The following is a 54,107-nucleotide window of genomic DNA, read 5'->3' as shown; positions in this document are numbered from 1 at the left end:
TACCTTCCCTACTTTTTTGCCAGAAAATCTGAGTAATTCATCTCCTGAAAATTCATATCCATATTCGAAAGCTATTTTTGCAACGTCATCAGCTGTAGATGCAGCAAGTATCTCATCTTTCAGTTGAGAGTCTTCCTGCATCTTTTGCAAAAAATCCTTAAGTTGGTCTAATGACATCTTTTCTGTTTAATTTATCATAAAAAATATGTAATCATAATAATCTATTTACTATTAATAAAAAAATTATTGAATTAACTTAAATATTTTGAATTAAAGTTAAGTTATTTAACCTAATAAATATATTATTTACTTCTATAGATTATTAGCAATTAAATATTGCGATAAGCAATCATTTACCCTTTATTGTAAATGTCCATAATAAGATCTAATAATTTAATTAAACACATTTATATATATCCTTTTATATAATGAGAATATGTTTAAATATTTTGATTTTAAACTATGAATATCTTTCCAAAAACCTTAATGCTCCTTGGAAGTGGGGAATTAGGAAAAGAAGTAGCAATTGCTGCAAAAAGATTAGGTTGCAAGGTAATTGCTTGTGATCGTTATAAAGATGCTCCTGCTATGCAGGTTGCTGATCATGCAATTGTCTTTGAGATGAACAATAAAGATCTTCTTCAAAAATCTATAAGACAATATAGACCTGATGCTGTTATTCCTGAAATAGAAGCTCTAGCCGTTGAAGCTTTGCAAGAGATAGAAGAAGAAGGAATAAATGTAATACCAACAGCCAGAGCTACTGCAATAACAATGAACAGGGATAAGATAAGAAATTTAGCTTCTGAAACCTTAAACGTGAAAACGGCTAAATATGCATATGCCTCAAATATAGAAGAACTAAAAATAGTATCCCGAAAAATTAAGTACCCTCTATTAATTAAACCTGTTATGAGTTCATCAGGAAAAGGTCAATCAAAAGTAGATGAAGAAAAATACCTTGAGGGAGCTTGGGAATCGGCAATAAGAGAGTCAAGAGGAAAATCTAAGCACGTAATAGTAGAAGAGTTTATAAACTTTGATCAAGAGATTACACTCTTAACTATTAAACAAAGAAATGGTCCTACATTATTTTGCCCTCCAATTGGACACGAACAAGAAGGTGGTGACTACCAATGCAGCTGGCAACCTCAGGTTATATGCGAAGAGCTTTTAAAAGAAATGAAAACCATTGCAAAAACAATTACAAATGAACTTGGTGGAGCTGGTTTGTTTGGAGTTGAGTTTTTTATTAGAGGAAACGAAGTAATTTTCTCTGAATTATCTCCAAGGCCTCATGATACTGGACTAGTAACACTTATAAGTCAAAACCTAAGCGAATTTGAATTACATTTAAGGGCTATACTAGCTCTACCTATTCCCGAAATAAAATGCATCTCACCCTCAGCAAGTAGAGTGATCTTATCAACAGAAAGTCTTTCGAAAGTAGTATATAAAGGAATTGAAAATGCTCTTGCAATAGAAAACACGAGCATATTAATTTTTGGCAAGCCTATAGCAAAGGCAGGTAGGAGAATGGGTGTATCTCTGGCCAAGGCTGAAACTATAAAAAAGGCAAGGGATAAGGCAGATAAGGCAGCTGCATTTATTGAAATATTTAAAGGGTAATAATTATAAAATAAGTAATAATTTATCTAACTAAATTGATTAATAATGTTTGATCATCAAATCTTACAAAATTTATCTTAACAATCACTTAAGAAATTAAGTTTTTTTTACTCGAAGTTAATGTTATTTTCTTGGTTACTCAAAGAAAATAATCTGATGACTGGACTTAATCTCTGCCACTTACTTGAAAACTACTGTTACTCTAAAAAACTTTCTGAAAAAGAACTTGATTTTCTTGAAAGATGTTGGTTTGACTCCTTAAATAGAGTTCATTACAACAGATTCCCAGGCATGGCTCCAGCAATAGTTTGCGATGAGGCAGGAGTAGCCAGAGGAAGTTATTGGATAATATGTAATGCTGCTATATTGGATAAAATTCGCCCCATAGAGTCATCTAAAAATAGAATCGATAGAATAGTCGATATATTATCTCAATCTGGGTTAATAGCAGCTTAATAAGAAAATACAAAGTTTATGAAAAATTAAATTTCTCTATAATGCTTTTGTAAGACTAAATAATATTAGATTAAATATTTAATTCAAAATATATAATTTTTTTTCTTTGACCTAGTTATAAAATTAAATAGTTATTCAAAAATTATTGGGAGTTAGAGATCATGAATTCAGAAGAAGGCGGGGGAATGGTTAATGGTTTAGTTGCGATAGCCATTTCTATCGTTTTTGCAGCTGGTATTGGCTTGCTAATACTTCATTTCGTTCCAGGAACACCCTTCTAATCAATTAATTAGATCTTTATTTCATAAAGTTTATCTAAAACTGGGTTGATAAATATTGAATCTCCATTAATTACTTTAGATGCTTCTTCATAAGTACCATTAACTGAAATTAAATTATTTAAAATTCCTGTAAAAGTTGCATCGCCACCGGTAGTACTAGCAAAAATGGTATGGGGGGTAAAAGTCTTTAAGAGTTTTGGTAAAATTGATTTCCCTTCAATAAAAGATCCAGCCAAAGGAATACTTAAATCAACAACAGGAGTAAAAATTACATCCACATGTCTTGGTTTTATGTGTTGATCTAGAAAACCGTGAGGTTCTACATAAAATGAGAAGTTTTTATTAGAAACAATATAACCATTTTCTGGGTTTGGGACATTAGCTCCTGCTGTAGCCTCAATAGTAATATGATCTATTTTAAGACTTTGACCTGGTAAAAGTTTTGAGATATTCCTAAAGCCAAGTTTATAAACTACTTTTACGGCACCTGCAGAACCTATAATTGGAATAGAGCGGTTAAAAAGATCTAATGATTCTGGATGTGAATGATCTGGTAAACCTTGAGTCAAAAGTATAAGGTTAATTTTTTTCGGCACTTGAAAATTAGATTTCAGTGTGCCTTTAATTAACCATGGACCAGGAAGGAAAACCAAATCTCCTTTAAACCAAGGGTCAATCAAAATCCTAAAATTATCTATTTCAACTAACCAGCTACTCGATCCAAAATAAGTGGCAGAAAAGGTCATTTATATGTCCTATGACAATAAGTGCTTATAGTCAATGATAAGTAAAGTTAAACTAAAACATTATTAAATAGACGAAATTTGATGGTCTATGCGAAAAGACATATATCATTTTAATTTATCGTTTTGTATAATTTAACTCATCACAGAAACTTAAAATAAAGTAAATAACGACTAAGCTTATATTGAAAATCTATTTAGGTGTAAAAGCCTACAGCCTCTATAGGTAACCTTCATTAGGTTGATTTTCATCCAATCATTATTCTTTTGATCAAATACCATGTCCTATGAATCTGGAAGTCTAGAATGCAGAAGACTTATTGAAAGCAAAGAGAATCTTCTTAAAGTTATCAAATCATTGGAATGTTTTGATAATATAGATGAAATAAATAAAAGTTTAAAGACTATATATCAAAGAATTGAAGAGATGCATGAAGAAAGAAGAAGAATTGAATATAATAACTAAAATAATATATATATTTTCTTGTTAAAAAACAAAAGTAATTTCAAATCAAATTATTTTAGTTTCTTAGAAGTATAGAAATCAATAACATTGTTAAGCATGTCTACAACTACTTTATTTGAACACTTGGTTTTTTCCTGCAAAGTAATACAAGCCTCCTTGATATTAACAAAGGCATCTTCACAAATCTCTCTTAATTCTTCTTCATTAAGACTGTTCTTAGACATATTAAAAAAATTTTTTTTATAATAGTATTAATATATAGAAAACGGCTATTTATTAGATAAAAATTAGCATATCTAATTTTTGACTCCCCTTATCTCATAATAAGGACGATCATCATAATCTGCATCAGAACAGCATAGATCTGAGTAAATACCTTCTAAAAGATCATAGGCATCATCATAATTATCAAATTCTTGTTTAGTGATGTGATCAAAACCACCATCATGTCTAGAAATTATATATTTCATTTGTATATGGAATATATGATTATATATCTTATTAATCAGAAATGAAGTAGGCGATTGATTATGAGGATATAAAGACGGTATTTATCTTACATACATCTTTAATACTTGTATTAAAAAGGGTATTCCTCTAATCAACAAGAAATAAATTCTTGAAGAAGCTAAGCTTAATTAAGTAATTGAATTTAGATATTGTAATTCAGGTCTGAAAAATCAAATAAACGCTCATAGAGGATATATGGACAAAAGTACAAATAAATTTTAAAACCATTTACTAAATCATAAAAGATTACTATTGTTAGTTAAATTAAACTGATTAAATGGCGAACCCAGTCGAATTTGGTTCATTCTATAAACTTCTTCGTTCAGTCCGAGATGGCAATGAAGTTAAGAGTAAGGAATTAGAGTGGATGCTTGCAGAATATGAACATGCCAAAGAAGCAACAAGCGCTTATGATGAATTAGGTCAAATTTTTTGCCATCATGGGGTAATGGAACTATATGACTACACAGGAACTGATGATATAAAGTATATTAATAATCTAGATAATTCAGTATGGGATTATCTAAAGATAAGAATGAAAGTAAGTTTGCATGATTTTATGATTAAATCAATGCTTGATCATGCTAAACAACATCAATTAACCAAGAAAATTTCAAGCAGATGGAATATTGAAACTGATGAGATAGACACTAATATTGAAGATCTTGCTAAATATGTAACAGAAGGAATCATAGAAATAATCACTTAATTCAGTTCAAAGGAGCATATCAGTCCTTATAGAGAAAAATGATTAATATCAATTGATTACTAAATTAAAATCTTTTTACCTTAGAAGAAAATATGAATTCTCTTAAATTTATTTTAATAAAATATCTTCATGCCTAATATTAAATTAATCAATCAAGATAAGATGTTAATAAGATAGGTTGAATTATATAAATCTTAAAATCAAACACAAAGATATTTTTCAGCTGAAACGATAGAATTACAGCCTGCAAAACAAAATTGACTACTTAGAGTAGCTTTCCTTGCAAATGTAGGTAACATAAAGTGAATATTAAATGCTATGCAAGAAGTCAATTCAGCAATTGAATCACTTTCTCTTGCTATGATTCATGTATTAGATAGGTCCAAGCACGTAAAGGGGAAAGATCAATATGCTTTGATCAACGAATTCGCCGAATGGATTGTAGATTTACCTAGTTACGAAGATGTTCTAGCTTTCCCGGATATGACTTCCGAGGAAAAAAAGCATGAAGCTTAGCTAAAAACAAATAAAGATCCTAACTATAACTCTTTATTATTAATGCTTAAAAACATATTTATCTATGTATTTAATAGCCTCCTATAGCAATAAAGGATTTGAAACTGTAGCCGATGGGATTATTGATTTTTTTCATAGGCGTACTGATTTACATAGGAAAGGCATCGCATTTGGGAGTCAACTGAATGGGGTACCAACAGAGGCTAAAATATCTACCGATATTAGTCTTGTGGCTATTGACCGCTCAGATCCAGAAGGTTTTGCACTTTCTCAGGTCCTCTTAAAAGGAGTAAATGCTGCTCTTAATTGTTACTTAAAAGAACGCCCCCTCTTTAAAGAGTGCTGCCCTGACAAAGATCTTTTTATAAATCCAATATTTAATATACAAAATTATGCTCCTGGCGAAGGTTTTAAAGAATGGCATTGTGATTGGACTATTAATTCTGAAATCACAGAACCTACTGCTAGGGTACTTGCATGGATTCTTTATTGTAATGATGTTACCTCTGGAGGTACAGAGTTTCATTGGCAAAAGCATCATGAACCTGCAAAACGTGGAAAGCTTATAATCTTTCCAGCGGGATTATCTCATATTCATAGAGGTCGCATTAGTCATATTGCTACTAAAACAATTGCAACAGGTTGGATTAACGCCGGAAAAGAGGGGGCATATCTATCTCGACTAGCTGCTCCTTAATAAAGGATCAATCAAGAATAACAATTTCTCACTAGAACAGTTTTTAATAATTTGATGAATATTTTAAATCTAATTACTGAGTTAATTCCATGTCTTTTTCTAGGGTATTTAATTGGGCAATTTGATCAAAACATTTCAACAAGAGTAGCTAAACCACTTAGCGAATTTGGAATTCCCATAAGCTTAATGGGCTTACTTCTTAATACTGGTATCGATTGGAATCTTTTAGAAGCTGCATTTATAGGATTATTAGCAATTGGCATTTTAATAGTTACATTAATTATTTACCAAAAATACAGAAAGGTTTTTTTAAATTCTATTTTGCTTCTAGGAAGTACCTTCGGAAATACAGGCTATTTTGGAATTCCCATATCTTTATCTTTATTACCTACTGAGGCACTGAGCTTCAGCATGGGATTTGATATTGGTGCAACTTTACTCATATGGACTGTAGGGCCATTCATAATTGGGGATGCCGATAAAAAGTTGACAATACTTGAAAAGTTTAAAGTTTTCTTAGGACACATAACTAAAAGCCCTGCAAGCAAAGGTCTACTTGGATTCCTGATAATTAGTATCACACCATGGGATAAGCCAATAGCTTCGATTCTTTGGATTCCATCTAAAATTGTCATTTTCCTAGCTCTTTTAATTGTTGGCATGCGTCTTGGGGTATTAAATCCCTTTAAAAAAGCAACTATTACTAAAGAATTTCAAACAGTAAAAAATAGCTTATTAACAAAGCTAATATTATTTCCAACTTTGATGCTTGGAATATGTCTAAGCATTGGTATGAATAACATTATGAGAAATGCATTGGTTCTTCAGGCTGCTGCTCCTACTGCATTGTCAATATTATTAATCGCTGAATCAAGTGAACGAAATCAAGATATAGCCCGCTCACTTGTCGTCTGGAGCACGCTTTCGTCATTAATAACCATACCTATATGGTCATTTGTGCTGCAAATCATTAACTAGCAAATCAGGGAATTAATCTGCTTTTAAATATCTCTAACATTATTAATTTATTAAAGAGACTTAAAATATTTTTTGCTTTAAGTCCTGAAAACAAAGAATTTATCGCAATTTTATAAAATCTTTGCCATTGTTATAAGAACTTACTCTTTTAGTTCAAAACACATGTCTACACAAGAACTGCTGGAGGATTCACTTAGAGAACCTGCTATAGGGCAAACTTCTAAATTTCATTGGCACGCTACACCTATTGGAATAGCTGCATTATGCAAGAAAGAGATACCTAACTCTCCTAAAGTATCCTACGAAGAAGCACTTAAGGAAGGTTTGGAGGTTGGTCTGGATTTAAGTAGAGAAGAAAGAGAGTCACATTATTCAAAAAAAGGGTTAGTGATTCTTTTTTACTCTTAAAAAGAAAATTAATACTTACTAATCATTCAATTAGATAATAGAAACTCTATATGCTGAAGTCTTAGCTGGATACATATGATTCTATAAGCGAAAAATGGAAAACTATAATCATCTACTTTTGTAATCTAAAGTACACAATAGTTGTTTTAGTACTCACCATAGATAAGACAACTAACTTAATAATGAAAGATTTGAGGCAAGGAATTCAAAAAAGCCTAGGACCTGGCATTCTTCTAGCTGGTGCTTGCATTGGGGGTTCGCATTTAATGTCTTCAACTACAGCTGGAGCAAAGTTTGGGTTTAGTTTAATTGGACTAATTTTATTGACTAATTTAATAAAGTATCCATTTTTACTTGTTGGTACAAGATTTACAGCAGTTAGTGGACTTTCATTACTAGAAGGGTTTAAAGCTAGAAGCAAACTATATTTACCACTTTATCTAACTGTCAGTTTGATAACTGGAACCTTTACTATAGCTGCAGTAAGTTTTGTTTCTGGTCTTCTTTTAACTAATATCCCGTTACTTTCACTTTCCCCTCCTATCGATTTATCAATAGGAGTATTAATTATTAGTGGGCTAATTTTACTAATAGGTCAATACAAAGCGCTAGACCGAATATCAAAATTTTTAGTGATTCTGCTAACAATTTTAACAGGATTTGCTCTAATATCACTACTGATAAGTGGTTCAATAGATTCAGTAGTGATAAACTTATACGATTCTAATCCAAGCCCATGGAGACTTGAGAACCTTTCATTTTTAATACCACTAATGGGATGGATGCCTGGTCCAGTAGAGCTATGTGTTTGGCCATCTTTATGGATGTTTTCTAAAGAAAATGACACTAAACATAAAGCAAGCATTGAAGAAGCTGAATTTGATTTTAATCTTGGCTATTTAATTACTGTTATTACTGCAATATTTTTTGTATCTCTTGGTGCTTTAACAATGTACGGAAGTGGAGAAACAATGATGTCAGGGAGTGGAGTGTCTTTTGCTCAAAACCTTATTCGACTTTACACAGAAGCTATAGGAGGTTGGGCTAAATGGATAATTGTACCGGCCTCTTTTGCTGCAATGTTTAGTACTACACTAACTTGCTTAGATGCCTACCCTCGTAGTATTTCTGCTATACAAGGTCTTTTACAAGCTAAAGATAGGGGAATAACCTCTTCTTCTAAAGAAAAGAAACGCTTAAAATTATGGATTGTATTGCATGTATTAGCTTCTATATTTTCACTACTAATAGCAAAAACAGGCGGCATAACAATCAAAGATTTTGTGTTTGGTGCAATGTCAGGAAGTTTTTTAACTGCTCCTCTATTTGCTTGGATGGCAATGGACACTATTAATAGTTCTCTAATATCAAAGAAATATCGGTATGGAAGGTTAATGAAAGGCTTGTGCTGGTTTGGATTAATATTCCTTTCAGGATTTAGCTTGTTATTTATAGCTAATTCATTTTTTGGGTTTGGAATTATAAAATGAATGTTAGCTGAATAATATTAATTACCAATTAAATTAAATTGAATCTTATTTAGAGATATAAGTACCTTTAGGATATAATTTTGCAATCGATTTATACTGATGGTCTATTTGCTCTTCTCGACTAAGGTATACTTTATGGTTAAGTAATAAAAGATTATTAATAATCCATAGAAAAAAGCAAACTATAAACAACCAAGGTATTGGATGGGCCATATTATTTAAAAGTGTAATTTATAAAATGGCAAAATTCTAAAGATTTGTCATAAGTATTTAGACCTGTCTTATCCAAAAGTCCTACCATCCCAACCCCATAATTTTGCCGGTACATCCTCAAAACTAATATAAATACGATCACTAGGGATCCCAATCCTTTCTTCTATCAACTTGCAAAAAGCCTTCGACATATTAGACGGATCAATCGAACCTATTGATTTAATTTCTATATAACAAGAAGCTTTGGGTGTTCCACCAAAAGTCATAGGAACATTTTGATGAAGTTGTGTCATGACATAACTTTCTGGCTTACCGGTTAATGAAGATAACTCTTTCGAAAGATCTTGAAGAAATGACTGAGGGTTCTCAATATCACAACTTGATGTTTGAACTGTAATTAATGGCATAAGACAAAAGACTTTTTAATTAAACCTATCCATTTATAATATTAACCAATGAAATTTTATACGTGCAAAGTTTAATAAATAAATTTATCTATTTTAAATGGCTTTTAATGATATTGCAATTAAATTTCCAACCTAAAAGAATAGATTAAATATATTTAATCAAAACTTTTTAGTTTCTCTTACAACAAAAGTACTTTTGGTTATCAGATCTGTTCCTATTACTTCAAGTCCTTTGACACTAGAGATTTCCCCTTCAAGGCCTTCCAATTTCATCTGTTCTATCATGGTTTGAATTACTTGGGCTTCAACCAGCTTTTGATCAATCCTATCAGGAGTAATTTTTTCAAACAACTTACCGGCCTTTGCTTTTACAACCTCAGACGCATTGGTAATATTCAATAAAATCATTTAAGATCGGTTTTAAGTTCTACTAAGAGAATAATCAAATCAAACATGTTGTATATCCTTATTAAAAAAAATTCTATTGATCTTCAACTAAAAGTAACAAATGTGATGGTATTTATCTAGCTATTAAAGTTGGGCTATCAATTTTTCGTAAGGAATTAAAACTCATTGATTTTCTTATTATAAAACTTACGCTTATAGGAAAACTTCTGCTCAAACCAGCAACAACCAAAAAAAAGACCCTTGCGACATGCGCTGGGTCTGGGTGATGGGGAATACTCTTTTTAAATGATTTAACTGAAGAAATCAAGCCCCCAAATATCGACCAATTTTATTTAGGCTGACACCACCAATAGCGTCCAAGCTCACTCAAGTAGTACGAATGTTCTTCTAGGAATGATTTCTCTACGAAAATCACGTAAAGCCCACCTAAATTATTTTGATGAATTCCTGAAAATCGCACTATTTTCTAATTCTTCTGAGGAAAATTGGATTTTTACAGTGATAACTTAAAAAAACATCTCTTATTTCCTAAAATATAAGGTCAACCAGCTCGACCAAAAACACATATTGTCCCAATGGATGCACAAAACACTAAAACACAGTCTCAAGCCCATTTACACTAAAAGACATTCTCAGATAAAAGCTCTTTGGATTAATTAAATAATCTAACTGGAAATATCCTGGGAATAATTTGGATAACTCAATTTACTACGCATCATTAGATAAGACCTCTCATCTTGTTCTGCAAATTGATGGTCTTCCCAAGGGAACACAATCCAATCCTTCGAATCATTCACTTCTACTGCATTCCACCAATCGGGCACTACCTTACTAATCCAAACAAAAGTACTAATACCAGGCAACTCTCTTACTTTATTTAAAGTAGCTCCTGTTTCATAAATATCATCAACAACTAATGAATCAGGCATAGGTTCATACAAAAAAGGAATTCTCATTGAATGACTAACTGCAACTGCCAAGCACAAGCCTCCTCTAGGGAAGCCATAAACCCCTCTAAATTTTTTATGTCTACATGAATGGGTAATATTCAATACACAAGCATCAAAATCATTCCATGTTAATAATCTCATAATTTTTTAATTTTATAAATTTTTACTTCCTATTAAGGTTATGTGAATCAATATTATTATCTTTAGAATCAATCATGTAAATTAAGATAAGAATTCAAACTAAATCTCTAGCATTAATTAGAGAGTTGTTGAAGCGACTTTCTTTTTTTATGGTAGATATAAATTAGGTGCCTTCCTCTCAATGTCTCAATTTACAATCAAGCTAAGCGCTAAGGCAGATGCCTTAATCGCTCAACTTCAAAAAGAAATCTTCAATCGTAGGCGTAAGAAAATCACAGCTGCAGGCGTAGTCGAATCCTTAGTAGAAAGCGGTGCAAAGTCTCAATCTGACAAGCGATATGCTTCATCTTGGATGAACTTAATTAAGGATATTGAAAAGGCCGCTAAAGTATCTGAGGTCCATGGAAATAAACCCGCAAATCTTAGTTCTGATGAGTGGGCTATGGTCTTAAGCCATCGCACACGCAAAGGCACGAAAACAACTAAACCATCTGCAAATAAGGCTCCCAAAGCAAAAGCAAAAGCAAAAGCAAAAGCAAAAACAACTAAAGCCGTAGCAAATAAAAGCTCTGTTGCTAAACAAGCTACAGATACGACTGCAGTAAAGCCAAGAAAAGCGAGAAGAGCCAGAAAATCACCTACTAAAACAACAGAAAAAAATACTTAAAGGCCATTAAAATCGAGCACTTGAGAAAACCACTACACCTCATTTGTAGAAGCTGTTATAAATTCCTCAATAAAAGCAATCACTATTTTTAGTAGTTATTTAAATAATAAAAGCAACTCTATGAAGCGGATGACCAGATTTGAACTGGCGACATTCAGCTTGGGAAGCTGACGTTCTACCACTGAACTACACCCGCATGCAAAGACACTAGCCAAAATAATCTTATATCATTATTCTAATCTTGATTTCCAAGTTTCATTTTCGAATATTTTATTAATCATAATTTCTAATGAAAAGTAAAAGCTTCACAGTCCCAAGCAAAATGATTAAATACCATTGCCCATACTGTTCGACCTATCTTGAAGTCAAGAGAACCATCAAAAATAAAGAAATGCTCTGTGTTATTTGTAAAGAGCCTTTAATACAAGTATCCATAGTAAAACCAACTCAATTACTTGCTCTCATTTTATCAGCTGCTTTTATAGCACCATTAATAATGATGACTGTTGTTTTTACTAATGGTCAAAACAAAAAAAACAATCAAAAAATATCATCTCAAGTTCTTATATACACTCATTTTTTAGAGTATAAACAATTAAGTCATAGATAGCTTCCTGAATTTTCAAGTACCTCCTCTAAAGGAATACAAATCGATACCCTTCATCTTTAAAAAGAACATCCCAAGAAAAGCAACTATATTCAGCGCAATAACAAAGACCCAAATACGCCATGGTTGATTTCTAACAAACTCAGACAAATTCATGAGTATGTCTCCTGGTTAGCCAAACGCTAATTTCGTAAATTTTATTTTATCTCATCAGTATTTATCCAATTTATTAGCTAAATAACCAGATTGTATAATTCCCATCACAAAGTCAGCATTAATTATTTTCACAACTCCAGTATCTATATCAATCACTTGAAAAAGAGTATTTACATTAGCATCTATTGAGTTACCTACCCTACTAAGCACTTTACCAACCCACCAATTACTAGGGGCTTGATCAGAGGAAGAAATGGCCACAAAATCACCACTTCTAACAGAAAGAAAAGTCACGCCAATCACAGCACATCTACTAGTATTCATGTACTAGCAGCAAAAAGTAAGCTTGTCAACCATGGAGAAAAAGAGGCTTGGTCAAATCTCAATAAAATCCAACTATGTTTTCTAAATAAAATATGCAATTCACTTGAAAGAAGTAAACCATTATAAAAAGCTTAAACTTATTACTATTAATCAGATGATGCAATTACTCAATTTTATCGGATAATTAAGAGAACTATACACACGAAGCTAGGAAAAATTGGCACGTTTTATCCATACAGCAGATTGGCAGATAGGTAAGCCGTATTTACAAATAAAAGATGGTCAGAAGCGTTTCAAACTTCAACAAGAGCGTTTGAATGCTATTAACCGTATTCGAGATTCTGTAAAAAGGACCTCAGCTCAATTCGTTCTAGTAGCAGGAGACTTATTCGACTCACCAACGCCATCTATCCCTACAGTGGCTGAGGTGTTGCAACCTATAGGAGAAATGAATGTTCCAGTACTAGTCATACCTGGCAATCATGATCACGGGGCACTTGGAACAATTTGGCATAATGAAATTTTTAAAAAATATCAAAAAGAAATAGCACCAAATCTTCTAATTTTGCTTGATTGCCAACCAATTGAACTAGCAGAAGCTGTTATTTTTCCATGTCCCTTACTTCGGAATAAAAATAATATTGATCCAACACGCTGGCTAAGAAATTTTGATTGGAGTAAAACATCCATTACTAAACCGAGAATTGTTTTAGCTCATGGCTCAGTCTATGAATTTGGACCTCGTGATTATGCCTTGGAAAAGAACACAGAAAAATCATATATTAGTAATGTTATTAATTTAGAAAAGTTACCAAATGATCAGATTGACTACATAGCTTTAGGTGATTGGCACAGCCTAAAAGAAATCAACAAGAAAACTTACTACTCAGGGACTCCTGAACCTGATCGTTTTAATCAAGGAGAAACAAACCAGCGTGGTCAAATTTTACACGTAGACCTTACAAGAGATCATCTACCAAAAATAGAATCTATATCAACTGGTTATATTCACTGGCACAACATAGTTATTAACTTTCATAGCGATAATGACATAGACAAACTTAGAGATAAAATAAAAATACTAACCTCTGATCGTGTTTCAAGAGATCTTATAAGACTAGAAGTTAGTGGAAATCTTAGTCTTGCAGGTCATCAAAAATATGAATTGTTAAAAGAAGACTTGAACAACAAGTTATTAAGACTACGTATTAAAGGTGAATGTCAAAAAGCCCCAGAGGATGAAGAATTAGAGCAATTAACAAGGTCAATTGAAAATCCTTTAATAGCTCATGTAGCAAATCAACTCAAAGAGCAACTAAAAGAAGAAGAGAAAGAAAATCCGATATCTGAAAAAGCTCAAATAACACGTATAGCTCTATGTGAGTTATATCAACTTGCTGTGAGAGATTAATAACTTATGCGCCTAATTAACTGTCGAATTCAAAATGTAAGAATACACGCTGATCTTTCAATAGACTTTTCTCCAAGAATTACATTAATAGGTGGAGCCAATGAGACAGGTAAAAGTACATTAATAGAGAGTCTTCACAGGACATTATTCCTTAAAGCGACTTCTACAGGTGCACCTATCGAAGCTCTTAAATCCAAATTATATTTAGGACACCCCACTGTTCAGATTAAATTTGAAGCAATAGGCAAGGTTTATTTATTACGCAAGCGATTTACAGGGCATTCAGGGCAAATCACACTCCTCAATGAAACTAATGGAGAACAGGTCTCAGGGACAAACGCAGAAGAATTATTAGCAGAATTAATTGGGGTCAAAGAATCCTTAGGTAGCCGACAAGCAAATAGCCTTTTAGCAAGTAGATGGGCACATTTGTGGGTAATGCAAGGATCTGCGTTAAATAACCTACTTAATAAAGATAAAAGCAGCTACGACTTTGACTCATTGGTAAGTCAATTGGAAAAAAAGGGGGGAGCTACTATTCAACAATCTATTCATGACCAAAAGGTCGTAAAAGAAATTGAAAAGAAAGTCGATCAAACATTTACAAGTCGTGGCATTAAAAAAAATTCTGCCTTATGGGAATGCAAAAAACAGTTAAGAAATTCAGAAGAATTATTGGCTTCGGCTCGATCAAATATCAAGGAATATGAAAAAGCAAGTGAAGAGCTAATAGCAATTAATGAAAAACTTGCTCAGATAAATAACAATCACCTACCAAATCTTCTACAAAAGAAGTCTATCTTATCGGAAAAGGTTAGAGCATGTGAAAATATAAAAGCAGATATAAATCTTACTGAAAAAGAATCAGAGCCAATTAGATTTAAATATAATACATTAAATAAAGTAATAATAAATATTAACTTTCTTGAGAAAGCAATAAAAGGGAAGGAACTCAAAATAGAAAGCTTACAAGCGGAGCATAATACACTTCATGAAAAAGAAAATAAACTAAAAAATGAGTTGAAGAAACTAAAAGGAAACCATAGAAAACTTAAAATGGATCTTTTAGAAATAGATAGAAAACGTCAACTGATACAACTTTTAATCGATCAATTTCTTAATGAAGAAATAATCTATAGACTGAATAAGCAACTCAAAGAACAAAGGGTTTTATTTGAAAAGAGAAAGGCATTAGAAGAAGAGTTAGATTTACTCCCTAAAATAAATCATACTGATTTAAAAAAAATAAAAGATCTACATCAAAAGCTTAGAGATATTATTACTCGCAAGAGTACATTAGCTTCATCTATAAAAGTAATAAAATCCAATCAAAAAATTCTGATAAATGATGATGAACTAAAAATTGGTACTAAAAAACATATGAATGAAAAGTTTGAATTAAAAATAGGCAAAGAAATCTTTCTAGAAATCCAACCGGGGGGGGGAATTAACCAAGATAATTTAGAAAATGAATATTTTGAAGCTGAAAAGAGCTATTCAGATTGTCTCTCTAAATTTCAACTGAAGTCATTGGAAATTGCAGAAAATAATTTTATAAAGAAATCTTCTATTGAGCAACAACTTGAAAATATAAATTATTCGAGTCAGCAAGAGATTATAACAACAGAAAAAGAAATAAACGCCTACAAGTTAAAAGCTATAGAAATAAAAAAAGGTATTTCGAGTCTAAATATACATCTAAAAGAATTAGGTGTTAATGAAAATTTTATTGCAAATGATATGAATGAACTAAAGAAAATACAACAAAAAACTGAAGCAAGCTTTACTCATACCACTACTTCTTTTAGACATGTGGAAGAGAACTTAGAAACTACCGACTTAAAAGTAAATGACTTTATTGTCTCTAAAGTTAAAGCTCAGAGCAACTTAGAAATCATTAAGAGTGAAGTAAAGTCTTCACAAAGAAATCTTGATCTTCTCCAAAAAGAAAATGGAGATAGTCCAAGGTTAATTAATCAATGTCTAGCTATCAAAGCACAACTACAGGCATCAGAAAAAAACTTGGGTAAGCTAAGGAAAAAGCTTGAATCTCTAATAGATTATGATTACGCAGCTGAACTTTTAAACATTGAAAATAAAATTGAATCAATAACCAAACAAAGAGAAGATTTGATTGCTGAAAGGGGATCAGCACAAAGAAACTGTCTCGAAATTAGCTCTCAAAATCCCTATGAAGCTCTTGAAAAAGCAAAGGTACAAATAGAAACTGCCAAAGCTGAGTACACATCGCTCAAACTAATCACCGAATCACATAAGTTATTACAAACTCTTTTTACTACTGCCCAATCAGATCTTTCCAACCGTTATACAACACCTTTAGCAAAATCCATTGGATTATATCTAAGGCCTTTGAGCAACGATAGAGAAATAGCAAAATTAGCTTTTGATCAAATAGATGGCTTTTCTGGAATTCAACTTAGACGGGGAAATAATTTTTATAATTTCGATCAACTAAGCGGAGGGATGAAAGAACAATTAACAGCAGCATTACGTTTATCTATGGCTGATGTTCTTAAAGAGAAATATAATGGTTGCCTACCACTTGTTTTTGATGATGCATTTACAAACTCTGATCCAAGAAGAATTGAGCTGGTCAAAAAAATGCTAGAGACTGCAATTACTAATGGATTGCAAATAATATTGCTAACATGTAATCCAAATGACTACTTGTCTTTCGCAAATAAAACAATTTTATTAGAGAAAGTTAATCAAAATAAGGAAAGCCAAATGAAGTAAACTTATAAAAGATCTATACTAGTAGAGTCTCTTTAAACAAATTTTGTTAATGCCATCTGATACGGTCTGGGTTAGTTTTCTCTATCTTTTTAAGTAATAAAATTAATGCTGCAATACTGAAAGGGCCAAGAACAAATACAATACTTATAAAAAGTTTAATTTCAGTGCCCAAAACTCCTATCAAGTTATTCATTGATCTAGAAAAACTATTAATTATAGTAATTATAATTACCATAAACTAATAAGCAAAGATTGCTTAACCTATTTCTTCAATATAGTTCCATGAAAAAGAATGAACCAAAAACCATAATATTCAAACTATTAATTAGACTCTTTTAAGTAATTTTTTTAACGCATCAAAGTCTACTTCATCGCATTCTAATGATTCCTTTTAATAAACCATACATGACAGGGAACGAAATTGAGAATATTTCTCAAGCCTATTTAAAAAAACAACTTGCTGGAGATGGGTATTTTACCAATAAATGTGAGTATTGGCTTGATAGGTTAACTGGAACAAAGAAATCATTACTTACTAATTCTTGTACGTCTGCTCTAGAGATAGCATCAATATTAGCAAATATACAAAAGGGTGATGAAATAATATTACCCTCATTTACTTTTGTATCAACAGCCAATTCATTTGTTATTAGAGGTGGAAAACCTGTATTTGTAGATATAAGAAAGGATACCTTGAATATAGATGAGTCTTTAATTGAGCCTGCTATTACAGATAAAACAAAGGCAATTATTGTTGTACACTATGCTGGCGTTGCATGTGAAATGGAGAAAATAAATAGTATTGCAAAAAAACATAATTTATTAGTTATTGAAGATTCAGCCCATGGAGTATGTTGTTACTATAAAGGCTTACCTCTAGGTTCATTAGGTGACTTTGGATGTTATTCGTTTCATGAAACTAAAAATCTAATTTCAGGACATGGTGGAGCTCTATTAATTAACAATAGTCAATATATCGATAGAGCCGAAATTATTAGAGAGAGAGGAACTAATAGAAAGGAGTTTTCTGAAGGGAAAGTAGATAAATATTCATGGAATGATATTGGCTCTTCATATATGCAAGGAGAATTAGTTGCTGCTTTTCTCTGGGCACAACTAGAAGCTGCCAAGTCAATAAATAGTAAGCGTATTGCTATTTGGAACATTTACAAAGAAGGATTTAAAGGTCTTGAAAAAAAAGGTGTTTTGAGAACTCCATATGTTCCAACCTATTGTAAACATAGTGGCCATATTTTTTATTTAATACTTAAAGATCAAAAAATGCGTAATAGCTTTATTTCTAAAATGAAAGAGCAATCTATTTCCTGTCTTTTCCATTACATACCGCTACACGAATCTTCATATGCAAAAAAATTAAATCTCGATCATAACGAATTACCTATTACAAAATCTATCTCAAATAGAATCGTAAGACTTCCCTTATGGCTTGGTATTGAAGATAAATTAGATTACATCATTACCAAAGCACATGAGTTTATAAAATAGAAATGGTTCTTTAAATATTTCTTATCGTGAATCAAATTTTACAATCTTGAGTAACTTTTAATGACGCATTTTACTTCGATCAGATTATCAAGAAGAGTACTAAACCCTCAAAAAATTAATAAATAAGTTAAAATCCAATACCTTCTATAAAATCATGACCTCAACTGGATTTAATAAGCACGGTGTAGACGCTGCTGGTATCCATTGGGGACAATATGCGGCAATGACTCTTATGTCGTTACTTATTTTTTTTCTTGCATTAGACAAAGCAGTACCTGGTTTTCACAATTCTATTCTTAGTATGCTTTTCAAGCTTCAGTAAGGTAATCACTTATAAGGTGTAGTTATATAGCTTGTATAAATATTAGTTTTGACTGACCAGCTTATAATTAATCAAAATGCTCTCTATCATTACAAAAATCAGATTCTAGAGAAATAGCCTAAGCACAAACACAAGTCTTTTGAGTGTTTACTTCATTCCAAGGAATGAATTACTAAGAAAATCTATGGTTTTCTCTTTAAAAAGCCAAAAAACCCACGACTAAAAAGAATTTTTACTAGTTTCTATGTTCCTGTGAGTACAAGGTTCAAATGGCTCAACGAATCTCCGTTGCTTTAAATTCAATTCCTATTGCAAATAGAGAATTACTAGAATTTACTTTTTTCTGTATTATTGGTTTTACAGGGGGCTCATTAGGAATATTATGAATTTTATTTCCTATATTATTGGTTATAGTTTTTCTAACCTCTGAAATAAAATCAATACTTTAAGAGATGATTCCAGAAAAGCATAAAAATGAATTTAAACCTTTTGCAGTATTAACAAAGCAAATCTTATATATTCTCCTTATTCTGTGCATTGCAGCTGAAAGCGCCAATGCTGCTATAACAAATAACCAAAGTGATAATTATTTACCGGAATGCATCGTAGTTACCCACTGTGTAAGAGAAAATTGGGAAGTCAATAATGTAGAGGATGTATTTGAAAAGACTGCGCTGGAACTATCACATACTCCAAGAACAAAAATAGTTAAGAAAACTAATTCTTTAATTGAAGCTGAAGCTAAAACAAGGTGGAGAAGGTATACAGATGACCTATTAATCAAAGCAATACCTAGTGAGAATATGATTCAAGTAAGATCAGAATCAAGAGTAGGGATAGGAGATAATGGTGTAAATAAAAAAAGAATTGACCAATTAGCTAAAAAGTTAGAAATAAAATAAACAATTTCCTTCTAATTCTTAATTTTTTCTTGTATAAAAATCAGATATAATTTTAATGGATTATAATTACTTTCATATATCAATAACTATTTCTATTCTTCCAATCTATTGAAGGAAATAACCTAAATATAGATATTAATATCGGACAAAAATTCTCATTTTTTAGGCCCAGAAACTATTATATGGTAAAGTTCTTTTTGCATAGCTAGAATACATAAAAGAGAAACTTTTAATGGAAATAAATAAAAACGATTTTCAAATAAACATTGCTGCTCTGACAGACCATGTATTTACTCCTAGCTCAAGGTTCCGTATTAGGCAGCTAATAGATGGACTTCAAGAGAGAAGTATAAATGTAATTGATTTACCTAGACGATTTTCATCGGAACTATCTGGCAAATACTTTCCAAATAGGCGTATAAGAAATAGTAAAAGAAAATTGCTATCAGCTATTAATCTAGAATTAAAAAATATTTCGGATACATATTCTAGAATTTTAACTGCTAGAGAATACGATTTTACTTGGATTTCAAGAGAATTAATCATTGGGTATCCATCTTTTGAATGGCTATTAAAAAAACCAATAATATACGATATAGATGATGCTATTTTTATTAGAAATAGGTTTTTAAGAAAAGGTATAGAATTCTTAGCAAAAGAAGCCAGTTATGTATGTGCTGAGAATCAATATCTTTATGATTATTGTAAACAGTTTAATAATAATGTAACTATTATACCTCCTTCTGTAGATACTAAAAAATTCAAACCTAAAGCCAAAAGAGAATTAGAAAGTAAAGAGTTTATTATAGGCTGGTCTGGTACTAGCAGTTCATACCCATATCTATTAGAAATTGAAGATAATTTGTACAGATTTTTCTCTAATAATAGAAATTGCAAGTTACAAATATGTTCAGATAAAGAACCAAAAGAATTAACAAAGATATCTGATTATATCCAATATAAAAGATGGAACCCATCGGATGAGGTTTCACAAATACAAGGTTTTGATGTTGGAATAATGCCTCTTATTGACAATGAGTGGATTAAAGGAAAGTCAGCTTTCAAACAGCTTCTTTACATGAGTTGTGGAATACCTGTAATAGCGACAAATCTTGCCGTCAACAAAGAACTGTTCTCTTACGGCTCTATCGGAATTCCATGTGAATCAGGGAAGGATTGGGAAGAAGCATTGTCATATATGCACAAAAACAAACAAGTTTTGGGGACTCAGTTCGGAGAAGGTAGAAATATAATCTTAGAAAAATATTCATTAGAGTCGATCTGCACTAAACTATCTAAACTGTTTATAAAATTAAAAAATGAATGATAAAAATAATTTCCTTTTAAATATAGATAGAAAAAAAGAAATCAACCTTGAAATAGGATGTGGTTCTTCAAAGTATAATGAAGATTATATAGGAATTGATATAATCGATTATGACAATGTAGATATAGTTGGAGATGTCTTTGAAATCCTAGAAGAGTTTCCAAGTAATAGTGTTGATTCTATATTTACAAGGCATTTTCTTGAGCATATAAAAGACGTAAAAAGTTTAATAAATGAATTCACTAGGGTTCTTAAGGTTAAAGGTAAACTAAGAGTGATAGTACCTCACTTTGCTAACCCTTATTACTATTCAGACTATACGCATGTAAGTAGTTTTGGTCTATATAGTTTTTGTTATTTAGCTAAAGATTACTGCAATTTTAAACGTAAGGTTCCTACTTATAATAAAGAATTGAAACTAGCTTTAACTAATACAAAAATGATATTTATGACTCTACCTAATACCTTTATCTATGGTAAGTTACTTAGGTTGCTAACAATGGTTATTAATTCAAGAACTTGTTTCAAAGAGTTATATGAAGAACGCCTATGCTATGTAATACCACCATATGAGTTAATTTTTGATTTGATAAAGATAAAGTAATTAGATTTCATACCCTAATTCAATGTGATTATTATACTTTATAAAACTATGAGTTAAAGAAAAAATATTATTTATGCTATATTAATAATCATTTTCTGAATTAAATGGAAATCCGCGAGGATGTTTTGCCTGTACTTCGTCCTCTGGGAGGCAAGGAAGAAATAGAATCATTAGCCAATACCATTAATAGTGGTTGGTGGGGAAAAGGTCCCAAAGTATCAGAATTTGAAAAGAAATTTGCTGAGATGGTAGGTGCTAAATATGCTATTGCAGTGACAAGCAATACAGCTGGGATAGATCTTTTATTAAAAGCAATTAATGCAGAGAATAAAGATGTAATAAACCCAACAATGTCTTTCATGACTACTGCAGTAGTGCCATTGTGGAACAATTGCTCTTCAAATATAGTAGATATAAGAAAAAAAGATCTAAATATTTGCCCAGAAGATGTGAGAAAAAGTTTAAAGCCTAATACCCATGCAATTATTGCCGTTAATTACTCCGGTATATTAGCCCCCATAGAAGAAATTAGAAATTTCTTTGATGGATTTATTATTGAAGATTGTGCTCATAGTTGTTATACAAAAGGAGCAGGTTCTAGAGGTGATGCAGCTGTATGGTCATTCCAGGCTGTAAAAACAATGCCTTGCGGTGATGGTGGAATGATTACCACAAATGATAAACAGCTATATGAGAAATTACTACCTATGACTTGGCTTGGAATAACAAGTACTTATTCACGAACAACTAATAAAAATAGCCTTAGCAATTTATCCTCAAGACCAGGTTATTCATGGGATTATGATGTAAAAACATTGGGATATAAGTGCTATATGGTTGATTTGACTGCTGCTATATGCCTAGAGCAAATGAAAAAACTACCAAAACATTTGGAAATTAGAAGAAAGATCCAACAAAAATATAATACAAATTTATGTGATTATTTAGAGCCACCTGAGCATAGTGAAACAGTTCAACATTATTCAGCAAGAGTACCTATAAAGCATAGAGATAAATTAATTGATTATCTAAGTGAAAAGAAAATCCATACGAGTGTTCATTATAAACCTTTGCACAAACATTCTATTTTCTCTAAAGAGAATAATAGAGAATACTCTATAGCTGATAAAGAATGGCTAAAGCTAATCACTTTACCCTGCCATCCTGCAATGAATGAAGGTGATTCAGATTATGTGATCCACTGGATAAAGGAATATTTTAATAATAATTGAATAATATTTTCTACTCCTTAAGTCAATTCTATTAATAGCTAATTATGAGTAATTCCAATCCAAACGACATTCAATATCCTTTATCATTTGAAAACCTACTAAGGAATAGAAGGAAAATAAAAAAAAATCTTCTAACCAAAGAAGGCTTGCTTGAAAAAAAAATTGCGATCTTAGGAGGTTCTACAACCAATGAGCTAGTTCAATTATTAGATATTCTTCTTCTTAGCCGAGGAATTAAAGGTAGTTTTTATGAGTCTGAATATAATAAATACTATGAAGATATTATGTTCGAAGAAGAGAAATTAATTAATTTCAAGCCTGATCTAATATACATCTTTACTAATAAAGAAAACATAAAATTTGCTCCAAAAGAAAATACAACTGATATAGATAGTATTGTACTAAAGGAATTAGAAATTTATAAGTCTCTTTGGGATAAGATAAAAAATCTCTTCAACTGTCCAATTATCCAGAATAACTTTGATCCTCCAAAGTTTAGGCCCTTAGGTAATTTAGAGGTATATTCATCTCAAGGCCTTTGTCTATATATTAATAAGCTTAATTTGCTTTTCTCTGAGCAAGCTGAAGCTCGTAGTGATCTATATCTATGTGATATTAATTGGCTTGCTTTTAAAGTTGGTGATGATAAGTGGAATAACCTTTCGAATTGGTATAGCTATAAATATGCTATTGGGCTAGAAGGAATACCACTGCTGGCAAATAATATAGCTTCTATCATTTCTTCAATCTTTGGTAAGATGTCTAAATGCCTTGTCTTAGATTTAGACAATACACTTTGGGGAGGCGTTATTGGAGATGATGGGGTTAAAGGAATAGAGATAGGTAAGGAAACTCCTATAGGTGAAGCTTATACAGATATACAAAAATATATTTTAGAGTTAAAAAGAAGAGGAATCTTGCTAACTATTTCTTCAAAAAACAACCTGGACATAGCCTTAGAGGGAATTAGCCACCCAGAAAATGAAATTAAGAAAGAAGATTTTTCGTTAATCATGGCAGATTGGGAAAGAAAAGATCTAAATATTATTGAAATAGCTAAAGCACTAAATATAGGGTTGAACTCACTTGTATTTATGGATGATAATCCAGCAGAAAGAGAAATAGTCAATCAAAATATAAAAGGGATTGATGTACCTGACATTGGCGAAGATTTTCTTCAATATATTTCGATTATTGACTCCAGTGGATTATTTGAACCTACAAGTATATCCAAAGAAGATCGTTTGAGAAACAAAATGTATCAAGAAAATTTCATGAGATATGAATCTCAGAAGTCAATTTCTAGCTACACAGAATTCTTGAAATCGCTAGAAATGAAAGCTGAGATAGATATATTTAAGGATATTTATCTTGATAGAATTACCCAGTTAAGTAACAAAACAAACCAGTTTAACCTGACTACTAAAAGATATACCTATAGTGAAATTAATGAAGTATCTAATAATAAAAATTATTTGACATTACAAGGAAAACTCAAAGATAAATTTGGTGAAAATGGATTAGTCTCTCTTATAATTGCAAAGATAATAAATAATTCAGCATATATTGACTTATGGCTTATGAGTTGCAGAGTACTTAAGCGTGGAATGGAAGACTTAATGCTTAATCAAGCTATAGTTAAGGCCAAAACTCTAGGAATCAAAAAAATATATGGAAACTATATTCCAACTTCAAAGAATTCTATGGTTAAAGATTTATATCACGAAAAAGGCTTCATATTAAGTCAATCTGATTACTTTAAAGAGGGAACTATATGGTCTATGGAAACAGATCGCTATAATCCTATAAAGACCTTAATTAATCTACAAAGAAGTGACTGAAAAAGATGTACTGTTTAAAATGACATTAGTCATTAAAGATATTCTAGATCTAGAAACACTTGATTTAGAAAAGACAATGACTGCTGAAGATATTGATGGTTGGGACTCTCTGGCACATATAAGTATTGTTGTAGCCATGGAAAAGGAGTTTAAATGTAGCTTTTCTTTAGGAGAAATAAAGAAATTAAACAATATAGGTGACTTTGTCAGCCTTGTATTAACTAAGAATTGAGCATGACAATACATTCCTTATTAAAAGAAGCAAAACTTCTTGATTTTTCTGATTTATATGTTGGGATGAAAGATAGTTATCAAGTACAAATTACATCTTCTATGATGGATAGCTTTGCTGAGATTAGTGGAGACTTAAATCAACTACATATTAATGATGACTATGCAAAATCTAGAGGTTATAAACGGAGAGTTGTTTATGGAATGCTAACAGCATCACTATACTCATCATTTATAGGTATGTACTTGCCAGGGGCAATTTCTCTCATACATACTCTAAAGATTAGCTTCAACTCTCCAGTTTATATTAATGATGTACTCACTGTCTCTGGTGAAATAATTTATAAAAATGATTCATTAAGAATCTTAGATATAAATACTTGTATCATTAATAGTGAAAATAATATCGTATCAAAGGCAAAGATTCAAGCAGGATGTCATGCCTAAAAGAAATCTTCTACTCATTGGATCTTCATCAGCATTAGGTATTGAGTATATTAAAATATATGGTTTAAATTATGAAAAGATAATATGCCATTACAGATCTAATAATAATGATTTAAATAAAATCATGGAGGGGAATAAAACTAAGTATATTCCAATCAAAGCTGACTTAAATCAAAAACAATATTTAGATCAATTAATTTATTTTCTTCAAAATCTAACTATAGATCTACATGAAGTTGTTTTTTTAGCTGCACCTCGTAATAATATCAATCGTTTTACCAAAATTAAATGGGAAAATGAATTTATAGATAATTTAAATATTCAACTAGGTTCATCAATTAAGATTTTGCAGACAATACTTCCTAAAATGGTAAAGTTAAAATCAGGGAAAATATTATTTATCCTAAGCTCTGTTACTCATAATAAACCTCCAAAAGGTATGTCAGATTATATAATTTCTAAATATGCAGTTTTAGGATTAATGAAAAGTTTAGCCGCAGAATATGCAGGTTTTGGATTATCAATTAATTCTATCTCTCCATCTATGTTAGATACAGATTTTCTTGAGAATATCCCTACAATGGTTAAAGAAATGGAAGCTTCGAATCACCCAAAAGGCCGCATTGGTGATCCTTCTGATATTTTGCCTGCCATGGAATTCCTTCTCTCAGAGAAATCAAACTTCATAACTGGGCAAAACATACTGATTAATGGAGAAGGCTAGGAAAGTATTAAATCAAATAAAGTTTTTATTCTTCAAATCCTTAGGCTAAATGAATAGAGCTTTTACAATGATATTAAATAATGATAAGCAATCACAACTATAATAATTGCCATAGCAACCCTACCGTGAATCAATTCAGATCTACTTAATCGTGCAAATAAAGACATAAATAAGCATTAGCAATTTTTTTAATGAAAATAATTATGCCTATTAAACTTAGGTCTCTTAATAAGCGATAGATTTAGGATACTCTTTATATTTTTAATAGATAGGAACCATAATGTCCATGAGTTAAATCACGGGAGTATTAATTACAAGGTATTTATTACCAATTGGTGAATATAATTATAAAGCCTAAAAGAAGAATTAATCTATTTTATAGTTTTTATTTCTATCCCTAGTTAAATTCGCCAATAAAAGCTTCATTAACACTATGTTAACAAATGGATAACTGAAATTAGATGATTATAAAAAGAGGTTCCATCTCAAATCTTTTAAAAATTCTAATCCAGGAGGTTTACTATAAGTCAAAGTAATAATCATCGGATGTTTTTCCATGAAAAGCAATGCGTATAAAAGCTGATTGCTTTGATAGGCCAACACAGTAATGATGTTTATATCGAACTCAGAGGCACCTAATTATGGTAGACACTCCACCTGAGTATTTAATAGAAGCAGACTGACTTCTGGCCCCTGCTCCAACAGTCTCAATTAAATAGTGGGCTCTCGTCTGAAGCGACAAGGATCAATGATTTAGGTGCGTCAATTCAGTCGATACTCCTTCTGCATCGTTTAGGTGCCCTTTCAGGAGATAAAGCCTTAAAACTAGAATTTTGGCCCCAGGCGTGCCACTAACCAGAAGCTTCGAACCTCTTAATCAATTTGTTATTTTCTTAAATAATCTCTTCTTGAAATAGCAATACAAAAAGGAGGAGCCTGTATAGGCTCCTCCTTTTTGTATTGCTATTCTTTATACCAATTGCAGCGATATATACAGAAAAATTATAAATTAAATCCTAGTATAAGCCAGTTCCTCTTAAGCTCTCTTAGAAAACTAACAAGCTTGTTCAAATAAACATATCTTTATGATAATAGTAAAATCATTCACTAAGAAAGCAAAAGTATAAAAAATCTCATTATAGTTTTGTATACGTATGTTTTCTCAAATTAGTTTTATGGAATTATCACCAGATTTTGCAAGAAAATGTCGCGAAGATGCATTACGAAAATATGAAGATGAACAACAAAAATTTGGCCTTGAAATGATGATGATGGGTTATTACAAAGTGAAGTCTCTATTAAGTCAAGAAGGCCTAAAAAAAGTTTTTGAAATAGACAGTAAAAGAGAAAGTGATGAGGATTTCAATAAAAGGTTCAGTGAAATGATGTGGAAGAATACAGAAGAAGCTTGGGGGCAAGCCTTAGGGCAATTAATGATAAAAATATCAGATGCTTATGGCCTCAAAATGGGAAGCGATATAAGAATGGAACTTCCTGAGGAAGAAGAAGATCCAAAATTAGATTTTTTTGCTTAGTTAATTTAGTTACTAAAAATTTAATCTTTAAGCCAAAGAGCCAATCCTCCCCCTCTTCCTCTTGCAGAAAGCCATTGAGAATCGCCCCCCATACCAATTAAAGAAAAGAATGGTTTATTATTTTCTGCAGGGATACTTAGTAATTTAGAAAATAACATATTTGATCCTAATTTAAGTTCTATTCTTTTAAAGAAGAACTCCAAGATAGGTTGTTTACCCTTCAAATATCCAATACCTATAAATTTAATTGATAGCAAACCAAATTGAATTGAGCTAGTAATATCAAAAGTCCTTCTTTTCTCTATAGGTGAAGCTTCACGAAGTTCTAAGTTTGCTGAAAAAAGTTTCAATAATGAACTAGATAAATAATCGATTTTATTATTTACATTTTTCCAAACTGAAAAGAAATTCCAAAGTCCTATTAATGAATCAAAGGATATTCCACTTCCATCTTTCCTAGATATAAGTTCTAATGCCAGAAGCTGATCTAATTCAGGAAGAGATGTATTATTTTTGACTAAATTAATATTATTTGAATTTGCCAAAGAATTACTTCTAATTATTCGATAGCTTACAAATGCAAATGGAATGCCTATCAAGATAAAAAAAGTAACTAGTATTGAATAACTATTAAAGATCATTGGTCTATTCTCTATCTAAATTCTGTGCTTTTCGATTTTGAGGAACACCAGCAAAGCCGATTCCAAGAAATATTATATAAAATATTATAGTTACTAAAGTCAAAGATCCAAATATTAGTAAAAATTTCATTATATATCAATTGTTTTTTGATTTTAATTTATTATAATTGATTTTATTAATTTTTTTTATAGTTTAAATAAAAACTTAAGAGATGAGCTAAGAATCATCTATTTACAATCAGCTATCAAAGCTTATATAAAGATAAACTAAAATAAATCAGTCTCTACCATAAACTGTTCTTAAGTTCTCGTTGAAATTATATTGCTCTGGATTAGATCCTAAATTTTGAATAAGCTTACTAGTAGCAAATCGAGACTGAACAGAGACATTAGACTTTGTTGAGGTTGCTTTGGCTAATACAGGCATAGAAAAAAAGTCTTTTTATATTCTTAGCGCATCTTGGTTAATATGCATAGAGAATTTAAACTCAATTATTTCAAAAGACAAAAAGCAACTCTCTAGAACATAAAACAGTCACAGTGGGAATTTTCTAGAAATGCAAAAAAGAATATTGTATAGAATACTGACAATGCTTAAATAAAGGTTAATAATTCAATAACGCCTTAAAATTTACTTTAATCGAATGGACTGGCTAGCCGCAAAAAAACACTGTACTCAAAGGAACTGGCAATGGACACTAAAACTTATCAAGCAAGCTGAACAAGAAATGGAAGAAATGGAAAAGAAAATAAAAATACTAGAAGAACAGCAAAAAGCTAATCGTTTATTTAACTCGTGCAATTTTTAGTGCTATGAGCAAAAAAAAATATAGCTCTACAGATTTAATCTACGATATAGCTTATATTGCTGTAATAATAGGAATTATTCTTTTTGTCTTAGGTTCTTCCCAGGGCTTTATTGAGAAGATTCTTCACCTAATAAAGTCTTAAGTTGTGATAAAAATCTTACGTCTTTTTCTATTTTTTCAGATGATTTTAATTTTAATTTCTGGGTGCAGTTTTGCGCTTAGGTCTAAATATAATAAATGCATGAATTCTGAGGTGAAAGAATTATATGGAAATCGATTAGCCTCAGATTACTGCAATTGCTTTGCTAAGGATTCAATTAAAGGTGGATCTCCATTTGCAACTAGCAACAAATGTGCTAAGCCAATTATTAAAAATCTAGTTAAAGAAAATGATTGAATTAACTAATTCAAATATTTTAAGATGGATTGAACATTTAAGTTGGTATCAATATCTTGGCGAAGTTCTTGCCTTGATTTTCTATTTCTCTTCTTTTTTTATAAGATTACAGGAAAAGAAGAAAAGCCAATCATTAAACAACTTCCTAAGAAGTACAAGCCTTTTAATTGCTTTTGCATTTATTGCAATTCCATTTATAATCAAAGGTGAGTTTTAATCTTGAATAATATAATAAACTTAAACTTATCTTAGGAGAAATTTTCTATCTAATTATATATTTAAATTAGTTTAAAAGAACGCTATTTCTTCATAGCTTAAAGTTGAATTAAATGGACAAGAGAAGTTAGACTTTAAGATTAAAAGTATACTTAATAATATAAATTATTCTCGCTTAGCATAAGCATATTTAAAAAGCTGTTTAATGGTTAAATCAAATCTTAAAAATCACAACGCATAATTAAGGAGCTAGTACAGAATTTCAGTTCTCTATTACTTTAAATATAATATATATGAACTTATCAAGAGAAATGCAGCGCTTTATTTCAGGGATTATGTCTTTGTCAATACTAATGAGTGGTTGTGCAACGACAAATGATGAAAATTTTTCAAGACTAGGACTAATAAAAAAACGCGATTCTCTTATATGCGGAGTAAGTGGGAAAATTCCTGGCTTTAGCTTTCTTGAAAGTGATGGAAGTCTTCAAGGGTTAGATGTGGATATTTGCAAAGCATTTGCGGCAGCATTCCTAGGTGATTCGAAAAAAGTTGAATATAGACCACTAACAGCTGCTGAAAGGTTTACAGCAATAAGGACTGGGGAAATTGATCTGCTCTCAAGAAATACAACTTTTAATCTCAGTAGAGATGCCACAGGAGGGAACGGATTAACATTTGCACCTGTTATTTTTCATGATGGCCAAGGCCTAATGGTTAAGAAAAGTAGTGGTATAAAAAGCATTAAACAGCTTTCAAATAAAGCAATTTGCGTTGGTTCAGGTACAACAACAGAACAAAATATTAATGATGCATTTGAAGCATTATTACTTCCTTATACACCTATTAAGTATCAAGACCTGAATCAAGTAGTGGCAGGTTATTTGCAAGGTAGATGTACAGCAATGACATCAGATCGTTCTCAATTGGCAGCTGCAAGGTCTGGTTTTAAAAATCCAAAAAACCACATTATACTTAGCGATATACTAAGCAAAGAGCCTCTTGCTCCTGCCTCTAATGGAGAAGACCAAAAGCTTAGTGATGCAATGAGATGGGTCGTCTACTCTCTCATTTTTGCTGAAGAGCTAGGGATATCAAAAAGCAACATTAATCAAAAGCTTCAGTTTGCAAAAAACAATCCACAAATGAAACCATTGAGAAGATTTTTAGGCGTCGAAGGAGGACTTGGAGAAAAGATAGGATTAGCTAATGACTTTGTTGTGAAGGTAATAAGTTCTACCGGTAATTATGGTGAAATTTACAATCGACATCTTGGCCCAAATAGTAAAGTACCTATTTCAAGAGGGTTTAATAGGCTATACAAGAATGGAGGGCTTTTTATATCTCCTCCTTTTAATTAATTAATGTAAAATGAAAATATCAAGTGAAAAGTTAATACAGTTATTTACTATTTTATTAATAATTTCTCTTACCTGTATCCTTATTAATAATCTTATTATAAATATAAATAGAACTGGACTTGGTTTTAATTTTAAATGGCTATTTCAACCAGCAGGTTTTGCTTTAGCCGACGCTCCCCTCTCATATTCTCCATCAGATAGTTATGCATGGGCTTTATTTATGGGATGGATTAACAGTCTTAAGATAATTACTGGGTCTCTATTATTAGCAACCTTTATCGGAGTATTTGTAGGTCTAGCGAGAGTAGGTAAAAATAAACTACTTAATCTTGTATCAGCAACTTATATCACTTTAATTCGTCAAATACCTTTATTATTACAACTTCTTTTTTGGTATTTTGTAGGTTTTTTGGGCCTAAAGACCAATGTAATTAGTCCCTTTGGAAATATATTCAGAATTTCCAATCAAGGTTTAAATATTTATGGTTTACAAATATCCCCTGAATTTTTAGCGTTATTAATTGGCCTAAGTGTATTTACAGGTGCGTATATTGCGGAAGTTGTCCGTGGTGGAATTAACTCTGTGCCTCTTGGACAATGGGAAGCATTTAGAAGTCTTGGATTATCTGACAGGACAGGTCTTTATACAGTAATAATTCCTCAAGCATTACCTGCAATCCTCCCAGGGCTAACAAGTCAATATTTGAATCTGGCCAAAAATAGCACTTTAGCAATAGCAATTGGCTTTGCAGATATTTATGCGATAAATGATACCATAATAACTCAAACAGGTAGATCAATAGAAGGATTTATAATATTACTTCTAAGTTTTTTGTTCTTAAATCTAATTATTAGCTATGGAATGGAGTTCTTTAACTCTAGCATCCTTAATTCACGTAAAAATTATTAACCATAAAAATAACTCTCATGAGAATAAGACAAAAAATAATCAAGGAATTAAGAAGGCTAATTTTTTCAAATCTATTCGATAAAATAATAACTGTAACTATTATATTAGGAGGAAGCTTCAGCCTAATACTAGGATTTAATTGGATATTTACTAGTGCTGATTGGAGCGTAATATTACAAAATTTTCCTTTATTTTTATACGGTAGTTTTCCTGTAGAACAAAGATGGAGGCCAGCTCTTTGGATTCTTTTTATAGTAATTATTACACTAGCAACTCTTTTGGATTCTAGATGGTTATGGCTTCGGAAAATATTACCTTTTGCATGGTTTAGTATTACACCTCTAGGAATTTATCTCCTCTCAGGAGGGTTTGGACTTTTACATGTTGAAAGTAGATATTGGGGTGGCCTAACTCTAACTATTTTACTAACAGCAACTAGTTCATTATTTTCATTACCACTTGGAATATTATTAGCTCTTGGGCGGCAAAGTAAATTACCAATAATTAAAAAAGTCAGCTCAGTATATATTGATTCAATGAGATCTGTCCCGCTAATTGCAGTTCTCTTCTTTGGTCAACTTTTAATACCTTTATTTCTACCAGTAGGGCTAGAAATTAGTCGGGTATGGAGAGCAGTTCTTGCTTTTACATTATTTGTCTCAGCATATATAGCTGAAGATATTAGGGGTGGATTGCAATCGATACCAAAAACCCAATTTGAAGCTGGGAAAGCACTTGGATTGAATCAGTACCAAATAACAAGTTATATAATTTTGCCCCAGGCCATCCAAGTGGCCTTGCCAGCTTTAACTAATCAAGCAATAGGACTTCTTCAAAACACTTCTTTAATGGCTATTTTAGGATTAGTAGAGCTGCTTGGTATAGGCAGAAGTCTACTTGCCAATCCTCAATTCATAGGCCATTACATAGAGGTATATATTTGGCTCGCTTTAGTTTACTGGATTGTTTGTACCATAATGGCACTTTTAGCTAGACATATCGAATTAAATATGTCTACTAATAGATCAAATCTCTAATTCACTATGAAAACTGTTATAAAAGCAAATAATCTAATTAAAACGTACACCAGAGGTTTTCATGCTCTTGATAATGTTTCTATTGACATAAACCATGGAGAAGTTCTTGTTGTAATGGGGCCTTCAGGGTCAGGAAAAAGCACGCTAATTCGTACATTTAATGGGCTAGAGAGCTTTGATTCTGGAAATTTAAAAATACTAGATATTACAATTAATCCAAGAAGTAATAATGATCAAAAAATCCGCAGAATTCGACGAAGAGTTGGAATGGTATTTCAACAATTTAATTTATTCCCCCACCTATCTATTATTGAGAATATAACTCTTGCCCCTATTAAAGTACAAAACCGTCAAAGAGCAGATGCTGAAAAGCAGGCATTAGAACTTCTACATCAAATGGGTATAGCTGCACAAGCGAAAAAATATCCAAGTCAACTTAGTGGAGGTGAACAACAAAGAGTAGCTATAGCAAGGGCTCTGGCCTTAAACCCCGAAATACTTTTATTTGACGAGCCTACTAGTGCACTAGATCCAGAGCGTGTCAATGAAGTACTAGATGCTATGCGCACTCTTGCAAAACAAGGTATGACCATGGTTGTAGTTACTCATGAAATTAACTTTGCAAAGGAAGTAGGCGATAGAATTTTATTCATGGATTCTGGCAAAATTGTAGAAATTTCTTCGCCAGAGATATTCTTTTCAAATGCAAAAGAAGAAAGGAGCAGGAGATTCCTCAATCAAATTAACAACGCATAATTATCAAAGCTAATTACTAGCAAGAGGTTTATCAGTCAAAGAGTATTTCAAGAAAAGTACTTCCTAAGTATCATAGCTAAAATATAAATGAAATTCATAGCAGTAACACACCTAACTATTAGCCAGAAACTAATCCTTAGCAAAGGTATCTTTTAGACTTGAATATGGATTCATGAAGAGCTTACAAAAACGCCTAAGAGCATTTCTTTCCTCACTTAAAAACAGGATCAAACGAGCAGAAGAAATTAAAGCTGGAAAGAAATGGGATTCTATTGTTGAAGAACTAAGGTCTAGGAAATAAAATATGATTATGATATACAAAAAACAATGAAAAGAATTCTTCTTGCCTTTTTAATCACACTTATTACTCTTTGTTCTACTTCAGCAGCCATAGCAGCTCAAGATATAGACAAGAAAATTTCATCTCTAGAAAATAAAGTCTCGAAAAAGTTTGCTAAGACATTTTGCAACACAACTGGTTTTGGCATTTCTGAAGAAGGTGCTCTGAAATTTGCACTAGGTGAAACCAAAGGTGAATTTGTGAAAAACCCGCTTATCTCTAAAATTAACATTGATGAATTAAAAGATGAAATTCTAGATGATATTGCTTATACATGTAACTACTTCGATTTTTCTAAAAGTGATTTAGATGAACTTACTCTTAACTAAATTAAATCGTTAAAATGAATAACATATGATTCAATTTAAACTTTGGAACTTATTCAATCTAATAATAGAAAATCAGTTAATGAATGTTAGGTTTCAGGACCTAAATCTATTTTATTATATATATAATAAAATATTTTCAGCACAGAAAATTAAATAACTAGCTAAGGGTAATTAGTTAGAATTAAAGTATATAAATTAAAGTTCTATGTTTATATTTTTAAATCTAATGCATAATCTACCTCCAGGCACCATGGCTTTAGTGTTATTTGGAATAAGCTTTTTTAGTCTTCAGATTTATTGGATCTCTAAGACTCTTAAGCCCACTAAGGAAAATATGGTTGAAGCAAAAAATAATGGTTTAGAAGAAACGAGAAGAAAATTAGAACAGCTTATAAAAAAGTGAAAAGATCTATTTATTCAATTTATTAAAGATATTAGATTGAATAAAGTTTAATACATAATCACAACTATTATATACAATGACAATCAAAACCATCATGCTTAAAATAAGCTAATTCTATTTTTGATTAAGTTTGCAAAGTTTTTGTTTATATTTTTTTAGAATCTAAATTCTAATTCCTAGCAAATTTTAAAAGAGACCTTAATTGAAAGCAATGAACTATTTAGTTACAAAAAAGATTTTACTCATTACGTTTCCATCCTCAACCACATTAGTACTTTGGTCAATGAGTATATTTTTAATAATTCTGATCAGTGGAATGAGTATAGCTTTAATAAGAAGAATTAAATTTTATAAAAAGGATCAAACTTCAAATCCTAAAAAACTAGCCCCTAAAGGGTTTAGATAATAATTCTATGGCTAACATTCATGGTCGGTCTTAAAGACCACCTTGATTAATAACGTTTATAGCAATCGGAGCAATACATATTCCAGCAATTAAAATTGCAATCCCTATTTGCAAGATTGGCAATATGTTAGTAGGCTTCATGGGTTTATTTGAGTTCTGCTGACTTGTCTCAGTTCCTTCACTACTGAAAACTCTTGTAAGAAATTTATCTTTGAGTGCCATCTAATTCTTTTGTTTAACTAGTTAAGAATATCCTAAAGATATCTTAAAAGATGATTTTTTTACATACTTATTAGAATCTAAAGTTATTCATAAGAATCCAAACCTGCCACAAAAGGGAAAACCTGATCATCACCTAAGTCAGGATAAGACTCTTGATTTGTTCCACTAATATTTTCATCTTTATCTTGGGTAATTAACATCTGTTCTTCACCAAGTGTATCTAAACCTATTTCTGACATATTCTTGTCATTTTCTAAAATAGAAGAATTAGCCAATCCCGAAAGGCCCTTAGCCTCAACCCTAACAGTTCCAACAAACAAGATCGAAGAGATTAACACTACAAAAAAAGCTATAAATGCTATAGGTCTCAACATTGTTTTTTGCATAGATCTCTTTAATAGATACCTTATTTAAGCAGCTTAGGGCATCACTTTATTTTTATCGAAGGCCTTCTGGTATAAAAGAAATATATAATCATCATATTAAGCATGTAGGCTCATTTTATAGCTAGCGAAAACTCTTGCTATAACAAAATAAACCCTGATCGGAAAGCCTTAAAGCTATTAAATTCAATTCGATCCTATCACTTTATGATACTTTTAATCAACAAAAGGGAGCCCCTGATATAGCATATTTATGACTGCTGTTTAAATAGCAAATTTCTTACTAAGGTTAAAAATTTATCCACTTATATACAAATTTACTAAAAATGGAAAAGAAAACAAACGAATTTCTTATTAGATTAATGCTTATATTATTGTCAATGTTTATACCAATAGCTGCCGCTGACCTAATACTGAAACAATTAAATCTTCCGAAACAAAATGGAAGGATTATGCTTTTAGGAGGAGGATCCTTAAAAACAGATGAAGAAAACCTAATAAGGAAATATACTCCAAATAGAACAATTCGTCATGCAGCAGTATATGGAAAAAATGTAATTTATGATTATACTTTTAAAACTAATAAATATGGTTTCCGCAATACTTATTCCTGTAATTTGGAAACTAAAAATCCTATAGTTGCTATAACGGGTGATTCATTCACAGAAGGTCAAGGCTCAAAAATTTCTTGGACAAAAGATCTCCAATTCAAACTTTGTAATATTGGAACAGATTCAATAAATCTAGCAATGCCAGGCTATGGAATCATTGACATGTCAAATAGTTTGGTCTTTGCAAAAAAAAGATTAAATGCAGAGAAAGCTATATTCTCAATTATAACCAGTGATATATATAGAAGGAATGCAATTATGCATTCAAATGCTAAATGTTCAGCCTATTATGTAACCGACCTAAAACTATGTGGAATTTCTGCTACTTGGTGGCATATACCTAAAGAAATGAATTCTAAAGAAATAATCACCTTTGCCAAATCAAAATATAAGTTTGGATTGCGTAGTTCACTTTCAGGTTTAGAGAAATATGCAAAAAATATTCTAAAAGATGTTATTAGAAAAATTACTTATAATAATCCATCAAACTTTCTAAAAAAGACAGGTATTATTACTGCTATCCCAGAGAAAAAGGAAATTATAATAAAAAATTCAATCCAGGCTCTTAATAAAATAGCTACTATTTATAAACCAGAGAATATCATTCTGGTTATAATACCAAACAAAAGTGACCGTATTAAATCAGTTAAGATTAATCATCAAATGGCTTCTAAAGAATCAGATCTTCAAAATTTTTTACAACTTTTAGATCCTTCTATCTCTAAGGTAGACCTTAGATCATGCCCTTTAACTAGTGATCATTTTTACCTAAAAGATGGGCACCCAAATAAAAAGGGTCAACAGCTTATAGGTCAATGTGTTGCCAATAATATCTCTGTAAAGAAATTTCTTAATATCGATAAATAATTACACCTAATATATAGAGTTTTAGTCTATTAATTAAATAAAAGATAAGCATTTTATTAATATTCCTAATAAAAATTATGAACATTTAGGATGCCACAATAATATTTATATTTTACTTTTAACTTTATAAACTAATTTTAAACCAAGAATTATACTATTCAAAACTAAAGTAGTAAGATTTGCAAGTAAGACTGGTAGATCATTCTTTTTAATTGCATAGATAATCCAAAATAAAAGTCCACTGATGAAAATTACAAGCATTGTGATCGATATATCTTCAGCATTCTTGGTCTTCCAAATCTTAATTACCTGAGGAAGAAATGCAATTGACGTTAATAAAGCGGCTAAAAAGCCGAAGATGTCTGGAAATAAATCATTCATATCCCAACTTTAAGACTAGTTAACACTCCTCCAATTTCCTAGAAAAGCATTACAAAATTTTCATTGGTATTTTATTACCAAGAAAAGCACATTTATTTACTATTAAAAAAAAATCTTAAGGTGGATATAATTTTAAAAATTTTAGCTGAATGAAATTGCAGGCATTATTACTAGATTCAGTCATTCTCTCAGTCGAAGAAATAGGTGTATTGACGGACTTGAAAGACCTTTTTTGAAGGCTAAGGTTGGTCCCCAGCAATTAAACAGATGAATCAAAATGAATTTGATATGATCATTGATAGATTTTTAGATGGTGCTGCAAGAGTCAGAGCAAAAAAATATGAATCCAACCTCACCTCAAAGAATGTACATAGACAGCTTTCTAGCAGAATAATTTCACAAATGTGGAATAAAGAAAATACAGACTGTAATGCTGCTTAAACTAATAGCAGGCTTTGAAATATTATCTAGAAAAGAAATGTGATACAAAACTCATGAGCTATTTAAAATGAACTCAAGATTGTATGTATTAAACTATTCAGAAAAATAACTTTGCTTTTAAACAGAGTTACTCAAATTTTATATAAAGTTTTAACCCCCAATGGCTAACAAGAATAAGCGTTTAAGTCAAAATGTAGTCGGACCATTTTTTGTTGATGCAAGCTGTATAAACTGCGGAAGTTGCTGGCAAATTGCCCCTAAAAACTTTTCGCAAACAAACGCTAATACTGCTTTCGTTCATAAGCAACCAATTCAAGAAAAAGAAATTTATAAAGCTATTTTAGCTCTTACTGATTGCCCTGTCGGAGCAATTGGTGCTCCCACAGATATCATTTCCAATGTCTCTAATAATATTTTCCCAATCTTTGTGGCAAAAAACTTTGCAGGTGAGGTGTATTACTGTGGTTGGAGTTCCAGCCTTAGTTTTGGTGCAAGTAGTTGGCTGATTGTTAGACCCGAAGGCAATATATTAATTGATTCACCTCGATGGAGTACTTCACTTGCTAAGACAATAGATAAAATGGGAAGAATCGATCAAATGGTTCTAACTCATCGAGATGATGTGGCCGATCATGCTAAATGGTCTAAAGCATTCAAATGTGAAAGATGGATTCATAAAGACGATATGGATGCGGCTCCTGAATCAGAAAACCAATTAATAGGAATGGATTTAATTTCTATTGGAAATCAAATCACATTGATTCCTGTTCCAGGGCATACCAAAGGTTCTATAGTTGCTGTACTTGGTGATCAAAAACAAATACTTTTCAGTGGGGACCACCTTTGGTGGAATCCAAAAAAGGAAGTATTAGTTGCTTCTAAAGAATACTGTTGGTGGAATTGGACTGAACAATTGAAATCTGTCAAAAGGCTTTTAAATCTAGATGTAAGATGGTTATTACCGGGGCACGGATATGCTAAGCAATTTGAACCAGGAGAATGGAAGAAAGCGGTAGAACAGACACTCGAATATGAAAAAAAACATAAAAATTTACTCTAAAATAACAATCATTTTTGGCTAATAGAAGTTTTTTTTAAGGCTTAGCTTGTAGATATAACATTAAATAAATATACTTAAATAACTTAAAATCAAATATAAAACTCATTAATAAAGAATAATAAATCTCTTATTTAAGAGAGAATTTTGAAAGCTGAGGGATCCCCATCACCCAGCCAATAAGATAAACATAGCAAGAATCATGAGACTGACAAACAGATGTAACACTACATGTAGCATTGAAGATCTTTTGCTGCACCATCTATGGCAGTGAGTTTTTAGCCTGTATTAAAAACATACTCGTTTATTCTTGGCCTCTAGGAATAATCTCCTAAAATTGATTTAGTAGATATGAAATATTTTTCCGCTATTTTCTTGATTTATAACCTAACCCATTTTCTGAAATAGATCTTTGTGGTAGTCAACCACATTCTGGCAACTTATAACTGGACTCATCTCCATATGAATTCCAAATTTTGCGCGCCATGGGGCGAAATGAGAAAACAATTCCTTATCACTACTTGCTTTGCAAAGTAGAACTACACGTCCTTCCCCTGGAGCGTGTACACGAAATAGCATTTCAAAGCCTTCAAATTTATCCTGTTTAGCCATTTCACCGCTCTCCCAAACATCTACAAACTGCTTATAAGCAGCTATTTGGTTCTCGATATTTGGGAATTGTGCGTCAACTAGGTAAAGCTGCATTTGATAGAAAATAAAGCTATGCAGAGCATCTCATACTTCAAAATGCTCAAGGTAATTTTTAAATAAACTTTGTGCTAATCCTCATAAATGAACTTTAGTGAGACTATTCTTAGCTCGATTAACAACAAACAATTTTTGCCAGGCAATTGAAAACTCTTCTTTAACTGCAATCTCAATTATTTATTTACGAGCTTACTAATGACATATTTGATTAACTGCTTAAAAGCCAGTTTATTTCTTTAATTTGACTAAACCCTCGATCATTTTCTCAAACCAGTGATTGGCATGTAGAAGGGGGGCGTATTTCGATGCCCCCCTTTGAGTCCAGCCCTTATTTGTTTCCTACCGAGCTTGGACTCCTAATTAAATACTAATTATTATTAATAGTACCTAAAAGAGTAAAAACACCTGTTTTTCGTAAATCCAGAATCAAGAGAATGCTTGTTTAAGAATGTTATAGAATAAAAACCATTTATCAATGCAACAACAAAAAGCAACAGTTGCGTAATTAATACGTTAGAACAAAACTAAAAAGTGATTTTGGAATGGTTAACGAAATTGTTTGGTCGGTGAATTTGATGGTCCTTCTCTTAATAGGTGGAGTTGCTTGGAGCTTGTATTACATATTTACTTATGACAAAGATTAAGTCAGTGGAAAGTAAATATAATATGACTTAAAAAACTTATTTATTTACACTCTTGTAAAAGATCATCATTCAACTATATAAATTCTCAGCAGATAGATCATTAACTTATAATATAGTTTGATTCTATAATTGATAAGTAAATGGATTTTAGCTATCCTATTTAATAAATAATGTAATGGTAGTTGGAACTTGAACTATTAAGAATTATATGGCTAAGGTTAGTTACTTATTTTGTTGCTTCAAGACATACAAAAGAATGTCTTCCAGAAACATTTGACCATTGTTCTCCTAGCTCCTCACATTCACTTAGATCCGTCATCTCTATCCTCTCTAAACCAGTTCCTTTTTTAGAAAGAATCAAATAATAACTATCTGATTTGACAATGCTAGGGATTGCCATCATAGCTAGTAGAACCAAAACTAATTTTTTCATGAATAAATAGATATTTCATTAGTCTATAATTTAGTGCATAGTTGTAAAGTTCATTTAAATTTATCTAAATCATTAAATCCAAAATTAAAAATATTATATTAATTTTTATTCTTTATAAGGGTTAAGATATTTGGCCAAGCATCTAATAGTTCCTTAATAGCTTTTCTATTTGGTGTATATAAAATACAAGAGAAAGCGCTAATTAAATAAAAGAAAAAACACCAGGAATTATAGTTGTAAACTAAGAAAAATGAAAATATAAAACTACCAAGGAATACTAAAAATAAAAGACGGTTAAAAATTTCAACTGGTGATTTTCGGAGTCTCATAAAAGGTTTCTTAGTAGATATCATTCTTTTTTTATCCTCTAAGTCTTGACATATCATATTGGCATCTTCTTGTTCCAAAATATCAATAGATTCCTCTAGATCAGATAATTGTTTATCGGTAAAATCTTTTAAAGGGTCTGAACCATGATTAATGGATTCCATAATAAAGTAAAGTATAGTCAGAAAAGATAGCTACTCTCATAGAGGTAATTAAAGAATAGCTCTATGAAATAAAGAATATCACTATCAGGTTATAATTTTAACTCTACAAAGTATTTTTAATACTTATAGTTATTTTAAGGGTTAAATATTATATTTAAGATATTTTAATTAGTAATTCATTTGTACTGTATGATTAATTAAAATAGATCTTGCATTAGGTTGATTATTTTCAAATCGCGTTAGGCTCTTATTATTAGTAAATTTTTGGTCCGCAATAGAATAAAAGACTAGATGGATCTATTCTAAGCAATAATTAGGTATTAACAATATCAAAAGAGATCTCGTTTAAGATCAATGAAAAATAGAAATCTATTGTGAATGAAATTCATTCAATAATACATAAAGAGAGATGGTCTTAAATATCTATTAAGCTGCGTCTGGATAATCATACTTTAAAGGTTGTATTGGTTTATTCCAAAGTGGACATCTACTAATTAAGTGGTCTCCATGAGGTATAAGTCTTTCTTGAATTCTGCAAATCAGGAGAGTTCGACAATGCCTATCACAAGAGTAGTCAAAATAATTACATGTCATGCAAACACAAGATGAATATGATCGCTTTAGTTTTCTTTCTTCAATATATTCCCATGCATCTTCTTCAGGGTATCGCTTTTGAGGTGATATTTTGTTGGTGGAACTTTGAAACATTGCTTTTGTCCAATTGATGTTCTACTAGAAGACTCCAACTTGGTACTTGGTAAATAGCATAAGTCGAAAAGACAGAGCAATAGCCCCTTAGTAGTACATGCATACTACCAAGGGGCTATTGCTCTGTCAACCCTTCAGGCAAAATCAATGTTAAAAACAAATCATGGAATTTAAAGCCAAGAGTTCATAGTTCTCTTTCAAAAGAAAGGCGATTCAATTAATAAATGAATTAATCATAAATTCCTATCTTTTTCCTATCGAGGGAATAGAATTGAATTCTCAATCTAATATTATAGTATTAAACCTTACATAACAAAAACTGAAGTTATGAAAATAAAAAAACAAGTCTATTTAACACAAAAGATTTTACATAATAACTAAATAGAAGTTATATTAAATCATCTAAAATACTAGGTAAAGACTAGATAGGTTAAATTTAAACTAGAACTAACCCTTGTTTTCCTAGTTTTCCTATAAGATATTTAAATTGTTTAGGTTTCTAACAAAATAATATCTAACCACAAAAAAGTCTTTTATTACTCTAGATAATCATTAGGCATATCAGATACATCAAGTAATTCAACCAATTTTTTAAATTGTTCTTTATTACTAATTAATGCGTTAGGATCTTTAAAGCCATTGCTCTTTATCTGTTTTACAAATCCTAAGCTAAGTCCTTGCAATTTTTTTTTATCTCTCTGATATGAAGTAGGTGCTTCTTCATAAAGAAATCTCAATTTACTATAAAGGAATTCATACTCATTACAAGCTTTTTTGGTAGAGAACGTTGAGCCGTCTATAGCTTGGAAAACCTCTTTTGAAGTTCCTGATCTAGAAAAAATAAAAGCCAATAACAAGCCTGTAGCAACTAAGCCAACTAAAAATACTAGTCCAAAATAAAGATTGCTCATAGGAATTAAAAGTGGTCAAACCATTTTAGTCAAAAAAGGACAGTTAACTTTTTAATCTATTATGAAATTAAATCAAAATAAGATTCATAGCGAAATTAAAGTTCAATGCGATAATTTAAATATGAGCTATCTCTCAAAACTTCCTTCAATTACTATTCCTACCCTTTTTGGCATAGGTGTTGTATGGATAGGCACACGCTTAATAAAAAATGAACAACGACTAAAAGAAAGGATGCTGGAATTAAAACTTCAACATGGAAGAAACTCTTTAAAAGGAATATAAAGTAATAGGTAAAAATGAATAATTTTCTGCTAGAACAGCTTATAAATATTATTTAATAATTTTAACTTGTAAGGGCAAGGACATTTACTTAATAAAGATTTAAAGATAAGAATATTTATAATAAGCTACAAAATCTAAGTTAATTGTAATATAATAGAATAATAGTAGATTAGCCTATCATTAAGTAGAATCATTTATCAACTTATTATATAATTGTACAGACAAATCCTTTGAAATAACTTCAGAGTTGTTATCTCCTAAATTATTTATCATATCAAATAAAATATTTCTCTTATTATGATTCTCTAATGTATATTTATTTGACAGGTGCAAATCTAAAGTATAATATCCAATTGGGTAAAATGATCGTGTATAAATAAATTGGTTTGAAATAGAATTATCTAGATATTGCAATACAGCGTCTTTAGTAACTCCAGAAAATTTACATCTATCTCTCTTTCTTCCATAAAACAAAAAGGTACCTTCTTTAGAATAATCTTGTACTGGATCAATTAATTTACCATTAAATGAAATTAATTCTCGATAATCAGCATCCATTAGGTATTCGGTATGATGAATAGGTGTTAATGCTGAAACATAGTGATGACCTATTGATAGAATTTTGAATTTATGAGTATTAATATAATTAAATACAGATTTATTGCCTATACTATCTGTAAGGGATGAGGTTTGATCAAGAAATTTGTCTTTATCTTTTCCAAAGACAAAAAAACTATAGAAAGGGTGGATTGATCTAGAAATATCTCTTCTCTCAAAAAGGTATCGGGAAAAGGATCCAAAAGATGGATTGCTTTGATGAGTATGAAATATCCTAGATTTCGGAAAATCAAAAGTAAATGAGGGTATTATAATAGTAGAAAGAAGAATATTATTCTGTAAATAAGAAACAATAAATTCTAATGTTTCTTCAATCTCAGTTTTCTTTTTGATCTTTAAAGGGATAAGTATATTGACTAAATCTAAAGACAACCAAATATGTTCTGAATCTCCTAAATTATTAAAGGAATCATCCAATAAGTTAAATATAATATCTTTATTAATCATTTTATTAACTAAGATAAAGAAATTATATCGTATTAGAAGGAATATTCATAAGGTGAGGGGAAGCATAAATAAAATTACCCTCTGATTTCTTCTCATCCTTATATTTAGCATCTACATAACCTTTAGTAATTCCTCTTTTAGATGAAATTAAAGTGGCGGTATAAATTATCTCTTTATCCTTTGGAGTTATTGAAGCTAATAATTTAGATCTTATATCAACAATATATGCTCTATTAAATTTGTGATCTATAGACTTATAGATCAACATTGCCATAGTTTGGAGCATTCCTTCTATAATCAGAGTTGCTGGCATAACTTGGGTTTTGGGTAGATGACAACTAAAAAACCAATCATTATGGTCTATTGCTCTTTTAGCAATAGCTTTCTGGTTAGCAATATCAATTTTAATAGAATCAATTAAAAGAAAAGGTTCTAGTATATCAAGTTGATCAGAGATGATGGGCTTAGTAAACTTTAAACTCATATTTATTTTTCATGTTGAATAACTATTCTACCTGTTACCTTACCTTCAAGATATTCATGTAATGTTTCTGGTAAATCATTTAATTCTACAACTTTATATAATTTGTTTAAATTATTTGGTTTCCAGCTAGAACTAAGAAGATGCCATATTTCTGACCTTAATGAAAATGATGATTCTTCTGCATTAATTCCGTACAAAGTAATGCCTCTAAGAAAAAATGGTAATAAAGAAGTATTTAGACTAGAAGAGTTAACCATTCCTGCAATAGTAACATTACCATTAGTTCTTATACTCTTGATTATTGAATTAAGTATTATACCTCCCACATAATCAAAACCTCCATCCCACTTTGGAATAGCTAAATTTTGTTTAGTATTATTTATGAAGGTATCATAATGAATAGTTTCTTTTAATTGGAGTATTTCCAAAAAATCATTCTTTAATTTATTTTGTCTAATAACCCCTGTAACATTAGCACCAAGTTTATTTAAAATTGAAGCAGTTATACTACCACAACCTCCTGTAACTCCTGAGACAATGAAATCCTTCTGATTAAATGTATCAATTCTATTTAATATTTTATATATAGCTAATGCTGCGGTAAATCCTGCTGTCCCGAAAGCCATTACTTCTTCCATATTTAAATTAAAATCCAACTTTTGGACCCATTGAGATGGCACTCTAATATATTCTCCAAAGCCTCCTGATATATTCATACCTAATGGGTAAGTAATAACAATTACCTTATCTCCTATTTTATATTCGGAATTATTACTTTCTTCAACAACCCCTACTGCATCAACTCCTGGGGTATGAGGGTATCTTCTTGTTATTGAGGGATTACCTAAGCATGACATTCCATCCTTATAGTTTATAGAAGAATAATAGACTCTAACAAGAAGTTCTTTATCAGGCAACTCAGATAAGTTTTTATCTTCTAATTTAAAACTATAATCTTTTTCTATACTTCGTCGAACAACTAATGCTTTAAATCGTTTATTTTCCATTTAATAATATCAATTATTAGTCTCTATATATTCATGAACAATTCTAGAATAGATTTTATCACTACTGAGTGAGTATTTTTCTAACAATTGCTCATATGTACCAGATTTAAGAAAGCTATCTGGTAAATTTATTTTTATATGGTTACTAACATCATTTTTAAACGAAAGTAATGAATCAGAAATAATTGAACTTAATCCCCCAATGATAGAGTGTTCCTCGATAGTAATTATAGTTTGATATTGTTTTATAATAGAAAATATTTTATCATCGATAGGATTTAATGTATGAACATTTTCTATATGACAGGAGATAGAGTAATTATCTTCCAATTTCTCTGAAGCTTTAATAACATTAGAAAGAATACTTCCATGAGATAAAATCAAAATGTCTTTACCCTCCTTAAGGGTAATTGATTTACCAATTTCAAATTCATAGTCTTCTTTATATATTGATGAAGCTGGAGAACCTCCGGTTAATCTTAAAAAGGCAGGGCCTTGGTAATTAGATAATGCTTCTAGGGATTTATAAACTTCAAAACAATCACATGGGCAAATAATAGGGATATTAGGAATTGACCTAACAATAGATATATCTTCTATACCAAAATGTGAATTACCTAAAAACCCCATCGAAAGACCACTTCCTATAGCAACTATTTTGACGTTAGACTGCATATATCCAAGATTCATTCTTACTTGTTCGCACGCTCTCATAGTAATAAATGGAGCAAAACTAGAAACAAAAACGTTATAACCTAGAGTGGATAATCCAGATGAGAAACCAATCATATTTTGTTCAGCAATACCTATATTAATAAACCTTTCTGGAAAACTTTGTTTGAATCTATCTAAACCAGAAGAATTACCCAAATCTGCTGAGATTGCAAATATATTGGTATTGTCATTTGCCAAAGATAAAAGACTTTGGCCATAAATTCCTCTTTGACCTATTCTTGACCACTGTCTAGATAAATTCTTATTTAAAATTGGCATCATCTTTTTAGAATATTTATTGCTTCATTAAACAAATTTTCGGTAAGTCTTCCATGATGCCAAGAATTGTTGTTCTCCATAAAATCAACCCCTTTACCTTTAATTGTATGGGCTAATATGAGATTGGGAGATCCAATTAACATTTTATTCTGAAAGGCATTATCTATTGATAAAAAATCATGTCCATTTACTTCTATAACATTCCAACCAAATGAAGACCACCTTGCAGCTAATTGATCTTGATTGATAATTTCTTGTGTTTTCCCATCACTCTGATACTTATTAAAATCAATTATTAATATTAAATTGTCTATTTTTAAAGTGCTAGCTGACATTGCAGCTTCCCAAACTGATCCTTCGTTACATTCACCATCACCCATTAAAATAAATACCTTAGAATTAATTTCTTTTAACTTTAAGCCATGAGCTATTCCTAAACCATATGATAAACCATGACCAAGACTTCCATTAGAAGATTCAATTCCAAGATTATAATTTTTTATCGGGTGAGAAATTAGTTCAGAATCTTGTTGTTTATATGTATTTAAAGTTTCATCATTAATTATTCCATAATGATTAAGGATTGGATAAAAACCTAGCACTCCATGTCCCTTGGACAATATAAAGCGGTCTCTATCTATTTCTGTAAGATTATCTGGACTAATATTTAATCTATATCCATATAAGTAACACATTATTTCAACCATTGAAAGACCTCCACCTATATGCTGTCCACCACCTGATTTATAAGAAAGCTCTAATATTTTTTTTCTAACAGAATAAGCATCCTCTTTTAATTGGTTGTAATTAAATTCTTTATAGTTCATTAGCCTTGTCCACCATCAATTTTTATTATCTGACCATTAATATGAGATGACTCATCTGAGCATAAAAAAGACACAAGCGAAGCTATTTGACTAGGTTCTGCAATGCTTTTATTGGAACTGTCTGATAGTTGACTAGTTAAAGCTTTTTCGTCCATAAGGCTTAGCATAGGCGTGTTTGTAATGCCTGGTGCTATAGCATTAACTCTAATACCAGTTGAAGAAAGTTCCTTAGCAAGAATTTTGGTTGCATAGTTCAAGGCTGCTTTTGATGATCCATATGTTAATGTTCCAGGGTCATTCCTAAAAGCTGTAACTGAAGAAATATTAATAATAACTCCTTGTTTATTTCTACCCATTAATCTTGATACTAATTGGGTTAAGTATAATTGTGAAAAGAAATTCGTATCAAATATCTGCTTAGCATCTTCAATATTAGTTAAATTGAATAATCCTCCGTGCGGAATTCCTGCACAATTTATTAAAATATCTATCCTCTTTTTAGTTTTATATATTGATAATATATTCTCCTTAACATTATTAAAATTATTTATATCAAACGTTCTAATTTTTAAATTCTCTTTTAATTCTTTATCAATATTTTCCTTAAAGGAAAGCAATTGATCTATATTCCTCTTTGTACAGGCCTCAACTAAGTATCCACTATGAATTAAGTTTTTAACTATGGAAAAGCCAATCCCTCCCCCTGCACCAGTGACTATAGCTATTTTATCTATTCTAGTCATTTTCTATAATAGAATCTAAAATCATTCTATCCTCATGAGTTCTCATAACCTTATTTAAATCACATCCATTATATAGTAAATCCAATTCAGTCAAAACTAATGGATGCGAAAAATAGGTCTTGACAGCATAAATCCTAAATTCATCGTAAAATATTCTATTTTCTTCTAAACTAAATTGATCATTAATCTTATTACAAACTTCTTCATAGCTATCCAAATTTAAATCCATAAGAGTCTCTAAGAAATGAAAGTGTCTAATATGATTTTTAATTAATTCAAGAGCTAGGTCATTATTAAATTTATTTTCGTAAGAGTCTAACAATGTACCAAGTCCTTGATTGATTTTATCATTAGGGGGTATGGCCAAATTAGATATAAAGTAAAGACTTTTTCTTAATTTATTATATTTCATCTATTAGAATAAATGCTTATAAACTGTATCTATCTTACTAGATACATAAAGTGATAAAGCCTGAATTGTTGAAGCTGGATTAACACCTCCTGAGGTTGTAAATATAGAACCATCAACGATAAATAAGTTATCAATATCATGGGTTTTCCCATACTTATTTACAACAGATTCTTTAGGATTATTACCCATACAACAGGTTCCTAGTGTATGCCAACCAGTATTCCTTACAGGTCCAAATGCATAACTTTTCTTTGCACCTGAAGCTTTCATGAGCTTTCTACCATTATTTATTCCATGAATTAACATTCTTTTTGTATTATCAGATAAAGTATAGTCTATTTGAACAGATGGATTATTCGTATCTTCAAAAGATTTTTTTATAGTCACTCTATTTTCTTTATCTGGCAAATCTTCAGTAATAACTGTCATATGAGCAGTATGATTATAAATTGAATTAAAATCCCTAAAAAAGTTTTCTCCAAATTTTAATAATTTCCGACTAGTTAAATTTAATGCTAATTCGATTGGTAAAGGTCCTCTAATGACTTGGAAAGTATATCCTCTTTTAAAATCTCTATCTGGATTTGTTTCGTAAAACTCTTGTGACAAGAGGCAACATCCTTGAGGACCAATATTTGAATCAAGATTATCCAAAAAATGCCCTTCTATATATCCTAATGGATGCAACATCAAATTTCTCCCAACCATATCTGAGCTATTTGCAATTCCTCTTGAATTAATACCATTATTTGATGATAATAATAACCTTGGGGTGCCGATTCCACTAGCAGCTAAGATAAATACTTTTGCTTTAGCAAAACATTCTTGACCTATTTCATTTAAATATTTTATTTTTTCGATCAAATTATTAGCTGGGTCCTTAATTAGTTTAACAACTCTAGAATTTCTTTTTAATATCAAGCCATGGGTCATTGCCTTTGGCAAATAAGTATTATTAGTAGAACCTTTAGATCCATCTAATCCCCCTGCAAGGTTAGAAGGCCTTAAATAATTATCAGCTGGCCTATTATCATAAGGTAGTGTATTTATTGAGCTATAAGCAGGCCACCAATGCCAATTCAACTTTTCAAAGCCTTCTATTAATTTTCTCCCCATAGATCCAAAAGGGACGGGGGGCATGGATGGTTTAGCAAAAGGCTCTTTATTATCACCTGACAATCCTGAAAGCCCAGTAATTTTATCATTTAAATCATAAAAAGGGATTATTTCTTTATAATCTATTGGCCAATTTTTACCAACTTTATCATTACTAAATACCTTAAAATCATTAGGAGTAAGCCTTGGATATTGTGCAGAAAATAAAATAGTAGCTCCTCCCACTCCATTGTAATTAGCAATATGTATAGGAGATCTACTGGAGTCAATAAGATAATCAGCCTTAGACCTTCTTAAATTAGGATCAGGTGATAAACATCCATATTTTTGTATTTCACCACCTTGATTTAGATCAATAAGTGAATCTTCTCGTAAAAAATCTCCTTGTTCAAAACATGCAACCTTATAGCCTTTATCTGTTAAATACCATGAAGAAGCTAATCCAGAAGCTCCGGCACCAATTATTACTATGTCAAATTTTTCCATTATTGGGTAGATATCTTTCCAAGATTTCAGGAATTGTAATTGTCATATCTGCCGATGAAACCTCAACTCCTTCGACTGTACAAATTCCTCTACCTTTTCCAATACCTCTTTTCCAACTTATAAGCTCAGCTTTTATATCTAATCTATCTCCAGGAAGAACTTCTTTCTTAAATCTAACTGTGTGTTCTAGAGCATGTGTTATTTTTCCTTTTAAACCATCAATTGTTGTTATAGCAACAGTAAGCATTTGAGCCATAGCTTCTAATTGTAATGCTCCTGGCATATTTGGATGATTCTCAAAATGCTTAGGGAAATACCATTCATTATTGGTTAAATTTTTAAATCCTATTGCATATTTACCAGGCATTACATCAGTAACTCTATCTATCATTAGAAAAGGATATCTATTTGGCTGATATAACTGCAATTCGTTAGCACTAAGGCTAAATGATTTTCCTACCATTACTTACTTGAATTAATCTTGTCATATAGCTAACTATATCATATCCATCCCAGTTTATATCCATATTTAAAGCCATCCCAGCACGTACTATCCTATCTGTTCCTAATGGGGCAACTATCGATTTCAGGCTTTCTAGTTGATACTTATCAAAACCTATTGCTACTATCGTCTGATTATTATAATGCAATAGATCTTTTATCTTAATAAGATCTGAAATCTTATATGCTAATAAACAACTATTTTCACAAGTAAAATCTATATCGAGATCTTTAGCATTATCTAAATAATATAAGACAAAAATATTCTTACCTCTGAAGCTATTGATATCTTGTCTCATTTCTAAAGAGAGAAGACTAGCAGACTTAAAATTATTAAAAGAGTGATCGGTATCTACATCTCTTATATTATTTATAGCCTGATCACAATACATAAAAAACTTCTTCAGGGAATAAGCAACTCTCTCTGTTTTCAGACCATCATCAAGAACATATAACTTTGTAGGAGAAGAGCAAGCCTTCTGAGCAAATAATGCTATATCATTAGCAAAAGAAGTAGCTATTATTTTTTGATCATCTTCTGATGAATTAATTAACCAATCACCTGAGATAAGAGCTGATGAAGTTCTATTTGGAAATACTAAATCAATACATTTTGCTTGAGTATTAAATCTTTTAAAATAGTTTATAGTGCTATCACCTCCCCATATGACTCTAATAGATGAATTAATGGAAAGACTCTGGGAAATAGATTCATTATGGGAATAAGAAATTAAAGATATTTTTTTCTTAATTGATAAGAATTCATCATTGTGTAATATTGTATTTATAAGGTGAATTATTTCTATGATGTTAGGTTTACTTTTATTTGAAATTCTTATTAAGGAAGGGCAGCCAGATAAAAGTCCAAAAGCCATTGTAAATAAAATATTAGTAACGACATTACTAGGAGCAATATGGAATGCAAAACCTCTGCCAAATCTATATTCCAAGTCATTTCTATTTTGACTAAGTCGTAATAAATTAGATTTTCTAGACCAAAGAGCAAAATATAAGAAGATCCTGTATTTATCATCTTTTTTAGAAAGAGCTAAGATTTCACTAGATAGTTTTGATAAAAAATCTATGGTTTTTAAATCATAGATTTGAAATGGTTTCTCATTAATTATGTTCTCTGGTTTAGATCCAGCTAAGCATTCTATATCTGCTTTATCTATATTCATATGTATCACTACATCCTCTTGGTTCTGATCTTTGAATTCTACCAATAACTTCGAAAACAGTGCCCTTGCGATTGCATCTGCATTTATCCTTATTATGGATTTTAATTAAATCATCTGTTAAAAGGCTATGTCCAGGATAACTAGTAGGTAAAGCTGATATCACTTGAGCTAAAGAAACGTTATTTTGATCAATTACTTGTATATTTTCTACAGATCGTGGCAATACATCACAAAGGGGGTTGGAATGCAGGTATCCATTTTCACATTCCATAAAAATACTACCCGTTTGCTCGACCATTCCATAATAATTAATTACTCTCTGAACTCCAAGAAAAGACTGGGATTTATTATTAAAGTCCTCTTTGGTAATTTGAAGATGGTTAAGTTTTTTCCATCCACCACCATGAAGAAGTATTGAATTCGTACTTAATTTTTTTCTTAAGTCATCAGGTAACTTTGTATGTAGCAAATGTGACCATATAATATAAGTAAAGCCATATAATAATACATATTCGTTATCATTTTCAAATGCTTTATATATATTTTCCAGATTAATAGACATATCGCTATTTAATGCAAATAGTGGCTTTCTGCATAATGCACTAAAGCCTATAATTCCTGCTTTTCTGGCTGAAAAAGCACTGCTTCTTTTAATTAAATCAGGGCTATCAATTATTAATATTCTTGGACGTTTCAATCCAGTGAAGTCGGTAAATATCTTAGATAAACCTACAGATTGATTTTTGGCAGTATCCTTATCTAAATAGATCTTAGATTTTAATTGAGAAGTAGTACCAGAGGATTGTAAAACCTTAAATATATTTTCTTCCGTAATTGAACTTAACTTAAACTCTTTAAACATATTTACTGGCAAGTATGGAATCTCTTCTAAATGCAAAGATCCAATATCGGTAGAATAATCTGGAAAAATTTTATTAACAAAAGATCTATAAGGTCTACATTTAATGTAATGATGACTTGTAAGATAATTAACTTGTCTAAGAAGATCTACTTTAAAGTTATCATGTATTAGAAAATTTTCATAGTTATCTAAATATGAAGTGCTAATGTCGTTGATGTTCATATACTAGCCAACCTATAATAATCAATTTTCCCATTAATATTTCGTGGAAATACATCAATAAACTTAATGAGTAGAGCGGTTGGAGGAATAGTTGTCTTTTTTATTAACTTTTCTTTTATAGAGAGAGAGTCAGATTGTTTTAATTTGGTTTCAATGAAAATAGTTATTTTTTTATCATTACTTATAACTGCTGCTATATAACCTAGATTCTTTAGAATTACTTCTATGTCGTATAATGATATTCTTATCCCATTAATTTTAGCAAATCTATTTAGGCGACCAACAATGTAAACATAATTCTCATTATCTTTCCAAGCCAAATCGCCAGTATGTAGAGTAAAATTAAATGTATTTTTATTATCTAGTTCATCAAAAGACTCTGCATAGCCAAGGCTAACATTACTTCCGTTATATACTAATTCTCCAACAACTTTACCTTCTATTCCATAATTAAAGGGTTGCTCAGATACTATAGGGTTTTTATTAATTGAAAATTCACCTCCAGGAATCGCAACTCCTATGCTTCCAATTTTTTTTAATAATTTATTTGCTGGAAGACAAGACATTCTAGCTGTAGCTTCTGTCTGTCCATACATCACAAAAAACTGAGAATTATTTTCTTGGCAGAATAATGCAAACTGATGCAAGATATCATTATTAAGTTGACCTCCAGCTTGCGTAAATTTATTTATGGTAGTAGTCGATAATTTATTTAACCCAATTCTATAAAGCATCTCATATGTATAAGGGACACCAGCTAATGTTGTAGGGGAATACTTTGCAACAAGGTCCCAAAAACTTCTTTCTACAAGCGAATGCTTATTAACAATAATTGATCCACCAGAAAACAGTAATGTGTTAATACATGATA

At 30.9% G+C, this 54,107-nt stretch carries 70 protein-coding genes and 1 tRNA gene (2 of these 71 running past the window's edge); 38 read left to right on the top strand and 33 right to left on the bottom strand.

Annotation, left to right across the window (positions count from 1 at the left end; translation table 11 throughout):
- Positions 1 to 177 carry the 5' portion of a Nif11-like leader peptide family natural product precursor gene (locus O5636_RS00715; protein WP_269622717.1) on the bottom strand. It extends 39 nt beyond the left edge of the window, so the window shows 177 of its 216 coding nt (coding positions 1–177); its start codon is at positions 175 to 177; its stop codon lies off the left edge, out of view.
- 285 nt (positions 178 to 462) lie between these two features.
- Between O5636_RS00715 and purT the strand changes: the two genes are divergently transcribed.
- Both purT and O5636_RS00705 read left to right on the top strand, forming a co-directional pair.
- Positions 463 to 1,629, top strand: a complete 1,167-nt coding sequence (purT, locus tag O5636_RS00710; RefSeq protein ID WP_269622716.1) for a formate-dependent phosphoribosylglycinamide formyltransferase — start codon at positions 463 to 465, stop codon at positions 1,627 to 1,629.
- Between the two features lie 120 nt (positions 1,630 to 1,749).
- On the top strand, positions 1,750 to 2,085 hold the full coding sequence (locus O5636_RS00705; protein WP_269622715.1) for a hypothetical protein: 336 nt from the start codon (positions 1,750 to 1,752) through the stop codon (positions 2,083 to 2,085).
- Positions 2,086 to 2,374: 289 nt separating this feature from the next.
- Here O5636_RS00705 and O5636_RS00700 read toward each other — a convergent pair whose 3' ends face one another.
- Positions 2,375 to 3,112, bottom strand: a complete 738-nt coding sequence (locus O5636_RS00700; RefSeq protein WP_269622714.1) for an MBL fold metallo-hydrolase — start codon at positions 3,110 to 3,112, stop codon at positions 2,375 to 2,377.
- Positions 3,113 to 3,389: 277 nt separating this feature from the next.
- Here O5636_RS00700 and O5636_RS00695 point away from each other — a divergent pair, with 277 nt between their 5' ends.
- Positions 3,390 to 3,575, top strand: coding sequence for a hypothetical protein (locus tag O5636_RS00695; RefSeq protein WP_269622713.1), 186 nt, complete (start codon positions 3,390 to 3,392; stop codon positions 3,573 to 3,575).
- Positions 3,576 to 3,625: 50 nt separating this feature from the next.
- On the opposite strand, the gene O5636_RS00690 is transcribed toward O5636_RS00695, so the two are convergent.
- Together O5636_RS00690 and O5636_RS00685 are read right to left on the bottom strand one after the other, a co-directional pair.
- Complete coding sequence (locus O5636_RS00690; protein WP_269622712.1) at positions 3,626 to 3,799, bottom strand: hypothetical protein; 174 nt, start codon at positions 3,797 to 3,799, stop codon at positions 3,626 to 3,628.
- A gap of 72 nt (positions 3,800 to 3,871) precedes the next feature.
- On the bottom strand, positions 3,872 to 4,045 hold the full coding sequence (locus O5636_RS00685) for a hypothetical protein (protein ID WP_269622711.1): 174 nt from the start codon (positions 4,043 to 4,045) through the stop codon (positions 3,872 to 3,874).
- 317 nt (positions 4,046 to 4,362) lie between these two features.
- Here O5636_RS00685 and O5636_RS00680 point away from each other — a divergent pair, with 317 nt between their 5' ends.
- From O5636_RS00680 to O5636_RS00655, 6 genes are all read left to right on the top strand, one after another.
- A complete protein-coding gene (locus O5636_RS00680) occupies positions 4,363 to 4,794 on the top strand; it encodes a hypothetical protein (RefSeq protein WP_269622710.1) in 432 nt (143 codons plus the stop codon).
- Positions 4,795 to 5,112: 318 nt separating this feature from the next.
- Complete coding sequence (locus O5636_RS00675) at positions 5,113 to 5,310, top strand: hypothetical protein (RefSeq protein ID WP_269622709.1); 198 nt, start codon at positions 5,113 to 5,115, stop codon at positions 5,308 to 5,310.
- 64 nt (positions 5,311 to 5,374) lie between these two features.
- A complete protein-coding gene (locus tag O5636_RS00670; RefSeq protein WP_269622708.1) occupies positions 5,375 to 6,007 on the top strand; it encodes a 2OG-Fe(II) oxygenase in 633 nt (210 codons plus the stop codon).
- Between the two features lie 54 nt (positions 6,008 to 6,061).
- Positions 6,062 to 6,985 carry an AEC family transporter gene (locus tag O5636_RS00665; protein WP_269622707.1) on the top strand — a complete coding sequence of 308 codons (924 nt, stop codon included), beginning with the start codon at positions 6,062 to 6,064 and terminating at the stop codon, positions 6,983 to 6,985.
- A gap of 162 nt (positions 6,986 to 7,147) precedes the next feature.
- Entirely contained in the window at positions 7,148 to 7,393 is a 246-nt protein-coding gene (locus O5636_RS00660; RefSeq protein WP_269622706.1) for a hypothetical protein, read from the top strand.
- 182 nt (positions 7,394 to 7,575) lie between these two features.
- Positions 7,576 to 8,883: an NRAMP family divalent metal transporter gene (locus O5636_RS00655; protein ID WP_269622705.1), complete on the top strand. Its 1,308-nt coding sequence runs from the start codon at positions 7,576 to 7,578 to the stop codon at positions 8,881 to 8,883.
- Between the two features lie 281 nt (positions 8,884 to 9,164).
- Here O5636_RS00655 and O5636_RS00650 read toward each other — a convergent pair whose 3' ends face one another.
- From O5636_RS00650 to O5636_RS00640, 3 genes are all read right to left on the bottom strand, one after another.
- On the bottom strand, positions 9,165 to 9,503 hold the full coding sequence (locus O5636_RS00650) for a phenylpyruvate tautomerase MIF-related protein (RefSeq protein WP_269622704.1): 339 nt from the start codon (positions 9,501 to 9,503) through the stop codon (positions 9,165 to 9,167).
- A gap of 159 nt (positions 9,504 to 9,662) precedes the next feature.
- Positions 9,663 to 9,911, bottom strand: a complete 249-nt coding sequence (locus O5636_RS00645; protein WP_269622703.1) for a hypothetical protein — start codon at positions 9,909 to 9,911, stop codon at positions 9,663 to 9,665.
- Between the two features lie 665 nt (positions 9,912 to 10,576).
- Positions 10,577 to 11,002 carry a phosphoribosyltransferase gene (locus tag O5636_RS00640; protein WP_269622702.1) on the bottom strand — a complete coding sequence of 142 codons (426 nt, stop codon included), beginning with the start codon at positions 11,000 to 11,002 and terminating at the stop codon, positions 10,577 to 10,579.
- 181 nt (positions 11,003 to 11,183) lie between these two features.
- Here O5636_RS00640 and O5636_RS00635 point away from each other — a divergent pair, with 181 nt between their 5' ends.
- The gene (locus tag O5636_RS00635; RefSeq protein WP_269622701.1) at positions 11,184 to 11,669 is read left to right on the top strand and encodes a hypothetical protein; all 486 of its coding nucleotides are present in this window, start codon (positions 11,184 to 11,186) and stop codon (positions 11,667 to 11,669) included.
- A gap of 124 nt (positions 11,670 to 11,793) precedes the next feature.
- On the opposite strand, the gene O5636_RS00630 is transcribed toward O5636_RS00635, so the two are convergent.
- Positions 11,794 to 11,865 (bottom strand) — tRNA-Gly (locus tag O5636_RS00630).
- Positions 11,866 to 11,958: 93 nt separating this feature from the next.
- Between O5636_RS00630 and O5636_RS00625 the strand changes: the two genes are divergently transcribed.
- A complete protein-coding gene (locus O5636_RS00625) occupies positions 11,959 to 12,279 on the top strand; it encodes a hypothetical protein (protein ID WP_269622700.1) in 321 nt (106 codons plus the stop codon).
- Between the two features lie 12 nt (positions 12,280 to 12,291).
- Here the strand turns inward: O5636_RS00625 and O5636_RS00620 are convergent, their stop codons facing one another.
- Positions 12,292 to 12,432 carry a hypothetical protein gene (locus O5636_RS00620; RefSeq protein WP_269622699.1) on the bottom strand — a complete coding sequence of 47 codons (141 nt, stop codon included), beginning with the start codon at positions 12,430 to 12,432 and terminating at the stop codon, positions 12,292 to 12,294.
- A 54-nt stretch (positions 12,433 to 12,486) separates the two neighbouring features.
- On the bottom strand, positions 12,487 to 12,756 hold the full coding sequence (locus tag O5636_RS00615) for a DUF3104 domain-containing protein (RefSeq protein ID WP_269622698.1): 270 nt from the start codon (positions 12,754 to 12,756) through the stop codon (positions 12,487 to 12,489).
- A 217-nt stretch (positions 12,757 to 12,973) separates the two neighbouring features.
- On the opposite strand from O5636_RS00615, the gene O5636_RS00610 reads away from it, so the two are divergent.
- Both O5636_RS00610 and O5636_RS00605 read left to right on the top strand, forming a co-directional pair.
- Complete coding sequence (locus O5636_RS00610; protein ID WP_269622697.1) at positions 12,974 to 14,167, top strand: metallophosphoesterase family protein; 1,194 nt, start codon at positions 12,974 to 12,976, stop codon at positions 14,165 to 14,167.
- Between the two features lie 6 nt (positions 14,168 to 14,173).
- Positions 14,174 to 16,924, top strand: a complete 2,751-nt coding sequence (locus O5636_RS00605; RefSeq protein WP_269622696.1) for an AAA family ATPase — start codon at positions 14,174 to 14,176, stop codon at positions 16,922 to 16,924.
- A gap of 46 nt (positions 16,925 to 16,970) precedes the next feature.
- Here O5636_RS00605 and O5636_RS00600 read toward each other — a convergent pair whose 3' ends face one another.
- Positions 16,971 to 17,117, bottom strand: a complete 147-nt coding sequence (locus O5636_RS00600) for a hypothetical protein (protein ID WP_269622695.1) — start codon at positions 17,115 to 17,117, stop codon at positions 16,971 to 16,973.
- A gap of 188 nt (positions 17,118 to 17,305) precedes the next feature.
- On the opposite strand from O5636_RS00600, the gene rffA reads away from it, so the two are divergent.
- From rffA to O5636_RS00545, 11 genes are all read left to right on the top strand, one after another.
- Positions 17,306 to 18,430: a dTDP-4-amino-4,6-dideoxygalactose transaminase gene (gene rffA / locus O5636_RS00595; protein ID WP_269622694.1), complete on the top strand. Its 1,125-nt coding sequence runs from the start codon at positions 17,306 to 17,308 to the stop codon at positions 18,428 to 18,430.
- Between the two features lie 154 nt (positions 18,431 to 18,584).
- Positions 18,585 to 18,752, top strand: coding sequence for a hypothetical protein (locus O5636_RS00590; protein ID WP_269622693.1), 168 nt, complete (start codon positions 18,585 to 18,587; stop codon positions 18,750 to 18,752).
- Positions 18,753 to 19,204: 452 nt separating this feature from the next.
- Positions 19,205 to 19,654 carry a DUF1499 domain-containing protein gene (locus O5636_RS00585; protein ID WP_269622692.1) on the top strand — a complete coding sequence of 150 codons (450 nt, stop codon included), beginning with the start codon at positions 19,205 to 19,207 and terminating at the stop codon, positions 19,652 to 19,654.
- 232 nt (positions 19,655 to 19,886) lie between these two features.
- Complete coding sequence (locus O5636_RS00580; RefSeq protein ID WP_269622691.1) at positions 19,887 to 20,981, top strand: hypothetical protein; 1,095 nt, start codon at positions 19,887 to 19,889, stop codon at positions 20,979 to 20,981.
- Positions 20,974 to 21,585, top strand: a complete 612-nt coding sequence (locus O5636_RS00575; protein ID WP_269622690.1) for a class I SAM-dependent methyltransferase — start codon at positions 20,974 to 20,976, stop codon at positions 21,583 to 21,585. Before O5636_RS00580 ends, O5636_RS00575 begins: the two co-directional genes overlap by 8 nt.
- A 104-nt stretch (positions 21,586 to 21,689) precedes the next feature.
- Complete coding sequence (locus O5636_RS00570) at positions 21,690 to 22,817, top strand: DegT/DnrJ/EryC1/StrS family aminotransferase (RefSeq protein WP_269622689.1); 1,128 nt, start codon at positions 21,690 to 21,692, stop codon at positions 22,815 to 22,817.
- 44 nt (positions 22,818 to 22,861) lie between these two features.
- On the top strand, positions 22,862 to 24,658 hold the full coding sequence (locus tag O5636_RS00565) for an HAD-IIIC family phosphatase (RefSeq protein WP_269622688.1): 1,797 nt from the start codon (positions 22,862 to 22,864) through the stop codon (positions 24,656 to 24,658).
- 19 nt (positions 24,659 to 24,677) lie between these two features.
- Positions 24,678 to 24,890, top strand: a complete 213-nt coding sequence (locus O5636_RS00560) for an acyl carrier protein (protein ID WP_269622687.1) — start codon at positions 24,678 to 24,680, stop codon at positions 24,888 to 24,890.
- Positions 24,891 to 24,892: 2 nt separating this feature from the next.
- The gene (locus O5636_RS00555; RefSeq protein ID WP_269622686.1) at positions 24,893 to 25,336 is read left to right on the top strand and encodes a MaoC family dehydratase; all 444 of its coding nucleotides are present in this window, start codon (positions 24,893 to 24,895) and stop codon (positions 25,334 to 25,336) included.
- A complete protein-coding gene (locus tag O5636_RS00550; RefSeq protein WP_269622685.1) occupies positions 25,329 to 26,060 on the top strand; it encodes an SDR family NAD(P)-dependent oxidoreductase in 732 nt (243 codons plus the stop codon). The genes O5636_RS00555 and O5636_RS00550 overlap by 8 nt, the downstream gene beginning before the upstream one ends.
- A 1,175-nt stretch (positions 26,061 to 27,235) precedes the next feature.
- Complete coding sequence (locus O5636_RS00545; protein ID WP_269622684.1) at positions 27,236 to 27,595, top strand: hypothetical protein; 360 nt, start codon at positions 27,236 to 27,238, stop codon at positions 27,593 to 27,595.
- Between the two features lie 20 nt (positions 27,596 to 27,615).
- On the opposite strand, the gene O5636_RS00540 is transcribed toward O5636_RS00545, so the two are convergent.
- Both O5636_RS00540 and O5636_RS00535 read right to left on the bottom strand, forming a co-directional pair.
- On the bottom strand, positions 27,616 to 28,236 hold the full coding sequence (locus O5636_RS00540; protein WP_269622683.1) for a hypothetical protein: 621 nt from the start codon (positions 28,234 to 28,236) through the stop codon (positions 27,616 to 27,618).
- 277 nt (positions 28,237 to 28,513) lie between these two features.
- Positions 28,514 to 28,663 carry a hypothetical protein gene (locus O5636_RS00535; RefSeq protein WP_269622682.1) on the bottom strand — a complete coding sequence of 50 codons (150 nt, stop codon included), beginning with the start codon at positions 28,661 to 28,663 and terminating at the stop codon, positions 28,514 to 28,516.
- Positions 28,664 to 28,880: 217 nt separating this feature from the next.
- Between O5636_RS00535 and O5636_RS00530 the strand changes: the two genes are divergently transcribed.
- The 10 genes from O5636_RS00530 (at position 28,881) to O5636_RS00485 (ending at position 34,791) form a co-directional block, all read left to right on the top strand.
- Complete coding sequence (locus O5636_RS00530) at positions 28,881 to 29,045, top strand: hypothetical protein (RefSeq protein ID WP_269622681.1); 165 nt, start codon at positions 28,881 to 28,883, stop codon at positions 29,043 to 29,045.
- Positions 29,046 to 29,286: 241 nt separating this feature from the next.
- On the top strand, positions 29,287 to 29,442 hold the full coding sequence (locus O5636_RS00525) for a hypothetical protein (protein WP_269622680.1): 156 nt from the start codon (positions 29,287 to 29,289) through the stop codon (positions 29,440 to 29,442).
- Positions 29,435 to 29,659, top strand: coding sequence for a hypothetical protein (locus tag O5636_RS00520; protein ID WP_269622679.1), 225 nt, complete (start codon positions 29,435 to 29,437; stop codon positions 29,657 to 29,659). Before O5636_RS00525 ends, O5636_RS00520 begins: the two co-directional genes overlap by 8 nt.
- A 310-nt stretch (positions 29,660 to 29,969) precedes the next feature.
- Positions 29,970 to 31,016 carry an amino acid ABC transporter substrate-binding protein gene (locus O5636_RS00515; protein ID WP_269622678.1) on the top strand — a complete coding sequence of 349 codons (1,047 nt, stop codon included), beginning with the start codon at positions 29,970 to 29,972 and terminating at the stop codon, positions 31,014 to 31,016.
- 10 nt (positions 31,017 to 31,026) lie between these two features.
- Entirely contained in the window at positions 31,027 to 31,926 is a 900-nt protein-coding gene (locus O5636_RS00510) for an ABC transporter permease subunit (RefSeq protein WP_269622677.1), read from the top strand.
- A 17-nt stretch (positions 31,927 to 31,943) separates the two neighbouring features.
- Positions 31,944 to 32,963: an amino acid ABC transporter permease gene (locus O5636_RS00505; RefSeq protein WP_269622676.1), complete on the top strand. Its 1,020-nt coding sequence runs from the start codon at positions 31,944 to 31,946 to the stop codon at positions 32,961 to 32,963.
- Between the two features lie 6 nt (positions 32,964 to 32,969).
- Positions 32,970 to 33,719 carry an amino acid ABC transporter ATP-binding protein gene (locus O5636_RS00500; protein ID WP_269622675.1) on the top strand — a complete coding sequence of 250 codons (750 nt, stop codon included), beginning with the start codon at positions 32,970 to 32,972 and terminating at the stop codon, positions 33,717 to 33,719.
- Between the two features lie 172 nt (positions 33,720 to 33,891).
- Positions 33,892 to 34,020: a hypothetical protein gene (locus O5636_RS00495; protein ID WP_269622674.1), complete on the top strand. Its 129-nt coding sequence runs from the start codon at positions 33,892 to 33,894 to the stop codon at positions 34,018 to 34,020.
- A gap of 26 nt (positions 34,021 to 34,046) precedes the next feature.
- A complete protein-coding gene (locus O5636_RS00490; RefSeq protein WP_269622673.1) occupies positions 34,047 to 34,388 on the top strand; it encodes a hypothetical protein in 342 nt (113 codons plus the stop codon).
- A 226-nt stretch (positions 34,389 to 34,614) separates the two neighbouring features.
- The gene (locus O5636_RS00485; protein WP_269622672.1) at positions 34,615 to 34,791 is read left to right on the top strand and encodes a hypothetical protein; all 177 of its coding nucleotides are present in this window, start codon (positions 34,615 to 34,617) and stop codon (positions 34,789 to 34,791) included.
- A gap of 436 nt (positions 34,792 to 35,227) precedes the next feature.
- On the opposite strand, the gene O5636_RS00480 is transcribed toward O5636_RS00485, so the two are convergent.
- Both O5636_RS00480 and O5636_RS00475 read right to left on the bottom strand, forming a co-directional pair.
- Positions 35,228 to 35,419 carry a hypothetical protein gene (locus O5636_RS00480; RefSeq protein WP_269622671.1) on the bottom strand — a complete coding sequence of 64 codons (192 nt, stop codon included), beginning with the start codon at positions 35,417 to 35,419 and terminating at the stop codon, positions 35,228 to 35,230.
- An 83-nt stretch (positions 35,420 to 35,502) separates the two neighbouring features.
- Positions 35,503 to 35,805 carry a hypothetical protein gene (locus O5636_RS00475; protein WP_269622670.1) on the bottom strand — a complete coding sequence of 101 codons (303 nt, stop codon included), beginning with the start codon at positions 35,803 to 35,805 and terminating at the stop codon, positions 35,503 to 35,505.
- A gap of 323 nt (positions 35,806 to 36,128) precedes the next feature.
- Between O5636_RS00475 and O5636_RS00470 the strand changes: the two genes are divergently transcribed.
- Positions 36,129 to 37,280: a hypothetical protein gene (locus O5636_RS00470; protein ID WP_269622669.1), complete on the top strand. Its 1,152-nt coding sequence runs from the start codon at positions 36,129 to 36,131 to the stop codon at positions 37,278 to 37,280.
- A gap of 105 nt (positions 37,281 to 37,385) precedes the next feature.
- Here O5636_RS00470 and O5636_RS00465 read toward each other — a convergent pair whose 3' ends face one another.
- A complete protein-coding gene (locus tag O5636_RS00465; protein ID WP_269622668.1) occupies positions 37,386 to 37,661 on the bottom strand; it encodes a SemiSWEET family sugar transporter in 276 nt (91 codons plus the stop codon).
- 267 nt (positions 37,662 to 37,928) lie between these two features.
- On the opposite strand from O5636_RS00465, the gene O5636_RS00460 reads away from it, so the two are divergent.
- Positions 37,929 to 38,102 carry a hypothetical protein gene (locus O5636_RS00460; RefSeq protein ID WP_269622667.1) on the top strand — a complete coding sequence of 58 codons (174 nt, stop codon included), beginning with the start codon at positions 37,929 to 37,931 and terminating at the stop codon, positions 38,100 to 38,102.
- A gap of 160 nt (positions 38,103 to 38,262) precedes the next feature.
- Positions 38,263 to 39,162 (top strand): MBL fold metallo-hydrolase, encoded by a 900-nt coding sequence (locus O5636_RS00455; RefSeq protein WP_269622666.1) that lies wholly within the window; start codon positions 38,263 to 38,265, stop codon positions 39,160 to 39,162.
- 384 nt (positions 39,163 to 39,546) lie between these two features.
- Here O5636_RS00455 and O5636_RS00450 read toward each other — a convergent pair whose 3' ends face one another.
- From O5636_RS00450 to O5636_RS00430, 5 genes are all read right to left on the bottom strand, one after another.
- Positions 39,547 to 39,864, bottom strand: a complete 318-nt coding sequence (locus O5636_RS00450; RefSeq protein WP_269622665.1) for a DUF3303 domain-containing protein — start codon at positions 39,862 to 39,864, stop codon at positions 39,547 to 39,549.
- A gap of 873 nt (positions 39,865 to 40,737) precedes the next feature.
- The gene (locus O5636_RS00445) at positions 40,738 to 40,944 is read right to left on the bottom strand and encodes a hypothetical protein (protein ID WP_269622664.1); all 207 of its coding nucleotides are present in this window, start codon (positions 40,942 to 40,944) and stop codon (positions 40,738 to 40,740) included.
- Between the two features lie 98 nt (positions 40,945 to 41,042).
- Positions 41,043 to 41,435, bottom strand: coding sequence for a DUP family protein (locus tag O5636_RS00440; protein WP_269622663.1), 393 nt, complete (start codon positions 41,433 to 41,435; stop codon positions 41,043 to 41,045).
- Between the two features lie 426 nt (positions 41,436 to 41,861).
- Positions 41,862 to 42,143, bottom strand: coding sequence for a galactose oxidase (locus tag O5636_RS00435; protein WP_269622662.1), 282 nt, complete (start codon positions 42,141 to 42,143; stop codon positions 41,862 to 41,864).
- Positions 42,144 to 42,679: 536 nt separating this feature from the next.
- Positions 42,680 to 43,054, bottom strand: coding sequence for a hypothetical protein (locus O5636_RS00430; protein WP_269622661.1), 375 nt, complete (start codon positions 43,052 to 43,054; stop codon positions 42,680 to 42,682).
- 61 nt (positions 43,055 to 43,115) lie between these two features.
- Between O5636_RS00430 and O5636_RS00425 the strand changes: the two genes are divergently transcribed.
- Positions 43,116 to 43,337: a hypothetical protein gene (locus tag O5636_RS00425; RefSeq protein WP_269622660.1), complete on the top strand. Its 222-nt coding sequence runs from the start codon at positions 43,116 to 43,118 to the stop codon at positions 43,335 to 43,337.
- 180 nt (positions 43,338 to 43,517) lie between these two features.
- Here O5636_RS00425 and O5636_RS00420 read toward each other — a convergent pair whose 3' ends face one another.
- The 12 genes in view from O5636_RS00420 to O5636_RS00365 are tightly spaced (at most 22 nt apart) and all read right to left on the bottom strand, a layout consistent with a single transcriptional unit that may run on beyond the window.
- The gene (locus O5636_RS00420; RefSeq protein WP_269622659.1) at positions 43,518 to 44,402 is read right to left on the bottom strand and encodes an AAC(3) family N-acetyltransferase; all 885 of its coding nucleotides are present in this window, start codon (positions 44,400 to 44,402) and stop codon (positions 43,518 to 43,520) included.
- 22 nt (positions 44,403 to 44,424) lie between these two features.
- Positions 44,425 to 44,886, bottom strand: coding sequence for a FabA/FabZ family ACP-dehydratase (locus O5636_RS00415; RefSeq protein WP_269622658.1), 462 nt, complete (start codon positions 44,884 to 44,886; stop codon positions 44,425 to 44,427).
- 2 nt (positions 44,887 to 44,888) lie between these two features.
- Positions 44,889 to 45,893: a YhdH/YhfP family quinone oxidoreductase gene (locus O5636_RS00410; protein WP_269622657.1), complete on the bottom strand. Its 1,005-nt coding sequence runs from the start codon at positions 45,891 to 45,893 to the stop codon at positions 44,889 to 44,891.
- Between the two features lie 9 nt (positions 45,894 to 45,902).
- Positions 45,903 to 46,889, bottom strand: a complete 987-nt coding sequence (locus tag O5636_RS00405) for a transketolase family protein (RefSeq protein ID WP_269622656.1) — start codon at positions 46,887 to 46,889, stop codon at positions 45,903 to 45,905.
- On the bottom strand, positions 46,886 to 47,713 hold the full coding sequence (locus tag O5636_RS00400; RefSeq protein ID WP_269622655.1) for a transketolase: 828 nt from the start codon (positions 47,711 to 47,713) through the stop codon (positions 46,886 to 46,888). The genes O5636_RS00405 and O5636_RS00400 overlap by 4 nt, the downstream gene beginning before the upstream one ends.
- Positions 47,713 to 48,456 (bottom strand): SDR family NAD(P)-dependent oxidoreductase, encoded by a 744-nt coding sequence (locus tag O5636_RS00395; protein WP_269622654.1) that lies wholly within the window; start codon positions 48,454 to 48,456, stop codon positions 47,713 to 47,715. The genes O5636_RS00400 and O5636_RS00395 overlap by 1 nt, the downstream gene beginning before the upstream one ends.
- A complete protein-coding gene (locus O5636_RS00390) occupies positions 48,449 to 48,868 on the bottom strand; it encodes a hypothetical protein (RefSeq protein WP_269622653.1) in 420 nt (139 codons plus the stop codon). Before O5636_RS00390 ends, O5636_RS00395 begins: the two co-directional genes overlap by 8 nt.
- Before the next feature lie 3 nt (positions 48,869 to 48,871).
- Complete coding sequence (locus O5636_RS00385) at positions 48,872 to 50,470, bottom strand: GMC oxidoreductase (RefSeq protein WP_269622652.1); 1,599 nt, start codon at positions 50,468 to 50,470, stop codon at positions 48,872 to 48,874.
- Positions 50,457 to 50,933, bottom strand: a complete 477-nt coding sequence (gene fabZ, locus O5636_RS00380) for a 3-hydroxyacyl-ACP dehydratase FabZ (protein ID WP_269622651.1) — start codon at positions 50,931 to 50,933, stop codon at positions 50,457 to 50,459. The genes O5636_RS00385 and fabZ overlap by 14 nt, the downstream gene beginning before the upstream one ends.
- Positions 50,914 to 52,152, bottom strand: coding sequence for an acyl-CoA reductase (locus O5636_RS00375; protein WP_269622650.1), 1,239 nt, complete (start codon positions 52,150 to 52,152; stop codon positions 50,914 to 50,916). Before O5636_RS00375 ends, fabZ begins: the two co-directional genes overlap by 20 nt.
- Positions 52,139 to 53,236 carry a hypothetical protein gene (locus O5636_RS00370; RefSeq protein ID WP_269622649.1) on the bottom strand — a complete coding sequence of 366 codons (1,098 nt, stop codon included), beginning with the start codon at positions 53,234 to 53,236 and terminating at the stop codon, positions 52,139 to 52,141. Before O5636_RS00370 ends, O5636_RS00375 begins: the two co-directional genes overlap by 14 nt.
- Positions 53,233 to 54,107: the 3' portion of an AMP-binding protein gene (locus O5636_RS00365; protein WP_269622648.1), read on the bottom strand. Its footprint extends 550 nt past the window's final position; only the last 875 of its 1,425 coding nucleotides appear in the window; its start codon lies off the right edge, out of view — the gene reads right to left on this strand; its stop codon occupies positions 53,233 to 53,235. The genes O5636_RS00370 and O5636_RS00365 overlap by 4 nt, the downstream gene beginning before the upstream one ends.

It is taken from the genome of Prochlorococcus marinus str. MIT 0918 (genome assembly GCF_027359415.1).
GTDB lineage: Bacteria > Cyanobacteriota > Cyanobacteriia > PCC-6307 > Cyanobiaceae > Prochlorococcus_E > Prochlorococcus_E marinus_C.
The sequence above is the reverse complement of the archived record's forward strand: the minus strand, read 5'-3'. Positions and strand labels throughout refer to the sequence as shown.

What these genes read in the sequence shown, in the direction of transcription:
- O5636_RS00645 (WP_269622703.1), bottom strand. Translation starts at nt 9,911, where the DNA reads ATGATTTTATTGAATATTACCAATGCGTCTGAGGTTGTAAAAGCAAAG.
- O5636_RS00560 (WP_269622687.1), top strand. Translation starts at nt 24,678, where the DNA reads ATGACATTAGTCATTAAAGATATTCTAGATCTAGAAACACTTGATTTA.
- O5636_RS00570 (WP_269622689.1), top strand. Translation starts at nt 21,690, where the DNA reads ATGGAAATCCGCGAGGATGTTTTGCCTGTACTTCGTCCTCTGGGAGGC.
- O5636_RS00620 (WP_269622699.1), bottom strand. Translation starts at nt 12,432, where the DNA reads ATGAATTTGTCTGAGTTTGTTAGAAATCAACCATGGCGTATTTGGGTC.
- O5636_RS00525 (WP_269622680.1), top strand. Translation starts at nt 29,287, where the DNA reads ATGAATTCTGAGGTGAAAGAATTATATGGAAATCGATTAGCCTCAGAT.
- O5636_RS00515 (WP_269622678.1), top strand. Translation starts at nt 29,970, where the DNA reads ATGCAGCGCTTTATTTCAGGGATTATGTCTTTGTCAATACTAATGAGT.
- O5636_RS00455 (WP_269622666.1), top strand. Translation starts at nt 38,263, where the DNA reads ATGGCTAACAAGAATAAGCGTTTAAGTCAAAATGTAGTCGGACCATTT.
- O5636_RS00535 (WP_269622682.1), bottom strand. Translation starts at nt 28,663, where the DNA reads ATGCCTGTATTAGCCAAAGCAACCTCAACAAAGTCTAATGTCTCTGTT.
- O5636_RS00550 (WP_269622685.1), top strand. Translation starts at nt 25,329, where the DNA reads ATGCCTAAAAGAAATCTTCTACTCATTGGATCTTCATCAGCATTAGGT.
- O5636_RS00655 (WP_269622705.1), top strand. Translation starts at nt 7,576, where the DNA reads ATGAAAGATTTGAGGCAAGGAATTCAAAAAAGCCTAGGACCTGGCATT.
- O5636_RS00480 (WP_269622671.1), bottom strand. Translation starts at nt 35,419, where the DNA reads ATGGCACTCAAAGATAAATTTCTTACAAGAGTTTTCAGTAGTGAAGGA.
- O5636_RS00520 (WP_269622679.1), top strand. Translation starts at nt 29,435, where the DNA reads ATGATTGAATTAACTAATTCAAATATTTTAAGATGGATTGAACATTTA.
- O5636_RS00675 (WP_269622709.1), top strand. Translation starts at nt 5,113, where the DNA reads ATGCAAGAAGTCAATTCAGCAATTGAATCACTTTCTCTTGCTATGATT.
- O5636_RS00395 (WP_269622654.1), bottom strand. Translation starts at nt 48,456, where the DNA reads ATGACTAGAATAGATAAAATAGCTATAGTCACTGGTGCAGGGGGAGGG.
- O5636_RS00400 (WP_269622655.1), bottom strand. Translation starts at nt 47,713, where the DNA reads ATGAACTATAAAGAATTTAATTACAACCAATTAAAAGAGGATGCTTAT.
- O5636_RS00580 (WP_269622691.1), top strand. Translation starts at nt 19,887, where the DNA reads ATGGAAATAAATAAAAACGATTTTCAAATAAACATTGCTGCTCTGACA.
- O5636_RS00555 (WP_269622686.1), top strand. Translation starts at nt 24,893, where the DNA reads ATGACAATACATTCCTTATTAAAAGAAGCAAAACTTCTTGATTTTTCT.
- O5636_RS00615 (WP_269622698.1), bottom strand. Translation starts at nt 12,756, where the DNA reads ATGAATACTAGTAGATGTGCTGTGATTGGCGTGACTTTTCTTTCTGTT.
- O5636_RS00705 (WP_269622715.1), top strand. Translation starts at nt 1,750, where the DNA reads ATGTTATTTTCTTGGTTACTCAAAGAAAATAATCTGATGACTGGACTT.
- O5636_RS00385 (WP_269622652.1), bottom strand. Translation starts at nt 50,470, where the DNA reads ATGGAAAAATTTGACATAGTAATAATTGGTGCCGGAGCTTCTGGATTA.
- fabZ (WP_269622651.1), bottom strand. Translation starts at nt 50,933, where the DNA reads ATGGTAGGAAAATCATTTAGCCTTAGTGCTAACGAATTGCAGTTATAT.
- O5636_RS00420 (WP_269622659.1), bottom strand. Translation starts at nt 44,402, where the DNA reads ATGATTAATAAAGATATTATATTTAACTTATTGGATGATTCCTTTAAT.
- purT (WP_269622716.1), top strand. Translation starts at nt 463, where the DNA reads ATGAATATCTTTCCAAAAACCTTAATGCTCCTTGGAAGTGGGGAATTA.
- O5636_RS00695 (WP_269622713.1), top strand. Translation starts at nt 3,390, where the DNA reads ATGTCCTATGAATCTGGAAGTCTAGAATGCAGAAGACTTATTGAAAGC.
- O5636_RS00495 (WP_269622674.1), top strand. Translation starts at nt 33,892, where the DNA reads ATGAAGAGCTTACAAAAACGCCTAAGAGCATTTCTTTCCTCACTTAAA.
- O5636_RS00540 (WP_269622683.1), bottom strand. Translation starts at nt 28,236, where the DNA reads ATGATCTTTAATAGTTATTCAATACTAGTTACTTTTTTTATCTTGATA.
- O5636_RS00425 (WP_269622660.1), top strand. Translation starts at nt 43,116, where the DNA reads ATGAAATTAAATCAAAATAAGATTCATAGCGAAATTAAAGTTCAATGC.
- O5636_RS00460 (WP_269622667.1), top strand. Translation starts at nt 37,929, where the DNA reads ATGAATCAAAATGAATTTGATATGATCATTGATAGATTTTTAGATGGT.
- O5636_RS00415 (WP_269622658.1), bottom strand. Translation starts at nt 44,886, where the DNA reads ATGAGTTTAAAGTTTACTAAGCCCATCATCTCTGATCAACTTGATATA.
- O5636_RS00530 (WP_269622681.1), top strand. Translation starts at nt 28,881, where the DNA reads ATGGACTGGCTAGCCGCAAAAAAACACTGTACTCAAAGGAACTGGCAA.
- O5636_RS00665 (WP_269622707.1), top strand. Translation starts at nt 6,062, where the DNA reads ATGAATATTTTAAATCTAATTACTGAGTTAATTCCATGTCTTTTTCTA.
- O5636_RS00440 (WP_269622663.1), bottom strand. Translation starts at nt 41,435, where the DNA reads ATGGAATCCATTAATCATGGTTCAGACCCTTTAAAAGATTTTACCGAT.
- O5636_RS00640 (WP_269622702.1), bottom strand. Translation starts at nt 11,002, where the DNA reads ATGAGATTATTAACATGGAATGATTTTGATGCTTGTGTATTGAATATT.
- O5636_RS00485 (WP_269622672.1), top strand. Translation starts at nt 34,615, where the DNA reads ATGCATAATCTACCTCCAGGCACCATGGCTTTAGTGTTATTTGGAATA.
- O5636_RS00390 (WP_269622653.1), bottom strand. Translation starts at nt 48,868, where the DNA reads ATGAAATATAATAAATTAAGAAAAAGTCTTTACTTTATATCTAATTTG.
- O5636_RS00430 (WP_269622661.1), bottom strand. Translation starts at nt 43,054, where the DNA reads ATGAGCAATCTTTATTTTGGACTAGTATTTTTAGTTGGCTTAGTTGCT.
- O5636_RS00585 (WP_269622692.1), top strand. Translation starts at nt 19,205, where the DNA reads ATGATTCCAGAAAAGCATAAAAATGAATTTAAACCTTTTGCAGTATTA.
- O5636_RS00565 (WP_269622688.1), top strand. Translation starts at nt 22,862, where the DNA reads ATGAGTAATTCCAATCCAAACGACATTCAATATCCTTTATCATTTGAA.
- rffA (WP_269622694.1), top strand. Translation starts at nt 17,306, where the DNA reads ATGATTCCTTTTAATAAACCATACATGACAGGGAACGAAATTGAGAAT.
- O5636_RS00605 (WP_269622696.1), top strand. Translation starts at nt 14,174, where the DNA reads ATGCGCCTAATTAACTGTCGAATTCAAAATGTAAGAATACACGCTGAT.
- O5636_RS00670 (WP_269622708.1), top strand. Translation starts at nt 5,375, where the DNA reads ATGTATTTAATAGCCTCCTATAGCAATAAAGGATTTGAAACTGTAGCC.
- O5636_RS00475 (WP_269622670.1), bottom strand. Translation starts at nt 35,805, where the DNA reads ATGCAAAAAACAATGTTGAGACCTATAGCATTTATAGCTTTTTTTGTA.
- O5636_RS00450 (WP_269622665.1), bottom strand. Translation starts at nt 39,864, where the DNA reads ATGCAGCTTTACCTAGTTGACGCACAATTCCCAAATATCGAGAACCAA.
- O5636_RS00470 (WP_269622669.1), top strand. Translation starts at nt 36,129, where the DNA reads ATGGAAAAGAAAACAAACGAATTTCTTATTAGATTAATGCTTATATTA.
- O5636_RS00445 (WP_269622664.1), bottom strand. Translation starts at nt 40,944, where the DNA reads ATGAAAAAATTAGTTTTGGTTCTACTAGCTATGATGGCAATCCCTAGC.
- O5636_RS00435 (WP_269622662.1), bottom strand. Translation starts at nt 42,143, where the DNA reads ATGTTTCAAAGTTCCACCAACAAAATATCACCTCAAAAGCGATACCCT.
- O5636_RS00405 (WP_269622656.1), bottom strand. Translation starts at nt 46,889, where the DNA reads ATGATGCCAATTTTAAATAAGAATTTATCTAGACAGTGGTCAAGAATA.
- O5636_RS00490 (WP_269622673.1), top strand. Translation starts at nt 34,047, where the DNA reads ATGAAAAGAATTCTTCTTGCCTTTTTAATCACACTTATTACTCTTTGT.
- O5636_RS00680 (WP_269622710.1), top strand. Translation starts at nt 4,363, where the DNA reads ATGGCGAACCCAGTCGAATTTGGTTCATTCTATAAACTTCTTCGTTCA.
- O5636_RS00575 (WP_269622690.1), top strand. Translation starts at nt 20,974, where the DNA reads ATGAATGATAAAAATAATTTCCTTTTAAATATAGATAGAAAAAAAGAA.
- O5636_RS00510 (WP_269622677.1), top strand. Translation starts at nt 31,027, where the DNA reads ATGAAAATATCAAGTGAAAAGTTAATACAGTTATTTACTATTTTATTA.
- O5636_RS00600 (WP_269622695.1), bottom strand. Translation starts at nt 17,117, where the DNA reads ATGAATAACTTGATAGGAGTTTTGGGCACTGAAATTAAACTTTTTATA.
- O5636_RS00410 (WP_269622657.1), bottom strand. Translation starts at nt 45,893, where the DNA reads ATGGAAAATAAACGATTTAAAGCATTAGTTGTTCGACGAAGTATAGAA.
- O5636_RS00700 (WP_269622714.1), bottom strand. Translation starts at nt 3,112, where the DNA reads ATGACCTTTTCTGCCACTTATTTTGGATCGAGTAGCTGGTTAGTTGAA.
- O5636_RS00500 (WP_269622675.1), top strand. Translation starts at nt 32,970, where the DNA reads ATGAAAACTGTTATAAAAGCAAATAATCTAATTAAAACGTACACCAGA.
- O5636_RS00590 (WP_269622693.1), top strand. Translation starts at nt 18,585, where the DNA reads ATGACCTCAACTGGATTTAATAAGCACGGTGTAGACGCTGCTGGTATC.
- O5636_RS00685 (WP_269622711.1), bottom strand. Translation starts at nt 4,045, where the DNA reads ATGAAATATATAATTTCTAGACATGATGGTGGTTTTGATCACATCACT.
- O5636_RS00635 (WP_269622701.1), top strand. Translation starts at nt 11,184, where the DNA reads ATGTCTCAATTTACAATCAAGCTAAGCGCTAAGGCAGATGCCTTAATC.
- O5636_RS00690 (WP_269622712.1), bottom strand. Translation starts at nt 3,799, where the DNA reads ATGTCTAAGAACAGTCTTAATGAAGAAGAATTAAGAGAGATTTGTGAA.
- O5636_RS00465 (WP_269622668.1), bottom strand. Translation starts at nt 37,661, where the DNA reads ATGAATGATTTATTTCCAGACATCTTCGGCTTTTTAGCCGCTTTATTA.
- O5636_RS00650 (WP_269622704.1), bottom strand. Translation starts at nt 9,503, where the DNA reads ATGCCATTAATTACAGTTCAAACATCAAGTTGTGATATTGAGAACCCT.
- O5636_RS00545 (WP_269622684.1), top strand. Translation starts at nt 27,236, where the DNA reads ATGGAATTATCACCAGATTTTGCAAGAAAATGTCGCGAAGATGCATTA.
- O5636_RS00370 (WP_269622649.1), bottom strand. Translation starts at nt 53,236, where the DNA reads ATGAACATCAACGACATTAGCACTTCATATTTAGATAACTATGAAAAT.
- O5636_RS00375 (WP_269622650.1), bottom strand. Translation starts at nt 52,152, where the DNA reads ATGAATATAGATAAAGCAGATATAGAATGCTTAGCTGGATCTAAACCA.
- O5636_RS00505 (WP_269622676.1), top strand. Translation starts at nt 31,944, where the DNA reads ATGAGAATAAGACAAAAAATAATCAAGGAATTAAGAAGGCTAATTTTT.
- O5636_RS00625 (WP_269622700.1), top strand. Translation starts at nt 11,959, where the DNA reads ATGAAAAGTAAAAGCTTCACAGTCCCAAGCAAAATGATTAAATACCAT.
- O5636_RS00660 (WP_269622706.1), top strand. Translation starts at nt 7,148, where the DNA reads ATGTCTACACAAGAACTGCTGGAGGATTCACTTAGAGAACCTGCTATA.